The organism is Micromonospora sp. NPDC047548 (assembly GCF_040642975.1).
Classification (GTDB): Bacteria; Actinomycetota; Actinomycetes; order Mycobacteriales; family Micromonosporaceae; genus Micromonospora.
This window is the reverse complement of the sequence record NZ_JBEYTI010000015.1, coordinates 1-56,711: the sequence shown is the minus strand read 5'-3', so window position 1 is coordinate 56,711 and position 56,711 is coordinate 1. Positions and strand designations below refer to the sequence as shown.

General features: G+C 70.2%; 56 protein-coding genes and 3 pseudogenes (1 of these 59 running past the window's edge). 23 read left to right on the top strand and 36 right to left on the bottom strand.

The features are described 5' to 3' along the window. The 5 genes from ABZ807_RS17575 to ABZ807_RS17555 form a co-directional block, all read right to left on the bottom strand. Positions 1-111, bottom strand: partial view of a peptidase inhibitor family I36 protein gene (locus ABZ807_RS17575; RefSeq protein ID WP_357158422.1) — the beginning only. The gene continues 255 nt to the left of window position 1, outside the view; only the first 111 of its 366 coding nucleotides appear in the window; the start codon lies at positions 109-111; its stop codon lies beyond the left edge, outside the window. 383 nt (positions 112-494) lie between these two features. Continuing rightward, positions 495-1,214 (bottom strand): recombinase family protein, encoded by a 720-nt coding sequence (locus ABZ807_RS17570; RefSeq protein WP_357158419.1) that lies wholly within the window; start codon positions 1,212-1,214, stop codon positions 495-497. A 198-nt stretch (positions 1,215-1,412) separates the two neighbouring features. Next, on the bottom strand, positions 1,413-1,676 hold the full coding sequence (locus tag ABZ807_RS17565) for a hypothetical protein (RefSeq protein ID WP_357158416.1): 264 nt from the start codon (positions 1,674-1,676) through the stop codon (positions 1,413-1,415). A 122-nt stretch (positions 1,677-1,798) separates the two neighbouring features. Continuing rightward, the gene (locus ABZ807_RS17560) at positions 1,799-2,203 is read right to left on the bottom strand and encodes a hypothetical protein (RefSeq protein WP_357158413.1); all 405 of its coding nucleotides are present in this window, start codon (positions 2,201-2,203) and stop codon (positions 1,799-1,801) included. Then, on the bottom strand, positions 2,200-2,511 hold the full coding sequence (locus ABZ807_RS17555; RefSeq protein WP_357158410.1) for a hypothetical protein: 312 nt from the start codon (positions 2,509-2,511) through the stop codon (positions 2,200-2,202). Before ABZ807_RS17555 ends, ABZ807_RS17560 begins: the two co-directional genes overlap by 4 nt. A 245-nt stretch (positions 2,512-2,756) precedes the next feature. On the opposite strand from ABZ807_RS17555, the gene ABZ807_RS17550 reads away from it, so the two are divergent. Then, positions 2,757-3,491 carry a 3-deoxy-7-phosphoheptulonate synthase gene (locus tag ABZ807_RS17550; RefSeq protein ID WP_357158407.1) on the top strand — a complete coding sequence of 245 codons (735 nt, stop codon included), beginning with the start codon at positions 2,757-2,759 and terminating at the stop codon, positions 3,489-3,491. Here ABZ807_RS17550 and ABZ807_RS17545 read toward each other — a convergent pair. Beyond that, positions 3,410-3,985: pseudogene (locus tag ABZ807_RS17545) on the bottom strand (alpha/beta hydrolase); the annotation flags it as partial. The gene ABZ807_RS17550 and the pseudogene ABZ807_RS17545 overlap by 82 nt on opposite strands. 74 nt (positions 3,986-4,059) lie before the next feature. On the opposite strand from ABZ807_RS17545, the gene ABZ807_RS17540 reads away from it, so the two are divergent. Beyond that, positions 4,060-4,755, top strand: a complete 696-nt coding sequence (locus ABZ807_RS17540; RefSeq protein ID WP_357158404.1) for a YafY family protein — start codon at positions 4,060-4,062, stop codon at positions 4,753-4,755. A gap of 287 nt (positions 4,756-5,042) precedes the next feature. Here ABZ807_RS17540 and ABZ807_RS17535 read toward each other — a convergent pair whose 3' ends face one another. Continuing rightward, entirely contained in the window at positions 5,043-5,948 is a 906-nt protein-coding gene (locus ABZ807_RS17535) for a recombinase family protein (RefSeq protein ID WP_357158401.1), read from the bottom strand. 269 nt (positions 5,949-6,217) lie between these two features. Between ABZ807_RS17535 and ABZ807_RS17530 the strand changes: the two genes are divergently transcribed. The 3 genes from ABZ807_RS17530 to ABZ807_RS17520 are packed head-to-tail and all read left to right on the top strand — an operon-like array spanning position 6,218 to position 8,214. After that, on the top strand, positions 6,218-6,385 hold the full coding sequence (locus tag ABZ807_RS17530) for a hypothetical protein (RefSeq protein ID WP_357158398.1): 168 nt from the start codon (positions 6,218-6,220) through the stop codon (positions 6,383-6,385). A gap of 40 nt (positions 6,386-6,425) precedes the next feature. Next, positions 6,426-6,947 (top strand): SigE family RNA polymerase sigma factor, encoded by a 522-nt coding sequence (locus ABZ807_RS17525; RefSeq protein WP_357158394.1) that lies wholly within the window; start codon positions 6,426-6,428, stop codon positions 6,945-6,947. A gap of 1 nt (position 6,948) precedes the next feature. Then, positions 6,949-8,214, top strand: a complete 1,266-nt coding sequence (locus tag ABZ807_RS17520; RefSeq protein ID WP_357158391.1) for a rod shape-determining protein MreC — start codon at positions 6,949-6,951, stop codon at positions 8,212-8,214. 68 nt (positions 8,215-8,282) lie between these two features. Here the strand turns inward: ABZ807_RS17520 and ABZ807_RS17515 are convergent, their stop codons facing one another. Together ABZ807_RS17515 and ABZ807_RS17510 are read right to left on the bottom strand one after the other, a co-directional pair. Then, complete coding sequence (locus tag ABZ807_RS17515) at positions 8,283-8,888, bottom strand: hypothetical protein (RefSeq protein WP_357158388.1); 606 nt, start codon at positions 8,886-8,888, stop codon at positions 8,283-8,285. A 192-nt stretch (positions 8,889-9,080) separates the two neighbouring features. Further along, complete coding sequence (locus tag ABZ807_RS17510; protein ID WP_357158385.1) at positions 9,081-12,146, bottom strand: Tn3 family transposase; 3,066 nt, start codon at positions 12,144-12,146, stop codon at positions 9,081-9,083. A 318-nt stretch (positions 12,147-12,464) separates the two neighbouring features. On the opposite strand from ABZ807_RS17510, the gene ABZ807_RS17505 reads away from it, so the two are divergent. After that, entirely contained in the window at positions 12,465-12,791 is a 327-nt protein-coding gene (locus ABZ807_RS17505) for a hypothetical protein (RefSeq protein WP_357158382.1), read from the top strand. A gap of 170 nt (positions 12,792-12,961) precedes the next feature. Here ABZ807_RS17505 and ABZ807_RS17500 read toward each other — a convergent pair whose 3' ends face one another. From ABZ807_RS17500 to ABZ807_RS17480, 5 genes are all read right to left on the bottom strand, one after another. Beyond that, positions 12,962-13,591, bottom strand: a complete 630-nt coding sequence (locus ABZ807_RS17500) for a hypothetical protein (RefSeq protein WP_357158379.1) — start codon at positions 13,589-13,591, stop codon at positions 12,962-12,964. Beyond that, positions 13,591-14,898: a hypothetical protein gene (locus ABZ807_RS17495; RefSeq protein ID WP_357158376.1), complete on the bottom strand. Its 1,308-nt coding sequence runs from the start codon at positions 14,896-14,898 to the stop codon at positions 13,591-13,593. The genes ABZ807_RS17500 and ABZ807_RS17495 overlap by 1 nt, the downstream gene beginning before the upstream one ends. Then, positions 14,895-15,590 carry an ATP-binding cassette domain-containing protein gene (locus ABZ807_RS17490; protein ID WP_357158373.1) on the bottom strand — a complete coding sequence of 232 codons (696 nt, stop codon included), beginning with the start codon at positions 15,588-15,590 and terminating at the stop codon, positions 14,895-14,897. Before ABZ807_RS17490 ends, ABZ807_RS17495 begins: the two co-directional genes overlap by 4 nt. An 88-nt stretch (positions 15,591-15,678) precedes the next feature. Then, a complete protein-coding gene (locus tag ABZ807_RS17485) occupies positions 15,679-16,041 on the bottom strand; it encodes a hypothetical protein (protein ID WP_357158370.1) in 363 nt (120 codons plus the stop codon). Between the two features lie 442 nt (positions 16,042-16,483). Beyond that, complete coding sequence (locus ABZ807_RS17480; protein WP_357158367.1) at positions 16,484-16,855, bottom strand: hypothetical protein; 372 nt, start codon at positions 16,853-16,855, stop codon at positions 16,484-16,486. A 102-nt stretch (positions 16,856-16,957) separates the two neighbouring features. Here ABZ807_RS17480 and ABZ807_RS17475 point away from each other — a divergent pair, with 102 nt between their 5' ends. The 4 genes from ABZ807_RS17475 (at position 16,958) to ABZ807_RS17460 (ending at position 23,994) form a co-directional block, all read left to right on the top strand. Further along, positions 16,958-18,955: a DUF4158 domain-containing protein gene (locus tag ABZ807_RS17475; RefSeq protein ID WP_357158364.1), complete on the top strand. Its 1,998-nt coding sequence runs from the start codon at positions 16,958-16,960 to the stop codon at positions 18,953-18,955. A gap of 119 nt (positions 18,956-19,074) precedes the next feature. Further along, a complete protein-coding gene (locus ABZ807_RS17470) occupies positions 19,075-22,143 on the top strand; it encodes a Tn3 family transposase (RefSeq protein ID WP_357158361.1) in 3,069 nt (1,022 codons plus the stop codon). Between the two features lie 197 nt (positions 22,144-22,340). Continuing rightward, positions 22,341-23,225, top strand: coding sequence for a DUF2268 domain-containing putative Zn-dependent protease (locus ABZ807_RS17465; protein WP_357158358.1), 885 nt, complete (start codon positions 22,341-22,343; stop codon positions 23,223-23,225). A gap of 10 nt (positions 23,226-23,235) precedes the next feature. Further along, complete coding sequence (locus tag ABZ807_RS17460) at positions 23,236-23,994, top strand: MerR family transcriptional regulator (protein WP_357158355.1); 759 nt, start codon at positions 23,236-23,238, stop codon at positions 23,992-23,994. A 157-nt stretch (positions 23,995-24,151) separates the two neighbouring features. Here the strand turns inward: ABZ807_RS17460 and ABZ807_RS17455 are convergent, their stop codons facing one another. Further along, positions 24,152-25,132 carry a recombinase family protein gene (locus ABZ807_RS17455; protein ID WP_357158352.1) on the bottom strand — a complete coding sequence of 327 codons (981 nt, stop codon included), beginning with the start codon at positions 25,130-25,132 and terminating at the stop codon, positions 24,152-24,154. Between the two features lie 108 nt (positions 25,133-25,240). Here ABZ807_RS17455 and ABZ807_RS17450 point away from each other — a divergent pair, with 108 nt between their 5' ends. Then, positions 25,241-26,365 (top strand): transposase, encoded by a 1,125-nt coding sequence (locus ABZ807_RS17450; protein WP_357158701.1) that lies wholly within the window; start codon positions 25,241-25,243, stop codon positions 26,363-26,365. Between the two features lie 24 nt (positions 26,366-26,389). On the opposite strand, the gene ABZ807_RS17445 is transcribed toward ABZ807_RS17450, so the two are convergent. After that, positions 26,390-26,986 carry a recombinase family protein gene (locus ABZ807_RS17445; protein ID WP_357158349.1) on the bottom strand — a complete coding sequence of 199 codons (597 nt, stop codon included), beginning with the start codon at positions 26,984-26,986 and terminating at the stop codon, positions 26,390-26,392. A 259-nt stretch (positions 26,987-27,245) separates the two neighbouring features. Here ABZ807_RS17445 and ABZ807_RS17440 point away from each other — a divergent pair, with 259 nt between their 5' ends. Next, positions 27,246-27,467 (top strand): hypothetical protein, encoded by a 222-nt coding sequence (locus ABZ807_RS17440; protein ID WP_357158346.1) that lies wholly within the window; start codon positions 27,246-27,248, stop codon positions 27,465-27,467. Between the two features lie 314 nt (positions 27,468-27,781). After that, on the top strand, positions 27,782-28,027 hold the full coding sequence (locus tag ABZ807_RS17435) for a hypothetical protein (RefSeq protein WP_357158343.1): 246 nt from the start codon (positions 27,782-27,784) through the stop codon (positions 28,025-28,027). A gap of 10 nt (positions 28,028-28,037) precedes the next feature. Here ABZ807_RS17435 and ABZ807_RS17430 read toward each other — a convergent pair whose 3' ends face one another. From ABZ807_RS17430 to ABZ807_RS17420, 3 genes are all read right to left on the bottom strand, one after another. Then, entirely contained in the window at positions 28,038-28,775 is a 738-nt protein-coding gene (locus ABZ807_RS17430; RefSeq protein ID WP_357158340.1) for an alpha/beta hydrolase, read from the bottom strand. Positions 28,776-29,064: 289 nt separating this feature from the next. After that, positions 29,065-29,295 carry a hypothetical protein gene (locus tag ABZ807_RS17425; protein WP_357158337.1) on the bottom strand — a complete coding sequence of 77 codons (231 nt, stop codon included), beginning with the start codon at positions 29,293-29,295 and terminating at the stop codon, positions 29,065-29,067. A gap of 282 nt (positions 29,296-29,577) precedes the next feature. Further along, positions 29,578-30,063 (bottom strand): DUF1992 domain-containing protein, encoded by a 486-nt coding sequence (locus ABZ807_RS17420; protein ID WP_357158334.1) that lies wholly within the window; start codon positions 30,061-30,063, stop codon positions 29,578-29,580. Between the two features lie 138 nt (positions 30,064-30,201). On the opposite strand from ABZ807_RS17420, the gene ABZ807_RS17415 reads away from it, so the two are divergent. From ABZ807_RS17415 to ABZ807_RS17405, 3 genes are read left to right on the top strand one after another with little or no spacing between them, the layout of a single operon-like run. Beyond that, positions 30,202-30,621 (top strand): DUF1232 domain-containing protein, encoded by a 420-nt coding sequence (locus ABZ807_RS17415; protein WP_357158331.1) that lies wholly within the window; start codon positions 30,202-30,204, stop codon positions 30,619-30,621. Next, on the top strand, positions 30,618-31,130 hold the full coding sequence (locus ABZ807_RS17410; protein ID WP_357158328.1) for a sulfite exporter TauE/SafE family protein: 513 nt from the start codon (positions 30,618-30,620) through the stop codon (positions 31,128-31,130). Before ABZ807_RS17415 ends, ABZ807_RS17410 begins: the two co-directional genes overlap by 4 nt. Before the next feature lie 56 nt (positions 31,131-31,186). Beyond that, entirely contained in the window at positions 31,187-31,339 is a 153-nt protein-coding gene (locus ABZ807_RS17405) for a hypothetical protein (RefSeq protein ID WP_357158325.1), read from the top strand. Between the two features lie 3 nt (positions 31,340-31,342). Here the strand turns inward: ABZ807_RS17405 and ABZ807_RS17400 are convergent, their stop codons facing one another. Further along, complete coding sequence (locus ABZ807_RS17400) at positions 31,343-31,897, bottom strand: GNAT family N-acetyltransferase (protein WP_357158322.1); 555 nt, start codon at positions 31,895-31,897, stop codon at positions 31,343-31,345. A gap of 126 nt (positions 31,898-32,023) precedes the next feature. Between ABZ807_RS17400 and ABZ807_RS17395 the strand changes: the two genes are divergently transcribed. Further along, a complete protein-coding gene (locus ABZ807_RS17395; protein ID WP_357158319.1) occupies positions 32,024-32,674 on the top strand; it encodes a LysE family translocator in 651 nt (216 codons plus the stop codon). A gap of 60 nt (positions 32,675-32,734) precedes the next feature. Here ABZ807_RS17395 and ABZ807_RS17390 read toward each other — a convergent pair whose 3' ends face one another. Next, a complete protein-coding gene (locus ABZ807_RS17390; protein WP_357158316.1) occupies positions 32,735-33,565 on the bottom strand; it encodes a TIGR04222 domain-containing membrane protein in 831 nt (276 codons plus the stop codon). A gap of 152 nt (positions 33,566-33,717) precedes the next feature. Here ABZ807_RS17390 and ABZ807_RS17385 point away from each other — a divergent pair, with 152 nt between their 5' ends. Beyond that, positions 33,718-34,836: a hypothetical protein gene (locus ABZ807_RS17385; RefSeq protein WP_357158314.1), complete on the top strand. Its 1,119-nt coding sequence runs from the start codon at positions 33,718-33,720 to the stop codon at positions 34,834-34,836. On the opposite strand, the gene ABZ807_RS17380 is transcribed toward ABZ807_RS17385, so the two are convergent. After that, positions 34,824-36,893, bottom strand: coding sequence for a molybdopterin-dependent oxidoreductase (locus tag ABZ807_RS17380; RefSeq protein ID WP_357158311.1), 2,070 nt, complete (start codon positions 36,891-36,893; stop codon positions 34,824-34,826). The two genes, ABZ807_RS17385 and ABZ807_RS17380, sit on opposite strands and share 13 nt — an antisense overlap. A gap of 92 nt (positions 36,894-36,985) precedes the next feature. Beyond that, complete coding sequence (locus ABZ807_RS17375) at positions 36,986-38,467, bottom strand: peptide MFS transporter (RefSeq protein ID WP_357158697.1); 1,482 nt, start codon at positions 38,465-38,467, stop codon at positions 36,986-36,988. A 218-nt stretch (positions 38,468-38,685) separates the two neighbouring features. Between ABZ807_RS17375 and ABZ807_RS17370 the strand changes: the two genes are divergently transcribed. Then, a complete protein-coding gene (locus ABZ807_RS17370) occupies positions 38,686-39,027 on the top strand; it encodes an RNA polymerase-binding protein RbpA (protein WP_007070998.1) in 342 nt (113 codons plus the stop codon). A gap of 63 nt (positions 39,028-39,090) precedes the next feature. Here ABZ807_RS17370 and ABZ807_RS17365 read toward each other — a convergent pair whose 3' ends face one another. From ABZ807_RS17365 to ABZ807_RS17325, 9 genes are all read right to left on the bottom strand, one after another. Then, entirely contained in the window at positions 39,091-39,636 is a 546-nt protein-coding gene (locus tag ABZ807_RS17365) for an FxsA family protein (protein WP_357158308.1), read from the bottom strand. A gap of 85 nt (positions 39,637-39,721) precedes the next feature. Continuing rightward, positions 39,722-40,504, bottom strand: coding sequence for a polyprenol monophosphomannose synthase (locus tag ABZ807_RS17360; RefSeq protein ID WP_357158305.1), 783 nt, complete (start codon positions 40,502-40,504; stop codon positions 39,722-39,724). Between the two features lie 27 nt (positions 40,505-40,531). Continuing rightward, positions 40,532-42,079: an apolipoprotein N-acyltransferase gene (gene lnt / locus ABZ807_RS17355; RefSeq protein WP_357158694.1), complete on the bottom strand. Its 1,548-nt coding sequence runs from the start codon at positions 42,077-42,079 to the stop codon at positions 40,532-40,534. An 846-nt stretch (positions 42,080-42,925) separates the two neighbouring features. Further along, a complete protein-coding gene (locus ABZ807_RS17350) occupies positions 42,926-44,263 on the bottom strand; it encodes a glutamate mutase L (RefSeq protein WP_357158302.1) in 1,338 nt (445 codons plus the stop codon). Further along, complete coding sequence (locus tag ABZ807_RS17345) at positions 44,260-44,652, bottom strand: hotdog domain-containing protein (RefSeq protein ID WP_357158299.1); 393 nt, start codon at positions 44,650-44,652, stop codon at positions 44,260-44,262. Before ABZ807_RS17345 ends, ABZ807_RS17350 begins: the two co-directional genes overlap by 4 nt. Next, positions 44,649-45,401, bottom strand: a complete 753-nt coding sequence (locus ABZ807_RS17340; protein ID WP_357158296.1) for an OAM dimerization domain-containing protein — start codon at positions 45,399-45,401, stop codon at positions 44,649-44,651. The genes ABZ807_RS17345 and ABZ807_RS17340 overlap by 4 nt, the downstream gene beginning before the upstream one ends. Next, the gene (locus ABZ807_RS17335; RefSeq protein WP_357158293.1) at positions 45,398-46,957 is read right to left on the bottom strand and encodes a lysine 5,6-aminomutase subunit alpha; all 1,560 of its coding nucleotides are present in this window, start codon (positions 46,955-46,957) and stop codon (positions 45,398-45,400) included. Before ABZ807_RS17335 ends, ABZ807_RS17340 begins: the two co-directional genes overlap by 4 nt. Positions 46,958-47,030: 73 nt before the next feature. Beyond that, positions 47,031-48,602 (bottom strand): amidohydrolase family protein, encoded by a 1,572-nt coding sequence (locus ABZ807_RS17330; RefSeq protein ID WP_357158290.1) that lies wholly within the window; start codon positions 48,600-48,602, stop codon positions 47,031-47,033. A gap of 5 nt (positions 48,603-48,607) precedes the next feature. After that, positions 48,608-49,657, bottom strand: coding sequence for a zinc-binding alcohol dehydrogenase (locus tag ABZ807_RS17325; protein ID WP_357158691.1), 1,050 nt, complete (start codon positions 49,655-49,657; stop codon positions 48,608-48,610). A gap of 156 nt (positions 49,658-49,813) precedes the next feature. On the opposite strand from ABZ807_RS17325, the gene ABZ807_RS17320 reads away from it, so the two are divergent. After that, positions 49,814-51,220, top strand: coding sequence for a lysine 2,3-aminomutase (locus ABZ807_RS17320; RefSeq protein ID WP_357158287.1), 1,407 nt, complete (start codon positions 49,814-49,816; stop codon positions 51,218-51,220). Between the two features lie 93 nt (positions 51,221-51,313). Here ABZ807_RS17320 and ABZ807_RS17315 read toward each other — a convergent pair whose 3' ends face one another. The 4 genes from ABZ807_RS17315 to ABZ807_RS17300 all read right to left on the bottom strand — a co-directional run bounded on the left by ABZ807_RS17315 (position 51,314) and on the right by ABZ807_RS17300 (position 53,024). Beyond that, complete coding sequence (locus ABZ807_RS17315; RefSeq protein ID WP_357158284.1) at positions 51,314-51,649, bottom strand: YnfA family protein; 336 nt, start codon at positions 51,647-51,649, stop codon at positions 51,314-51,316. 64 nt (positions 51,650-51,713) lie between these two features. Next, positions 51,714-51,905: a CsbD family protein gene (locus ABZ807_RS17310; RefSeq protein ID WP_357158281.1), complete on the bottom strand. Its 192-nt coding sequence runs from the start codon at positions 51,903-51,905 to the stop codon at positions 51,714-51,716. A 248-nt stretch (positions 51,906-52,153) separates the two neighbouring features. Then, positions 52,154-52,366 (bottom strand): hypothetical protein, encoded by a 213-nt coding sequence (locus tag ABZ807_RS17305; protein ID WP_357158712.1) that lies wholly within the window; start codon positions 52,364-52,366, stop codon positions 52,154-52,156. A gap of 70 nt (positions 52,367-52,436) precedes the next feature. Then, entirely contained in the window at positions 52,437-53,024 is a 588-nt protein-coding gene (locus ABZ807_RS17300; RefSeq protein ID WP_357158279.1) for a GNAT family N-acetyltransferase, read from the bottom strand. Positions 53,025-53,626: 602 nt separating this feature from the next. On the opposite strand from ABZ807_RS17300, the pseudogene ABZ807_RS17295 reads away from it, so the two are divergent. The 3 genes and pseudogenes from ABZ807_RS17295 to ABZ807_RS17285 form a co-directional block, all read left to right on the top strand. Beyond that, positions 53,627-54,631: pseudogene (locus ABZ807_RS17295) on the top strand (ISAs1 family transposase); the annotation flags it as partial. Between the two features lie 21 nt (positions 54,632-54,652). After that, positions 54,653-55,285: pseudogene (locus tag ABZ807_RS17290) on the top strand (Tn3 family transposase); the annotation flags it as partial. A gap of 139 nt (positions 55,286-55,424) precedes the next feature. Next, positions 55,425-56,213 carry a maleylpyruvate isomerase family mycothiol-dependent enzyme gene (locus ABZ807_RS17285; protein WP_357158276.1) on the top strand — a complete coding sequence of 263 codons (789 nt, stop codon included), beginning with the start codon at positions 55,425-55,427 and terminating at the stop codon, positions 56,211-56,213. Positions 56,214-56,711 lie beyond the last annotated feature (498 nt).

Here is a 56,711-nt window from a genome sequence, read left to right as displayed (position 1 = left end):
GACCAGGTTGGATCCGCAGAACGCGGGATTTCCGGCCGACGCGGCGGCCGGGAACGCCAGCCCACCGGCCGCGATCACCGCCCCCGCCAGCAGCACTTTGCTGATACGCACGCGCTCTCCCTCCGTGAGCCCGACAGCCTAACGACCACCAGGCAGCGACATTGCATGTGCAGAACGTAATTTGCCCATTCCAATGAGTCAATGGATCGAACGTGCTGCGCCTTGCGAAAGGTGAACCTCGCGACATGACATATATTCACGCCGTTCGGCCGACGGGAATTCCACTGAAAGCAATTTCGCAAAGGTGACGACGACCGTCTCGGGTCGCGTCGTCACCTTCCCGACGCTGGTGTCAACGCAGCCTGCTCGATGCCCTGGTTGGGCGTGCGCGGGGACCGGCATTTCCTGTGGGAGTGCTGGCCGCGCCGCGCATCGGTCATCGGCTCTTTACGGTTTCGCGCCATGCGGCTCCCGGCATTGCCGGTTTGCGGTCTTCAGCGCTGGGTGAGCAGCTGGTCGTACGGCGCGAGGTCGGGCGCTGGCCGCCGGTCGGCGGGCAGCGCGGCAATCTGCGCGGCGAGGCGCTGCCGGGCCAGTTGCGGTGGCAGGAGTTCGGGCAGCGCCTTGTAGATCGTGCTGCGCGAGACGCCGACGAGCTTGGCGATGGCGCTGATGGACCGGTCCGGCTCCGTGAGCAGCTGGCGGGCGTAGGCGAGCTTCTCCGGAGTCATCGCCGGCGGCCGGCCGAGGCGTTGGCCGCGGGCGCGAGCGGCGGCCAGGCCCTCGTTGGTGTTGGCCACGATGATCGTGCGGATGAACTCGGCCAGGGCGGCGAAGACGTGGAAGACAAACATGCCGCCGGCGGTGGTGGTGTCCAGCTTCTCGTGCAGCGACAGGAAGCCCACGCCTTGGCGCTTGAGCCGGCCCACGATGCCGATGAGGTCCTCCAACGAGCGGCCGAGCCGGTCCAGCGACACCACAGTGAGGGCGTCACCGGGTCGGATGTAGTCGAACATTCGGTCCAACTCCGGCCGGTCGGTGTTCTTGCCCGAGGCCTTGTCGAAGAAGCAGCGCGCGCAGCCGGCCACGGTCAGCGCCGCTTCCTGGCGAGCGAGATTCTGCTCCCGGGTCGACACCCGGCCGTACCCAACGAGCACCCCGGACAGTGGAGCCGGCGCGAGAAGGTCACCTTGGGCGGACGTGGGCGTGATCATGCCGTTCAGCGTGTCCGACAAACCCGCGACCGGCTTGTTGGACACGCCGGCTTTCTGGACAGGTTTGTTGGACAGCTCCGACCGGCCGGCGTCGAGCTTCCTGATCTTGTCCGTGAATCGACCGTTTCTTAAACAAGATCAGCATAGACCCGGGATCGCGGGTTGCCCCGTCAAGCCACCGGCCGACCCGGCGGGCCCTTACCGCCAATTTCCGTTCCGTTCTTCCTCAACCCCCAACTTGCGGTAGTGCGGCCAGGCGTGCCAGCGGTAGTGCGGATTGATGGTGCGCTGTATTTCGCTGGTGAAGCGTGCGAGCGCGGGGCCTGGGCGTAAGACGCCGGCGACAACTTCGCGGATGTCCTCGGGAATGTCGAGGTGGTGGCGTTGTCCGGTTCGGATTTCCGTGAAGATCGCGGTCAGGGCGGCGTCGGTGATCGGCTCGGCATTGAGATTGTCGGTCATCGCCTGGTGGCGCCAGTAGGGTGAGGCTGATGTGCCCCGCGGGCCGTAGTACTTCGCACCGAGCCAGCCCAGAAGGCCCGCGAGGCCGTCTCGGCGCCGCCCGCCCCCGAGCCCCCGCCCCGTCACTGGGGCATGTAGATGACCGGCAGGTGCCCGTCGGTGCCGTACAGCGCGCCCTCCCGGGTCAGGATCGACGCCCGGTGCTCCAGCGCCGCCATCGCCGTGGTGGCCAGGTCAGCGCGGCTGGTGACCCCGCGCCAGTAGGACAGCTCCAGCCAGTCCTCGCCCCAGGTGGACAGCACCGCGCAGGCGTCCATGCGCAGCAGCACGTGCAGGTCCTCCCGGTCCTTGGGGTTGGTCACCAGGGCCAGGGCCTCGGCCACGGTGACGGCGGTGATGCCGAACCGCTGCCGGTCCTCGATGACCTCACCCACCGGCTCGGTGGCGTGGATCGACCCGGCCAGGTACGCCAGCACCGCCGAGCGGTCCAGCACCAGAGTGACCGGGCGCTCCTCGTCGGGGGTCACGCGGCCGAGGCTGGCCGGTCGCCCCCGACCAGATCGTCCTGCATGTGCTCGCGGACCCGCTCACGTACGGCGTCGTAACGCTCCGCAGGCCATTCCGCCTCCACCCTGCGGCGGCGGGCGCGGGCCTCGGCCATGCCTTCCTCAGTGAGCTGGACGCCCCTGCGGGCCTGCTCAGCGCGGAACTGGTCCACCGCCCTGCGGTCGCGAACGGCCTGGGTGATGTACGCCGAGGCGTTGGGCTGCTCGGCCAGGGTTGCGGCCACGTCCTGGGGGACGGAGATCGACAACTTCCTCACGGGGCTGGTCATACCGGTTAGCGTACGCCAGTAGCACCAAACACGTATAGCAACACCCCGAACTCACGCAGAAACCGCAAGGCTGCCTAGGGCAAGTGCTATCAGGCCAACACCCCGTGGCTGGCCGGCTATCTCGCAGGTTATGAAGCTGGCTCCAGCCGCATGGCGGGACCTCCATGCGGCTGCCGGCGAACCTCTACCCCGGACCGCGGCCGGGATGGAAGGAACCCACCGTGACCACGCTGTAGGTCCGTTGGGTGATCGATCAGCGGATCGACCGCGTCGTGCCGTTGACCACCCCCGCCCTGCTCCTGCACGACCTGCCGCTGGACGCCCCGCTCGCCGCGGCCGTGCTGGCCGGCCGGCGCGCGGTCGGCCGGGTACTGGATCGCGCCGACGACCGCCTGCTGGTGGTGGTCGGCCCGTGCTCGGTGCACGACCCGGCCGCGGCGCTGGACTACGCCCACCGGCTGCGCGAGGCCGCCGACCGGCACGCCGACGACCTGCTGGTGGTGATGCGGGTCTACTTCGAGAAGCCGCGTTCCACGGTGGGCTGGAAGGGCCTGATCAACGACCCGGCGCTGGACGGCTCCGGCGACGTCAACCGCGGCCTGCGGACCGCGCGGGCGCTCCTGCTCGACGTGCTGCGCCTCGGCCTGCCGGTGGGCTGCGAGTTCCTGGACCCGATCACCCCGCAGTACATCGCCGACACGGTGTCCTCGCCGGGCTGCGCCCACCGGCGAAGCACGGCGTCGATCGCGCCGAGGCTACTTGCGGGGTCTCTTCTTACCGAGGCCTCCTGCCCGTCAGTCGATCGGTGTCACGGCCGCGCATCGAGGAATCGCCTGATTGCGGCCGCGACGGCTTGGTGGTCTTCGAGCATCGGTAGGTGCCCCGTGTTCAGGTCGTTCTGCCAGGCGGCGCCGAGTCGTTGGGCGCATCGTTGTTGCAGCGCGATCGGCAGCTCATGGTCGTCGGTGGTGCGCAGGTAACCGCGCCACCCGTTCCACGACCGGTGAGCGGTCCGGTCTCGGTAGAGGGCGGGTGACTCGGGGGTGAAATCGGCGATGATGCGGTCGGCGGCCTCCTCGTCCAGACCATGGGCGAGGCCACGTCTGATCGCCGAGTCCGGCGGCCGGGTCCCGGCGAATCGCATCGCGGCACTGAGCACCCACCGGTTCGGCACCGGCATCGCCGAGATGAACGATCCTCCCGGCTGCGGGATCAAGGCACTGATCGCCAGGAACGCGCTGACGCGTTCGGGCACGAGCCGGGCGACTTCGGCGCCGATCACACCACCGGCCGAGTGCGCGACGATCGCGTACCCACCCGGCGGTGCGGAGTCGATGACCGCCTGGGCGTAGTCGCGCAACCGGGCTCGGCCGCCCTGGGGTCGGGAAGCGACACAGGTCTGCTGCCCTTCGCCGAGGTCGCGGCGGACGTCATCCCAGATCCAGGCGGGAAGCCCGGCGCCACTGAGGAACATGATCGGATCGGGTGAAGTGCTCATGACACCATCGTCACCCCCAGCGATGTCACCGGTATGTCACTGTTTATTGGATGAACCGCACCGACCGTCTCTACGCCTTGCGTGAGGAACTGCGGCGCGCGGGGCCCGCCGGACGCTCGGCGAAACGACTCGCCGAGGTCTTCGAGGTCAGCGTCCGCACGATCAAACGAGACATTTCAACTCTGCAACACGGCGGCTTCCCGGTCTGGGCTCGACCCGGACCCGGTGGTGGCTACGTCGTTGACGCCGCCGCGACCCTCCCGCCGGTGAACTTCACCGACGCCGAGGTCTCCGGCCTCGCCGCCGCCGTGGCCGCCCACCGCGGACAGCCCTTCGACAGCCACGCCCGCGCCGCCCTCGTCAAGGTGCTCGGCGTGATGGACACCCGCGCACGAGAAAACGCCACCGCGTTGAACGGTCGTGTCTGGATCGACCACACCGACACACCCGGCGATGCCCGGACTCGACACGCGATCGAGCAAGCACTCCACGCGCAACGCGTCCTCGTCGTGGACTACCGCGACCGGCATGGCACGCACACCACCCGGCAACTCGATCCCGTGCTCCTGGCCCGCACCCAAGGACACTGGTACCTCGTCGGGCACTGCCGCACTCGTCAAGCGATCCGCTGGTTCCGCCTCGACCGCGTCAGCGCCGCACGCCTGACAACCCAGCCCGCCACTCGTATCCCCATCGAAGCCGTTGGCACACCGCCCACCACCGCCGAAGCCATCGCCGAGCTGTGACGCCACCCGCCATCGCCGACCAGTCCGCTACCACGGTCGACCGACACCGGACCCTCGGCAAGCCCTGAACCGTCCGACGCCGCAGCAGTCCATCAAGATGTGCCTCAAACTTGAGTGGCAGAAACCGCGAAATGCCTCAGACACGCTGGCAGTACCTCAGCTCAACTGGCAGACGACACCAGGACCGCGCCTGTACCGACCTCTGCGGCCCTTGATTGACGATCTTGCGAAAACTAGCGGTAGGGCTGGTCAGCGGGCCTGCGGCTGAGGCGGGCGGCCTCGCCGGGTTATGTAGAGGACTCCTTCAGCCGGTCGGCGTAGATGCGGTATGCCTTGCGGGCGGCGGAGGAGGCACCGCCAGTGTCGAGCGTGGATGCGGCCGCGAGGAGCGCCTGGTGGACCTCGGGTAGCGCGGTGACGTGCAGGCTGTAGCCCTGGCCGCGCCGAACCATACGCCCGCGCTGTAGGGCGTGCCGTTCGGCCTCGCCGAGGCCGGTGTGGTCAGCAAGGTGGCGGGCGACCTTGCCGGGAAGTTCCACGCGTCTCGCCTTCACCGCGTTGGTGGCGGGTGTTGGCTGGTCGGGCTGGTTGGGCAGCAGGTCGGCGAGCGCGGTGCGGATCGCGCCGCGGCTGACGCCGTGTTCGCGGGCCAGGGCGGCGATGCTGGTCCCTGTGCGGTAGGCCTGGCGTATCTGGTCGGTCACGCCGAGCTGGGTGTGGCGGGGGCGCCGGCCGGACGTGCTGCCCTTGGCCCACGCGGCGGCCAGCCCTTCGCGGGTGAGTTCGTTTTGCAGGTCGCGCTGGAACTGCCCGACTGAGACGAGCACGTTTACCAGCATGGTCGTGGTCGCGTCGGTGGCCGCCAGGTCGGTGATGCCCGACAGGGCACCGGACAGCACGCGGAGCTTCACCTGGTGCTGTTGGCACCAGCCGCGGACGGCGAGGATGTCGGCCAGGTCCCGGCACAGCCGGTACAGCTCGGAGACGGTGAGCGTGTCGCCTGGCCGGACGTAGCCGGCGAGGCGGCGGAAGCCATCACGGTCCAGCGCGGGAATCTTGGAGGAGGTGGCTGGATCGCTGAAGATCCGCACCCCCGGGGTGTCGGTGGTGAGCCCGGCCTCGGCGAGCAAGTGCGTCTGCCGCTGGGTGCTCTGCTCGTCGGTGGAGACCCGCGTGTAAACCAGATCCGCCATGACCGTGCTGCCTCCTTCATCCGTTCATTGTCGACATCCCAGCGTCTACCTGTCGGCAAACCCTGCCGTCAACTCTGATCGGCTCGCATTGGATCGGCGGGCCGGTTCTCCCCTGGTCGGCGGCGGTCCATTGGACTGGCTCCCGGCCTGTCGGCAAAGGGTCATTTGACGACAGCAATGGAACTGTGCCACGGCAAGCGGGTGCCGGGCGGTCAGAGCATCACGGCCCCGCACTTAGGTAGCTGTCCCTGCCCGCCAAACATCTGATCTTGGTTTCGGGAAGCTACGGACGGGCCGAGACCGCGGCCGACGCCGCGGCCCGGGAGCTGACCGAGGAAACCCGGCTGGTCGTCACCCTCGCCGCCCCGCGGGTCGAGATAATCGATCGTCAAAAAGTTCCGGAGTCACGGCAACGTTTGCTGGGGTCGAGAGCGTAGGTAGTGGCCGTGAGATTGAAACTGAGGGTGCGGGTGGCTGATGCACGATCGCGAGGATAAGGAGGTGACAGCCTTTGTACGGGCGCGTTACGGATCGCTACTCCGGACCGCCTTCCTGCTGTGCGGAGACCGAGGGAAAGCCGAGGATCTGGTCCAGACGACGTTGGCCAAGACGGTTGTGGCGTGGCCTCGGCTGCAACGCTCAGAAGCCGTCGACCATTACGTCCGGCGCATCCTAGTCAACACCTTCGTGACCTGGAGGCGGCGCCGATCCTGGTGGGAACAGCCCCTGGTTCGGCTGGTGGAGAGTCAGGCGCGCGACGAGTACGTGGGGGTGGAACAGCGGGACTTGCTCCGCCGGGCGTTGGACGGGCTGCCAGTACGACAGCGTGCCGCCGTCGTACTGCGCTTCTACGAGGACCTGTCCGAGCAGGACACGGCGCACGTACTGGGTTGTTCGGTTGGCACGGTCAAGAGTCTTTCGTCAAGGGGTTTGCAGACTCTGCGTAAGCAGTGGGTTGAGGCCGACGCTGTTGATGATCAAGAGGTGCGCTATGCATAACATGGCCGAGTTGCGTGACGGCCTGGCGGATCTGGCGGAGTCGGTGGTACCGACTGAGGGCTATGAAGGCAAGATCGTGCGGCGGGCAGACCGGCGTCGCGGGCGGCGGCGTATCGCCGCCGGAGCCGCGGCTGCAGTATGCCTGGCGGTGCTGGTCACGATGTTTCGGGTTGTCGGATTCGCCTCCGCACCGCAACTCGCTGCACCGGCGCCGGATGGCCCGTTTCTGGGCTGGTCCCCGGTGGGAGACGTGGACGCTGGCCTGGTACGTGAGGCCTCCAGCGTCTGGGACCGTACCAACTCGGCAGGCCCGCACACTGATGTTCGGGCCCTTGTCGCGACGCGCCATCCACGCCTGCGCTCGACGGTGGTCGTCCTACAGGGATACGACAAGCAGGGCGACGCGCGGTTGGCGTTCTTCACCGGTGACTCCGGTGCGGCGGACGCCTTGCGGATGCGGGTTGATCGGCCAGCGCCCGACCCGGTGAAGACTCAGGTGATCAGTCTGGTCAGTCCACGGTTGTCCGGAGCCGCCGGCGAGGTCAGTAATGACTCCTGGGGCACCTATGCCATTGCCCTCGCCATGCCGGGGGTGACAGCGGTGCGGGTGTCGAGTACCGCGGTCGATAGTGAAATGATACAAGAACCGGACGGACCCACCAGTCGCCTTGTTGTACAACGATTTCCGATCGCTGCGACCGCGCAGACGACGACGATCGCGGGGTTCATCAAGCCGAAGCGACCGTTCGCCAGCGTCACGAAGGTGTTCGAGGTACCTGGTGAGGACGGTGTGGACGGCGACGCGCGGGCCGTACCGGCGGAGGTAGTCGGCAGGAACGGCCAACAGATAATCGTGGCGTTCCCGAAGGATCAGGGAGTCCGGCAGGGGCAACTAGCCGTCGTCGCCGAAGGTTTGGTCGGACGCGTAACGGCAGTCGATGCCGTCCGCGGCGAAGCCACTGTCGACCTCATTACCAGCACCGGATTCGCCGGCCAGGTGTACACGAATATCAGTAATGTTCCGGGTTCCGTACGCGGCACCGGCGGAAAGCTGGTCATGGAAGACGTTCCCGCTGACGGTGAGGTTTACCAGACCAACCGTGTCTTGATGCCGGATCCGTCGCAGCAGAGCAATCAGGTTGGCGCTGTCACGATCGGGCGAGCGTTTGCGGACAAGGCGGCAGGCGCGACCACGGTGGAGCTCACGCCAACAGCCGACCTTGCCAACCTGACCAGATTGTCGATCATGACGCCATCCGCCCCCTGACGGCAGCCTGTCGATGCAAGGATGCGCGGAGGCGTTTCGCCTCCGCGCATCCTCAACTGTTCTGCAGGTCAGTAGTGGACGTAGCCGCTGCCGGAAGCCTTTGCGATGTCCCCGCCGGAGTTACCCGTAGAGAAGTAGTAGAAGTGCATAGTTGTGTTCGTCGGAACGTTCGACCAGCACCAGGTGCGCGTTACGCCGTCAGTGGGAACGGTGATAGTACCGCCCGCTGAAAGGCTAACCTTAAACTGATGATACGACCCCTGGGGGTAATCCCACGTGGCTTCAATGTCCTTGCAGAAAGTCGTTCGCGTGGACTGGAAGTCTCGGCCGTTCAGGCTCCACACTCCACTGAATGTGAAGGAGTACGGAATTGAGGACACCGCGAGAGTGGTCACTCCCGTCGTGGTCGTAGGGCCGTTCTGAGTGTAGTGGTCGATCGGGCCTTGAAGCTTGGGCTTCTTACCGGTAACCGTCATGGTCACGTTCGGCGGCAGCGACGCCCACACGGCGGCATTGTTCGCCGCAATCTCGGCGGCACTAACCGTCGGTTTCGCCGGCTGGCCGCCGGCCGCTTCGGTTTTAGGTGCCGCTTGAGCCGGAGCAGCCAATAGCAGCAATCCTGTGGTCACGGCAGCGGCGATTCCAAGAGACCGCTTCATCAACGAGTGTGACACGCTGTGATCCTCCCGTGCGGTTTGTGTGATAGCTCGACCCTGTCATTAATCGAGCTATCACTACAAGACCGACTATGATCTATCTGTGTGCGACTTCTCACCAGCATCGGGTCAACGCGCCCGGCGGACATGTGATATAGACAGAAGTCTCCGCGTGAGGGGATGGTTCGGGAGGCGGCTCGGCAACAGGTTCTACTCGCCCTCGGCCGTCGGGTCGGGCTCACGCAGGGGCCGCCGGGCGCCGCCGAGGTCGGGGGCGGTGAAGGTGTAGTGGCCGTGCACGTTGATGTGTGCGTACGAGTATGGCGAGAGCCGGGCCACGTCGGCGTCCAGCACGGGGAACCCGTTGGCGCGTAGCCGGTCGAGGATCGCGTCCAGATAGACGGTGTTCCACAATGTGATGCAGTTGATCACCAGGCCGAGGGCGCCGAGCTGGTCCTCCATGCCCGCGTGATACGGCTCGCGCAGCTCGCCGCGTCGGCCGTGGAAGACGTACTTGGCCAGGCCGTGCCGGCCTTCCTGAAGGTTGCGCATGCGTTTGATCGCCCGCCGGTACGACTCGGCGTCGACGTAGGACAACACGTGCAGGGTCTTGAAGATCCGGCCGAGGTGGGCGAGGGCCTGGCCGAGATGGGTCGGGTTGCCGCCGTGTTGCAGCATCCGCATCAGGTCGCTGGCCGACACCGCGCCGCTGTGCACGGAGGCGACCATGCGCAGGATGTCCGGCCAGTGCTGGCGTACCCGGGCCAGGTCGATGCGGCCTCGGGCGGCGACGTCCAGCATCCCGTAGTCGGCGCTCGGGTTGATCCGCCACAGCTTCTGATCCGGTAGGTCGGCCAGTTCCGGCCGGTACGCCACCCCAAGGAGTTTGAGCAAGCCGAACACCATGTCGGTATACGAGCCGGTGTCAGAGATCAGCACCTGGGGCTGCCGGCCGCCGTCACGGCGGTAGAGCAAGTCGACCGCGTTCAGCGAGTCCCGGGCGGTGCCGGACACCATCATGCCCGCCGTGCCGGCGCCCTGATCGTTGATCAGGTTGAGCCAGGTGGCGCCCTTGCGCCGGCCGAAGTATTTCGGATTCGGGCGCGCGTGCAGCGACCGGACCGGGACCACGAACCGGGTGCCGTCCACGGCGGCCACCAGGCCGCCACCCCAGCGGGCGGCCGTGGCCGACCCGGCCTGCCCGTCGATCAGCCACCTGTTGGCGGCGGCGTGCGTCTCGGCGCGTACGTAGTTCTGGTAGACGTGGCTGATCCGACTGCGGGTCAACGCCGGCACGTCCGACGAGATCACCGAGGTCCAGCCGACGTTGAGCGCTTGCGCGGTCAGCACCGCGGCCAGGGTCTTCGGCAGGTCGTCCATCCGTGCCCCGCCACCGCCGATGTGGGTGTAGGCGTCCACGAACCTGGGATGCCAGCCCATCACCTCCATGACGAGGTCCCCGATGTCGACCTGCGGCATCATCTGCTGACAGCGGGTCCGCAGCGCGGTGAGCGTGTCCGGCTCCGCGACCGCCTTCAGCGCGGCGGCGTGCAGCCTGCCGTCCGTGCCGACGGTGACCTCCCCGGCCGCGGCCCGCTCGGCCATGTGCCGCCACGCCCCATTCAGCTCCTGCGCGCACTCCTCCAGCAGGTCATCGGGGTTCTCCGGCAGATCCAGCGACTCCAGCAGGATCTCCCGCTTGGCCTGCCATTGCTCGCCGTCCAGCAGTTGGGCCCGCGGATCGGCCCACCGCGAGGACGCGGCAGCGAAGATGTCGCGCCGCTTGAGCCGGGTGTGGAACTGGCTGAGCACGCAGAACGTGTACCCGGCACGGTCCACCGTGCCCGGCGGCCTGCCTTCGGCGAATACGTGCCGGCGCCAGCCCGTCGGCACCACCTCGACGTCAGCCAGCCGGGCGTCCAAGAACCCGGTCGGTACCCGCTTGGTGGGCCGGGCCTCCAACAACGCGGGCAGCCCTTTCAACGCGATCAGCACCCGGGAGGCGTCCGCGGTCGCCCCGAACTCGATCGTCTCCGCCAAAGCGCGCACGAACTTACGCGCCACCGGCAACCGTGCGCACAGCGCCGCCTGCCACTCCTGCTCCGGATCGGTCCCAGGCGGCGCCACCTCGTGGATCAGCGCCACCGCCGTCCGCAGTTCCGAGCGCGGTACCACGTCCTCGATCAGATCCCAGATCCGGTCCAGAGGCATGTCCCGGTCGGCCTCGGTGGCCGTCAGCAGCACCCCCACCGCCGCGGCCAGCTTGCCCGCCTCCCGCGACACCCGCGGATACCGTTTCGCTTGGTCCTTGGCCGACTGCCGCTCGGCGCGAGCCAGCAACTGGCTGGTCATCACCACGTCGAACAGTTCGAGGGCGTCGTCGGTGGCCTTGCCCTCCAGGTACGCCACCGTGGCCAGCAGGGTGGCCACCCGCTTGGCGTACGGCTGCCGCTGCCGCAACGCCGTCGCGTTCGCCGTCATCCCCGCCCGGGCCAGATCCACCACCCGCCGCTGCGGCACCACCGACAGATCCACCCCGCCCAGACCGATCCCGGCCACCTCCGCGACCCGGCTCAACGCCTTCACCAGCGCCGCCGCCGTGTCCCCGGTCGGCTCCCGGCGCAGCCGCTCCAACGCCGAAATCCGCTGTCCGTCCGGCACCTCCACCAGGTTCAGCAGCAGCATGGCCTGCTCGGCGGTGACCAGCTCCAGCAACGTCTCCCACAACCGCAGATGCGTCTGCCCGACCACCCGGCCAATCAGCCGGGTCAACGAGTCCAACGCCGGCAGCAACACCCGCCGCTGCCGCAGCCACGGCACCGCCCGGTCGAAGATCGCCTTACGGCCCTCACCGGTCGCCCACGCCCGCCGATCCACCCACCGCGTCAACTCGTTGGTGACCTGCGCGAACTCCTGCCACCCGTCCACGGCCTGGATCTCCCACCGGTGCTCGAACCGGGTCATCTCCCGCATCATGTAGTCGCGCACCACACCCGGCCGGCGAATCCCCAGCTGCCCGGCCAGGTACTCGATCACTGGCTCCGGCACATCGAGCGGGTCGTCCAGGAACGTCCCCAGATAACGCACCGTGGTCAACTGCAACGCGAACCCCAACCGGTTCGCCGCCCCACGCCGCTGCCGGACCAGCTTCAGATCAACGTCGTCCAGCAGGAAGAACCGCTCCAGCTCCTCGACCGTCGGCGTCCCCACGAAACGCCCGTACGCCTCGACCTGGCCGGCGGTAAGAAATCGCCCCTCATCACCATCGCTCAACATCGATGGTCAACCTACGGCAGCTCGAACCTCACCACGATTCCGCCCCCGCAAAGGCGTCCCCCATGCCCTCTGACCAGCCTTACCGCTAGTTTTCGCAAGATCATTAGTCAAGGGCCTCTGCGAAGCCTAAATCCCTACCAAGAAGCAGGGAAACAACAGAACAGACATTATGATGCAACGGAGGTTTGTCCGGTATGCCCATCCTAATTATCGGATTATCGTTACCGGTTATTTCACAATGGCCATGGGCGTCCGTGGTGGCGGACCGGGAACGTTCCTGGCAGCGTGGGGACCATGACGGCGATGAACGGAGCGGACGTGCGGACTGCAGCCGACGAGATGCTGCGGGCACTCACCCCGCACGCCCACCGCGACTGGTCAATGCCCGCCGCCGGGCTCGAGTGGTCGTGCTGGACGACCGCCGCTCACGTCGCGCACGACCTGCTCGCCTACGCCGGCCAGGTCGGCGGCCGGCCTGCCGCCGGCTATCTCCCCTTCGACCTGCGGGTGCACGCCGACGCCACTCCGACGGACGTGTTGCGGGTGGTCACCGCGTGCGCCGCGCTCCTCGGCGCGGCCGTCGACACCGCCCCACCCGTCACGGCCCCCCGCTTGGGTAGCTGTCCCAGCCCGCCAAATGTTTGATCTTGACTGATGCTGGTCGTCGGCGTCCGTTAGCCGAACCCGGGGTGTCGCTAACAACCGTGCGATGAGGGATCAAGAAGTTGATCATCCGCGGTCGCGGCGGAGTCCATGGTCAGTCGTTTGGGCAGGGGATGGGGCGGCTGAGCTAAGCCGTCAGGCTGAGTTCGTGGTCACGGACGGTTGGGCCATGGAACGGCTCGTAGGCGCCAACTGAGGACGAGAGCTAGGAGCGCTGCTGCGGTCGTAACCCAGTAGTTGGTGTGCCAGGATCGGCCGGTGGAGAAAGTCGTGCTGAGTAGCGATTCCGGTAGGGCTTGCTGAGTAACCACGAATAGCGCGAACAGGGACGGCGTGGTGACGGTGGCGACTAGCGGACCGAGGACGAGGCAGAGAATCGCGCCGATGCTTGTGAAGACAACCACGTTGCCGATGAGGCCGTGCAGGGGTGGGAACTGCGTGTCGGGGTGACGGGTGGTGATCACCCAGTACCAGACCGGCAGGACGGCCAGAGGGGCTGCGAGCATGATCGTGGAGTAGGCCAGGTGTCCGAGCCGTGCGGATCGGTGCGCGGTGAGTTCTCGCCCGTCGAATCGTGGGGTGGTAATCGCCGGGAGGACGCTGGCCAGCGCGACGGCAACTAGCTCCGGGGTGCCGACGCCGCGGGGCGGCAGGTCGAACACCGTGCTGACCGACAGACTCAACTCGGGAAACGCGGCAGTGATGACCAGTGCGACGACGATGACGGTCGAGGCGAGTGGCCCGCCGCGGGCGTGCCAGAGCCCGGCGACGCGGCCACGCATCACGGCAGGCTGGCGGGTGAGAGTAGGCACGATCGGATCAGCTGTTGGTTGGTCTGAACGAACTCGATGAGTTGCTCGGCGTTCATGGTTGTCAGCTTCTGCGCTGCTGGCGGTGGTTGGGCTGGTGCCACGGTGTTCGCCAGTTGGTCGAAGCCGGCCAGCTGAAGAACTCGTCCTTGTAGCACAGCCGCGATGTCACGGCCCTCGATAGTCCTGCCCGGCTGCGAGCAGGTGCCCAGAGTCATGGCTTCGCTGACGAGGAAGGCGACCTGGTCGGGGATGGTGGCTGCGACGAAGCGGCGATCGAGAGGACCCGGATCGAGTTCGACGAACGCTTCCCCGGGGCGCGGCGTGTCGTGATCAGAAGCCGCGAAGTCCGTGACACGGTGCAGCACTGGTGCGAGGCCGGCATCACGTAGGCGTCCTACGACGTTGACGGTGCGAGCCATCGCCGGAGCGTTAGCCGCGTGCAGGCACACCTTCGTTTCCTCCACCTGCTGGCACGTCTGCGCGACAGGGCGGTCCACCACATACAGTTCCGGGCGCCAGGCGAACGCGATCGCCGTCAGAGCTGCCACTGCGGCTAGCCACGTCAGTAAGGGACGACCGGTGCTGCGGACCGACCCCCTGGACCTGGCCCAGCACGCTAGCGAGGCGGCGAGCAGACAGATCGCGGTGGAAGCCACAACGGCGAAGATGGTGGTCGTAGGATTCAACTCGAACCTGGGAGTGGTGACGAACTGCCGCACCGGCAAAATCAGCCCGATCGGTGTGAGCAGCGACGTGTTGGGCAAGCCCATGATCGCGAAGGCGAGCAGCCCGACCGCGGGTGCGATCACCCAGTGCCGGATGGCCACACCGAGGCAGAACCCGATCAGGGTCAACGTGACCAGACCGGCCACGCCGACCATCACGTCCTGCAGCGCCAAGGCTCCGGCGGTAGCCTGACGCGCCGCAGCGATCTCAATCGGAGCTAGCCCGACCGCGTGCCCCAGGCAGAGCCAGAACGCCAGGGAAAGCCCGTGGGTGAGGAACAGGCCTTCGCCCACTTTCGGGCGCAGCGGCAAGGCCACTGGCGAGGAATTCGGGAAGTAGGCCGCGCCCAGTGCCGCTGCTGCGGCAGCCGCCACCGACCCAGGGATCCACAGCTGCTCATGCCAGGCGGCGGAGACGGCCGCCCAGGTGACGTAGTCGGCAGCGAGCATGCTCCTGGTCGCCACGAACGAACCCGCTGCCATCAGCCCAGCCGCGGCCGGGAACACCCAGAGCGGGCCGGGCCAGCCGAGGAGCAGGCGCAATCGGCTCATTCGGCACCACCGAACGACATGATCAGGTCGTCGTACGCGCATTCAAACGGCGACCCGGGCCGGCCATCGACGCTGGGCCGAGTCGTGGCCAGTCCCACGAGCGGGCCCTGATACCGAATCTTGCCCTCGGCCAGGACAGCGACAGTATCCGCGAGATGTTCCACGTCCTCGGTCAGGTGGGTGGACAGCAGCACCGGCCGCTCGGCTCCCAGATGCCGGATCATCTCTCGCACCTTCAGTCGCTGCCCAGGATCGAGACCGACTGTGGGCTCGTCCAGAATGACGATCCGCGGATCGTGCACGATGCCGGTGGCGAGAGCGACCCGTTGGCGTTGCCCTCCGCTGAGGGTGCGGATCCGCCGCGACCCCAGGTCCAGCGCCCGCATCTTGTCCAACGCCACCTTGACCGCCTCGTCCGTCCGCGCGGCGTCCACCCCGCTGAGCCAGGCCGCGTAGGCGACGAGGTCACGCACCTTCGCCAAGCCGGGAAGCGACGGAGTCTGCGGCACGTACCCGATCAACGCCTGTGCCGCCTTGCCGTCGCTGACATCCCGACCGTCGATGACCACCCGCCCCTCATCGGGACGCGCCAATCCGACGACGCACTTGATCAGCGTGGTTTTTCCCGCCCCGTTCGGACCCAGCAGGGCGGTCACTCCCTGACCGACGGTGCAGGAGGCGCCGGTAAGCACCCGGCGCCTCCTGTATGAGAACGAGAGGTCTTGAACCTCAACTGTGCCCGTCACTCAATGAACCTCTGTCCTCGTCCGATCGATCCGGTCAGCAGCGCTCAGCCCGCGACGACTCGGCCGACGCCCCGGTGCTCGACTTGAATTTGGAGTAGTAGTTGCCCTTGCCGTTGCCGCAGGACCCGTCAACCAAGGCCGTTCCGGCGTCGAAGGACTTCTTGCCCACCTCGTCGTCGGGCCAGTTGTTGCGGTCCTCGTAGATGTAGCCGGTGCCGGGGACCGTGTTGGAGCAGCCCTCGCGGCCGACCCATGCGTTGTTGTCGGAGTCCGGCACATCGGCGCGGAGGGTGCAGGCCTGCACCGTGTTGGAGCCGGCGACGGCGACCCCGGCCCCCACGCCGACCAGGGTGAAGGCGAACACGCCGGTAGCCAGCGCCCGTGAGATCTTTCGCATAACGACCCTTTCCGTAGTCGCTGCACGCCATGGTTCTCGGCGACTCAGCGAAACCTGACTGGGTTGTGATCCACTCGCCGGCTGGGGTCACTCATTGCAGTCGATATCTTGCCCACGGTGCCTGTCAAGGCTCCATGCCGATCGATCTCATTGACGTCCATGGTCATGTCAGGTCTTGTCGACGGCTTTCGTGCCCTGTTCATCGGGCATCGTGCGGTGCGGTCGCGTCGTGGATCGTCGGGCGCCAGCCGCGTAGCGGTTTGGTTAGGCCGTAACCGACCAGACTCCAGGCCAGGACGGTTACCCCGCCCCGTCGTCGAAGTCACTGCACTGTGACCGGAGCCTTTGCATCTGCCTCCGAGCCCTGCGGTATGCAGGTGGAACGGCTGACCAGGCAGTAGGCCAATCCTGCGGTTGTACTGGTCCAAGACCGGCAGGCCGGTCAGCCGACGGTGTCGCGGTCGTGGAGGTCGAGGGGTTCGAGGTCGTCGTCCTCATCGCCGTCGGTGTCGGGCGCGGCGGGGTCGTAGAGGTCGGGGTAGCGCAGGGCGTCGGGGCCTTCGTCCCAGTCGAGCCGGTCGGGCCATTCGCGGTGCTCGGCGATGGTGACGGCGCGGGTGGCGGCGTGTTCGTCGACGGAGACGCGTTCCATCGTTTCGTGGTAGATGAGGAAGTGGCCGCGGTAGTCGCGGGCGAGGTGAAGGTCGTCGTGTTCGTCGCCGAGCACGACGTTGACGACTGTGCCGGTGTAGCCGTCTTCGCCGAGTTCGACGCAGACCATGATCGGCGCTTCGTACCGTACCCACCTGCGCATGCGTCGTCCTTCGTGTCGGCCCGGCCGGGTGTCGCGGTCAGCGTATCGACGGGTCTCCCGGCCCGGTGTGGTGGGCGGATCGTCGTCTGCCAGGGTGTTGCGGTGCGCCGGGAATGGGAACTCGATGACCTGATCGCGTCGTGGACGCTGGTCGACTCCGATCAGGACTTGCTGGCGCAGCTGCACGGCCAGGGCCGGTTGAGCTGCGCGTTGATGGTGAAGTTCTTCGAGATCGAGGGCCGGTTCCCGCGCCATGTCGGCGAGGTGCCCCCGGCCGCGGTCGACTATGTGGCCCGGCAGTTGGGCTGGGTCGCCGATGCGCCGGTGGGGTTCGAGGTGACCGGTCGCAGCGCGGAGCGGTACCGGACGCTGATTCGCGAGGCGTTCGGGTTCCGGGTGTTCACACGCGGCGACGAGGACAAGATGATCGCGTGGCTGGCCGAGCAGGTGTGCCCAAGCGAGTTGAACGAGGACCGGCAGCGGGAGGCCGTGCTGGCCCGCTGCCGGGCGGAGAAGGTGGAGCCGCCCGGGCGGATGGACCGCATCATCGGCGCGGCGAACCGCTTGGCGGACACCCGGTTCTGCCGGGTCACGGTGTCTCGGCTGCCCGCCGATGTCGTGGCGGCGCTGTGGGCCACGCTCGGTGACGAGCCGACCGGCGACGAGTCCGGTGGCGGCCAGGTCGACGACGCCGAAGCCGGCCTGGACGACGTGGGGGTCGGTGATGACGGCGAGCGCAGCTTCTTCAACGAGTTGAAGCAGGATCCGGGCCGGCTGGGGTTGGAGACGCTGCTGGCCGAGATCGTGAAGCTGCGCCGGGCCCGGGCGATCGGGTTGCCGGCGGATCTGTTCACCGACGTGGCGGAGAAGCGGGTTGCGCGGTGGCGGGCGCGGGCGGCGGTGGAGTACCCGTCAACGCTGCGCCGGGATCACCCGCCGGAGGTGAGCCTGACCCTTCTCGCGGTGCTGTGCTGGTGCCGGCTGACGGAGATGACCGATTCGCTGGTGGAGTTGTTCATCGACCTGGTGCGGATGATCAATACCCGGGCGGAGAGGCGGGTCGATCGGCAGCAGATCGCAAAGTTCCGGCGGGTGTCGGACAAGGAGAACGTGCTATTCAAGCTGGCCGGGGCGTCTGTGGCGCACCCGGACGGGGTGGTGCGTGACGTGGTGTTCCCGGCGGTCGGGGAGCAGACGTTGAAGAACCTGGTCGCGGAGGCGAAGGCCACCGAGTCGCTGCGGCGGCAGCGGGTGCGTACGGTGCTGGCCAGTTCCTACTCGCACCACTACCGCACGATGCTGCCGAAGCTGCTGGACGCGCTGGAGTTCCGGTGCAACAACACAACGTACCGGCCGGTGATGGACGCGGTGGAGCTGCTGCACCGGTACAAGGACCGCGACGGCCGCGCCACCCACTACGAACGCGCCGACCGAGTGCCCCTGGACGGGGTGGTCCAGGCGCAGTGGCGGGCCGCGGTCGTCGACGAGCGCGGTCGCGTCGAGCGGATCCCGTACGAGCTGTGCGCGTTGCAGGCGCTGCGCGACGCCCTGCGCCGCCGCGAGATCTGGGTCGTCGGGGCGCGGGCGTGGCGCAACCCGGAGACCGACCTGCCGGTCGACTTCGAGGTGCACCGCGACGTGCACTACACGGCGATCGCGCAGCCGACCGACCCGACCGAGTTCGTCAGCGCCCTGCGGACCCGGCTGGATGCCTCCCTCGCCAGGTGGGCCGAGGCGATGCGGACCGGCGCCGCCGGCACGAGCGTCGGCACCCGCAAGGGGCAGGTGTGGATCTCGGTGTCGAAGCAGCCCGCCCAGCCCGTCCCGGCGAACCTGGACGCGGTCAAGGACGAGGTGACCCGCCGGTGGGGTGTGGTCAGCCTGCTCGACCTGCTCAAGGAGGCCGACTGGCTGACCGGCCTGCACACCGAGTTCACGTCCATCGCCACCCGTGAGCACCTGGCCCCGGGTGAGCTGCGCAAGCGGCTGCTGCTGGTGCTGTTCGCCCTGGGCACGAACATCGGCATCAAACGAATCGTCAACGCCGGCGACCACGGCGTCACCGAGGCGCAGCTGCGCCGCACGCGGCACGGCCCGTGACTGACGATCTTGCGAAAACTGGCGCTAAGGATGATCTTGGGCTTGGGGTGGGGCTGGGCGTGTTCTGTTAACCGCCGGAAGGTATCGATCTTGGTGGTTGTCACGTAATTTGATCATTCGTGTCTACTGAGGACGAGAACGATGAGACGGGCTTCCTGTCAGCGAGGCAGGTCGCGGCGTATGGGCAGTTTGATGGGCCTCCGCCGGTGGAGGATCTGGAGCGGTTCTTTTTCCTCGATGACGCCGATCGGTGGATGCTGGAGGTACGGCGCGGGGACGCTAACCGGCTCGGGTTCGCGTTGCAGCTCACGACGGTGCGGTACTTGGGCACGTTCCTGGACGACCCGCTTGATGTGCCGACGGTGGTGCTGGACGAGCTCGCGGCGCAGTTGAAGATCGCGGACGCCTCGTGTGTGAAGACCTATGTCGAGCGGGCGAACACGAAGTGGGAGCACCGCCGGCAGATCGCGGCGGAGGACGGGTGGCGGGAGTTCGCCGAGGTCCGGAACGAGCTGTGCGCGTGGATTGATCATCGGGCGTGGACGACGGGCGCGGGCCCGAAGGCGATCTTCGAGGGTGTGCTGGCGTGGCTGCGGGCGCGGCGGGTGCTGCTGCCGGCGGTGCGGGAGCTGGAGCGGCTGGTGGCCACGGTGGTGCGCCAGGCGCACGGCCGGCTGTGGACGACCCTCGCACAGATGGTGTCCGCGCAGCAGGCCGCAGTGCTGCTGGACCTGGTCGAGGTGGATGAGGGTCAGCGGGTGTCGAAGCTGGAGAAGCTGCGCCAGAGCCCGGTTGACCGCACAGGTAAGGCTCTCGCCGGGGCGTTGCGGCGGGCTTTCGAGGTGAGGACGATCGGGCTGGGCGCCACCGATGTCGGCGCGGTGCCGCAGCGGCGGGTGGTGGACCTGGCCAGGCGCGGCATGTCGGCGAACGCCACGGATCTGCGGCGCACGAGCCCGTACGACAAGCGGCTGGCCACCTTGCTCTCCACGGTGCTGTATCTGGAGGCGAAGGCCGTTGACGACGCCCTGGAACTGTTCGACCTGATCATGGCGAACGAGCTGCTGGCCCGTGCGGAACGGCAGTCGAACGCGGAGAAGGCCAAGCGGTACCCGCGGGTGGCCCGTGACGCCTCCAAGCTGGCCGCGGTGGTGGCGGTGCTGCTGGAGTCCGACGACTGGGGCGCGGACCTGTCGGTGACGCAGTTGTGGGACGCGATCGAGAACGTGGCCTCCCGCACGGAGCTGCGCGCCGCGGTGGACCGGGTGCACCAGGCCGCGCCACCGGACGCCGACCCGGACAGGGAGTGGCGGGAGGCGCTGATGGGCCGCTACCCCCTCGTCCGGCGGTTCGTGTGCCTGCTGGCCACCACGATCGAGTTCGGGGCCACCACGGATGCGGCGGAGGTGCTGTATGCGCTGACGGCCCTGCCGGACCTGCTGGACGCCAGTCCGACCAAGCGGGTGCCGGCCGGCTACCTAGACGCCCGCAAGATCTCGATGGAGATGATCACGCCGGGGTGGCGCGAGCTGGTGCTGCGCAAGGACCGCCCGGCTGAGACGGTGGACAAGGTCGCCTACGTGTTCTGTGTCCTGGACCAGTTTCACCAGCGGCTGCGCCGCCGCGACATCTTCGCTGCCGCCTCCTCCCGCTGGGCTGACCCGAGGGCGCTGCTGCTGTCCGGGGAGACGTGGGAGGAACGCCGCGAACAGCTCCTCGACTCCCTCCAGATCCCCGGCGAGCCGGGCGACCTGCTCGCCGCCTACGCGGCGGAGCTCGACGGCATGTGGCAGTACATGGCCACCCGCGTCGAAGCCGGCGATGTGACCGTGGACGGCGAGGGCCGGGTGCACGCTGCCGCGGTGCAGGCCGTCGCACGGCCAGATTCGCTGAACGAGCTGCGGGACCGCTGCCAGGACATGATGCCTGAGGCCGACATCGGCGACATGCTCCTGGAGGTGATGGGCTGGCTCCCGGAGTTCGCCGCCGCCTACACCCACGTCTCCGGCGGCGCCCGCCTGGATGAGGGCATGGACCTGACCCTGGCCGCCGTGCTGACCTCGCAGGCGCTCAACGTCGGCTGGAAGCCGGTGATCACGCCGGGCGACCCGGCGCTGAACCGCTCGCGGATCAGCCACGTGTACCAGAACTACGTGCGCGCGGAGACCCACGCCGCCGCGAACGGGGCACTCATCGCAGGCCAGGCCGGGGTTCCCACGGCTGAGATCTGGGGCGGCGGCCTGGTCGCCGCCGTGGACGGCACCCGGTTCGTCGTGCCGGTCCGCTCGATCTACGCCCGCCCGAACCCGAAGTACTTCGGCCGCAAGAAGGGTGCCACCTACCTCAACATGATCAATGATCAGGGAGTGGGCATTGCCGGCATGGTGCTGTCCGGCACTCCGAAGGACTCGCTGTACGCGGTGGACCTGATGTACCGGCGCGACGGCGGGGTGCGGCCGGAAGTATTTGTCTCCGACACCGGGTCGTACTCCGACATGGTGTTCGGGATGCTCAAGCTCCTCGGTGTGGACTACCGGCCGGAGCTGGCCGGGCTGCCGGACCAGAAGCTGTGGCGCATCGACCCGAACGCCGACTACGGGCACCTCGACGCCGCGGCCCGGGGGAAGATCGACCTGGCGAAGATCAAACGGCACTGGGATGACATCTGCCGGATCGTCGCCTCCGTGCACTGCGGGGCGATCAGTGCCTCCGACGTGATGCGGATGCTCCAGCACGGCGGCCAGCCCACCCAGCTCGGCGACGCCCTCGCCCATTTCGGCAGGATCTTCAAGACACTGCACGTCTTGTCTTACGCTGACCGCGAGTCCTACCGCCGCGACATCAAGTGGATCCGCAACCTCCAGGAGGAACGTCACAGCCTGGCCAAGCATGTCTTCCACGGCCGCAAGGGCGAGCTCCGCGAGGCGTACCACGCCGGGATGGAAGACCAGCTCGGCGCGCTCGGCCTGGTCGTCAACGCCATCACGCTGTGGAACACGGTGTACCTGGACATGATTCTCAACAGGCTGCGTGCTGAGGGGTACCCCGTTCGCGAGGCCGACGTCGCCCGCCTGCACCCCTACTGGCACCGGCACATCAACGTCGCAGGGCACTACAGTTTCACCCCGCCCGCCCTCGGCGCTGACGGCCGCCGCGCGCTGCGTGACCCGGGCACCGGCGATAGGTAGAACTGAGCCGGCCGGGCCGGCCCCCCACTCGGGTCCGTGCCACCAGCCGCAAAGTAGCTCCGCGTGACGGGTTGGGATGGCGATAGCCGATCATCGCCGGTCGCGACAGGACTGGGTGACGGCGTGCCCGGCTGTATCTCGACGAAGAGCGCCGCTGGTTTGACCTTGACGCTGCGTCAACTTCTAGCATCGGGGCCATGTCGATCACTGTTCTTGACACCTACGCCACCATGCGGCAAATCCTGCTGTCCCCGGTCGCGGACCGCGTTGACCTGCTGCGTTCGATGCTGGAGGCCAACAAGGGTATGTACCGCTACCACCCAGGCGAGCTCGACCTGGTAGCCGTACACCTCCAATCGTCCGGGTTCCCCATCGACCGCGACGAGGAACGTTGCCTGGAGGCGCTCGAAACCCTGGCAGCGGCCGGGGCCTGGGAGCGGATGCAACGCGCGCTCGACCACGCTCTCGCCATACTGCTGGAGGCGACACCGGGGCTGGAGGCCCCGGACATCACCGTGCTGTTCGTCCTCGGCGATCCGGGTGACGAACACTTCATGGGTCCCTGCAAAGGATTGACCGGGTTCGGCGGCATCTCGGGCAACATCGCCATCACGTTCTGGCCCTTCCCCGAGAACGTGGAGCGGCTGGAGGCCACCGCCGTGCACGAGCTCAATCACAACCTGCGGTGGAGTCCGGGCGGGGTGGTGTGGGACCCGATGACCGTCACGGTCGGCGAGCACATCGTCGGCGAGGGCCTGGCCGACGCCTTCGCCCGCCAGCTCTACGGCGACGAGCTCGGCCCCGCCCGCATCGGTGTGCCGCACCTGCACGACGACGAGGTCTTCGCCAAAGTGCTCACCGGGCTCGATGTGACAGGCATGCAGAACTTCACCGCCTGGGTGCACGGCGACCCAGGCGCGGAGCACCTCGGCGTCACCCCGGTGGGACTGCCGATGGGCGCGGGGTACGCTGCGGGCAACCGGCTGGTCGACACCTACCTGGCGGCGACCGGGCAGACGGCGGCCCAAGCCCTGCACGCCGACGCCTCGGAGATCATCGCGACCACTCTCCGCCTCGGGTAACACTGGAACGATGGAGTGGACGATCCAGGAACTCGCGGCGAGAGCCGGCATCACCAGCCGGACCCTGCGTCACTACGACCGCGTCGGGCTCCTGGCCCCATCCCGGGTCGGCGCGAACGGGTACCGCTACTACGACCCCACGGCGGTCGCCCGGCTCCAGCGGATCCTGCTCATGCGCCGGCTCGGCATGGGCTTGCCGGCCATCGCCGAGGTCCTGGCCGAGGAGGTGGACGCGCTCGACGGGCTCCGCGCCCACATCGCCGCGTTGGAAGAGGAACGGGACCGCATCGAACGGCAGGTCCGGTCTGTGCGTCACACTCTCGAGGCGCTGCAGGCGGGGGTGGAACCGCGGATGGATGTCATGTTGGCGGGGTTCAATGACCTCTACAAGGACGAGGTGATCTCACGTTGGGGCGAGCACGCGTTCCAGGTGAGCAACGACTGGTGGCACGGCAAGAGCCTCGACCAGCAGCGGGCCTGGAAGCAGGACACCGAGGACCTCGTCGCCGCATGGGTTGCCGCAGCGAAGGCCGGAGCTTCGCCGACATCGGAACACGCTCAGTCGCTGGCCGCCCGGCACGTCCGGTGGCTGAGTCAGATCCCGGGCACCCCCACCGCCGAGGGCGACCGGGAGCGCTCGATCGAGATGGTGAACGGCATCGGGGACATGTTCGTCGACGACCCCCGCTTCGCCGCCATGTACGACGACGAGGCGGGGGCGAGGTTCGTCCGCGACGCGCTCCACACGTACGCACATACCCGGATGTAGCTCGCGTGGTTCGCAGAAATGGTCATTTCTGCGAGAGGTGCCAGCGGGGGTCCGGCCAAGATAACGGGAAAAGGGGGTAGCAGGACCAATCCGGAAGAAAACAACGTTTTCGTGATCTTGGATTGATGTTGTGGTCTGACGTGGGTAGGTGTGGCTGTCAGAGCGGCAGGTATTCGCGGATCTTTCCGCGCTGATGCGGCCGGGGATCATCGAGAGCGAGGCCGAGGGTTGGGAACTTGCGGGCGATCTCGACCTCGGTCAGCGGGCCGGTGAGCGGGGCGTCGTAGTAGCCGCGGTCATCAGGCGTCCACTGACCACCGGGTTTGACCGCGCGTACCCGGGCCACAGTGCCGTCGACGACGAACACGAATGCCTTCACCTTGGCGATCCTCGACGGCGCGATCGGGTACCACTTGCGGTCGGCCTCTAGCTGGACCTTCTCGCCTTGGCCGGTCTCGCCGTACCGGCGCAGCGTCTCGGGGTCGATCTTCGGTTTGCTGTTGCGGTAGACGACCAGGGCGCAGTCACGGCCGTCCTTGTGCGCGGACAGGTGCCTAAACATCGTCGAGCGAGTCACGCCGAACGTCTCGGCGATCTCCTCCACCGTGTGCTCGCCGCTGTCGTACATGTGCTGCGCCTGGTCGAGTTGGCGCTGGGTCAGCTTGGTCGGCCGCCCGCCGACCCGGCCCCGTGCCCGCGCCGACGCCAAGCCCTCCAGGGTCCCCTCGACGATGGCCTCGCGGTCGAACTCGGCGAGCGCGGCCATGAACCGGAAGAACAGCCGACCGATCGGGGTGGAGGTGTCGATGCCCTGCTCCAGGACCACGAAGTCGACGTTGTTCGACTCGAACCAGTCGGCCAGATCGAGGAGGTGGCGGTGGCTGCGTCCGATGCGCCGCAACCGGGTGACCTTGAGCTGGTCGCCCTCGCCCAGCTTGTCGAGGAGGGCGTCGAGCTTGGGGCGCGAGGACAGCTTCCCGGAGATCTTCTCGATCACGATGTTGCCCGGGTCGACGCCGGCCTTGACGAGGGCGTCGAACTGCGACTCGGGATTCTGCTCCCGGGTGGACACCCGGGCGTAGCCGTACATGGTCATCCGAGCGGCCTCCCAGGCGTGAGCAGTCTCGCAAACGGTCATCAGGAAAGGTTTTGCAACGTTGATGGAGAGACAGCTTTTCGGGACTGATCCTGCCTGGATCGGCCGCTCACGTCAAATGGGTCCGGTAAACGATCGTTTTAAAGACCCATTAGAAAAGGGTCGGCACCACAACCACGGCGACCAAGATCATCCTTAGCGCCAGTTTTCGCAAGATCGTCAGTCACGGGCCGGCACCTGTTCGTCAACCGCGACGGCCTGCGCCGGGCCATCGCGGCCGTGGTGGGCGAAACCCTGCGCGGACGTGACCCGCGCTGGTGGGGCGACGGCACCGCATGCGCGTCGGACTCGAAGAAGTTCCGGTCGTGGGAGTCGAACCTGATGACCGAGTGGCACGCCCGCTACGGCGGTCCCGGTGTGATGATCTACTGGCACGTCGAACGCAAGAGCGTGTGCGTGTACTCGCAGCTCAAGACCTGTTCCTCCAGTGAGGTGGCGGCGATGATGGAGGGCCTGATCCGGCACGCCGCCGACGTCGACTCGCAGATCACCGCGAACTACACCGACACGCACGGCGCCTCGGTGGTCGGGTTCGCGTTCACGCACCTGCTGGGCTACCGGCTGCTGCCCCGGCTGAAGAACATCGGCGCCGCGCGGCTGTACCGGCCGGCCGACGGTGCCACCTACCCTGGCCTGGAGCCGGTGCTGACCCGGGCGATCAACTGGGACCTCATCACCCAGCAATACGACCAGATGATCAAGTACGCGCGGGCGTTGCAGCTCGGCACCGCAGAGGCCGAACAGATCCTGCGCCGGTTCCACGCACGCGGCCCGAAGCACCCCACCCTCGCCGCGATCGAGGAACTCGGCCGCGCCGTGCGGACGGCGTTCATCGCCGACTACCTCGCCGACCCCGCGCTGCGCCGCGAAATCCACGAAGGGCTCCAGGTCGTCGAGCAGTGGAACTCGGCAAACGTGGCCATCCACTACGGCCGCGAAGCCGAACTGCCCGGCGCCGACCGGGAAGCGCAGGAGATCTCCATGCTCGCCCTGCACCTGCTCCAGTCCGCGCTCGTGCTGGTCAACACCCGCATGGTCGACCGGGTCCTCGACGACCCGGACTGGGCCGGTCGGCTCACCGAGCACGATCGGCGCGGGCTGACCCCGCTGTTCTGGTCCAACGTCGCCCTACACGGCACGTTCACACTCGACCTGGACAAGAGGCTGGACTACGACCGCAGGCACCCAGCTAAACCGGGCCCGGTACAGCAGTAGGCCTCCCGTCGGCATCGAGGACGATCACGCTACGGCCGCCGTCGCCGCGGCCCGGGCACGCTCCAACACCCGGTACACCGTCTGCCGCGACACCTCGAACAACTCGGCCAGTTCGGCGACGGTGTGCTCCCCGGCGGCATGCAGCTTGAGCAGATGCGCCTGCCGGGTGGCCGACAGCTTCGGCGCCCGTCCCTTGAGTTTGCCCTTGGCCCGGGCGATGGCCATGCCCTCCCGGGTCCGCATCCGCAGCAGGTCGACCTCGAACTCGGCGAAGGTGGCCAGGATGTTGAAGAACATCTTGCCCATCGGGTCGGTCGGGTCGTAGACCATCGTGCCCAGCTGCAGCCGGATGCTGCGCGCGGCGAGGGAGTCACCGATCTGCCGGGCGTCCGGCACGGACCGGGCAAGCCGGTCGAGCTTGGGCACCACCAGGGTGTCGCCGGGCCGCACGGCGGCGAGGGCCTGGTCCAAGCCGGGCCGGGCGCGGGTGGTGCCGGAATACGCCCGGTCGAGGTAGATCCGTTCGGCCGGCACCCCGAGGTCGAGCAAGATCTGCCGGTTCGCTTCCAGGTCCTGCTTGTCGGTGGAGCAGCGGGCGTATCCGATCAGCACGGCGGTCACGGCCGGCAGCGTAACGTATAGCCCCCCATCACCGGACAGGCCACCGGACACCCTATCTGTGACAATGCTCGTCGCTGGTAGGCGCGTTTCGCGTCACGGCCACCCGCGTGTCCGTTGAGGGTTCGGCTAACGGACACCCCGACGGCCGACATCACCCAATCAAGATCAAGTATTTGGCGGGCTGGGACAGCTACCCAAGCGAGGGGCCGTCACGCGGGCCTGGCACTGGGGGCCGTGCGACCCGTCCGGCTTCGCCGCGATGGGTGTCGCCGAAACCCTCCTGCACACCCACGACATCACCGAGGGCCTTGACATCCCCTGGCGGTTACCGGAACCGCTCGCCGCCCAGGTACTGGGCCGACTCTTCCCGGACGCCCCCGACGGCGGTTCGGCCGAGGTGCTGCTCTGGATGACCGGTCGGGGCGACCTCGACGGCCGACCCCACCGCACGGCATGGAGCTGGCGGGCCGCCGTCGCCTGAGCGAGTCCACCGAGCAAGCGGAGGTGACGTCCCCACCGAAAAAGGAAGACCATGTCCACCGATGAGCGGCTGCGGCGCAACACACGACGCAGATGGCCTTGGGGAACATCGGTACAGCCGTTGACGCAGAGAACGATCATGGGCGTTTAGGCCCTCCACTCGGGAAGCTGCGATAAGACCCAGGTAGCCCTGCATAGTAATCACTGCGTCCTGTGACCAGCGTTCGGTGTGGAATTTGACGTGGTGCTCCATGTTGCGCTTGGTTCGCAGACGGCCGGCTGCTGGCCGCCAACCCCGGCCCGGTCCGGGCGCTTGTGGTCGAGTCGGTCGCCTGCCCGGCGATCCGCAAGGTACGGGCCGAGTGCCCTACGGCGTGGGCCCAGCTGATGGAGGCGCTGGTGGCCGAGCGCCGCCCCGACCGGCCGGTACCGCCGATGGCCGGCACCGCCGCGGTCGGGGCGGTAGTGCATCTTCTGGCCACCGCCGTCGAGGAGGGCCGGGACCTGTCCTCGATGAGCGGCATCCTGGCCGACAGCTCCTATCGTCTGCTGCCGGCCTGACGGCCCGGCCTCACTTCAGGTGCCGGGCGAAGAACCTGTTCCCGGCGTCCCCCTCGAACTGCGGGACGCCGGTGTGCCCGCCCATATTGGCGTGCAGCGTCTTCTCCTTGGAGCCGAAGGCGTCGAACAGGTCCAGGGCCAGCTGCCGGTCGTTTCCTTCGTCGTCCCACTGCAGCAGGACCTGCAGCGGAATGGTGACCTGCCGGGCCTCCTCGAACATGGTGCGGGGCACGAAACTCCCGGCGAACAGAAGGGCGGCCGAGATGCGCGGCTCGACCACCGCCAGCCGGAGGCCGATGGCGATCACCCCTCCCGAGTACCCGACCGGGCCGCCGATCTCGGGCAGCGAAAGGAGGGCGTCCAGGGCGGCCCGCCATTCCGGGACAGCCTTGTCGACCAGTGGGAGGACGAGCCGGTCGACGATATCGTCGTCGACCGGCTCGCCGGCCTCCAGCGCCCGGCGCAGGTCGGCGCGGGCCTCCTCGGCGGCGGCGGAACGGGGCCGGTCACCGCCCCCGGGGAGCTCGATGGTGGCCGCAGCGAAGCCCTCCGCCGCGCAGTGCCGGGCCCGGGCCACCAGTCGGGGGTACATCCTGTGCAGTCCGCCGGGGTGGCCAACCAGGATCAGCGGCGCCGGTGCCGATGCGGATGCGGATGCGGGCGTCCACAGGATGCCGGGGATCTCGCCGAGGGTGAATTCGCGTTCGAGGACACCGTCGTCGAGGCGCTGTTCAGAAGTGAATCGCATGGTCGTGCCTTTCGGGAGTGCTCGTGAACGGCGCTCCCGGACGACCTATCGCCCGACCGTGACCCCAGAGGGGAGCACCCATGTCGATACGTTCACGGGTACCACCTCCTCGTTCTCTCGCACGGCCTCCAGAAGGCTAGCAGTGGTCGCCGTGGTCGCCAACGGGTTTTGCGGAGGCTCCATGGCCGGATGCCACGGAGCCACTCGCCTCAAGGCTAACGACGTGTAGTTAAGGGCTTCGGGCCTGTGACGTAATCGCAGCGTGGCGAAATCGGAACACTACGCAGAGCTACTTGGGGTCTCGTCGCAGCTTCCCGTCGCCACTCTGACCCGCGAGCACGGCGTCAGCCACGGCGCCGTCCGCACGGCGATCGCCGACCTCATGCCCGAACACACCGCCGCCGACAACGAGGACGCCCCGGCCCCGGAGCTGCCGGTCACCCTCGACATGCCGGGCAAGATTGCCGACTTCCTCCGTGCCGCCGAGCTGGAGCCCAACGAGCGGTCCGCGCTCGACCACGGCGTGACCGTACGGCGCGGCCAGGGCTACACCTGCGCGTCAGCGCCGCGCCCGCAGTTCACCGCCAGCTCCTCGAACGCTGCCAGCCCCTCGACGGCACCCACGGCACCCCGGCGATCCCGGCACAGCGCAGGGCCCGCCGCGAATACGCGAACCGTGTCAACGCCCTTCCGGCTACAGCCGGACCATGATCGTTCTCAGCGCCAACGGCTGTACCGATGTTCCCCACGGCCGGCAGACGGGCGAATTGTCGAGCACTGGGACACGCCGCCGGCAGCGGACTCAGCCTCGGCGCCGCCAGGGCAGACGCCACCGCCACCCACGTCGGGCGGTCACGGCGCGCGGTTGCTCCGCCGGCGCCGCCACGATACGCGCGGCAGCCCGCTCCCGCTCCGCGCGCCACCGGTCCACGATCTCGTCGGCGTTGACCGGCCGGACGACGACCCGAGGACCGTCCGGGTTACGCAGCCAGCCGACGATCTGCGCGTTGAGGTCGGCGACGAACGCCCGTACTGACTGCTCGGTCGGCAGGTCACGGACCTCGTCGGGGGCCTGCTCGACCTTCCTGCGCAGTTGCAGCGGCGTCGGCAGCAGCAGGTCGCTGGGCAGGGCCTCCCGCTCCAGGAAGCTCTTGATCCACCACGACTCGTCATACGGCAGGCCCCGCCCGGGGATCGGCTTGCCCATGCCCGGCAGGTTCTCGAACTCGCCGCGCTCCTGTGCGGTGCGGATCTGCGCCTCGACGGCTGCCTCCCACGCGCTGGTCATGCCGACACCTCCCCGTACCCCCACGGTAGCCACACCATTGGGACGGTTCAGCGCCCACGACCGGCCCGGCATTCCCGCGCCGGGCGGGCCGGGGCCGCGGGGCGTACATTCCCCGCAGGGTCGACGGAGGAGGACGCCGTGCGCGACTGGTTGGTCGGCCTCGGGGTGGCGGTGGTCTGCCTGCTTGCCAGTTGGGCGCTGCTGGTGCTGCTCGCCCGGCGGCTACCCCCGGGCATCCTGCGGGACCTGGCGGCGTTCATTCCCGACTGCCTGACCACGGTGCGTCGACTGCGCGCCGACCCTCGGGTCCCCCGCCGGGCGAAGGTCGCCATCGTGGTGGCGGGGATCTGGCTGGCCAGCCCGATCGACCTCATCCCGGAATTCCTGCCGGTCATCGGCCCGCTGGACGACATCGTGGTGGTCGCCCTCGCGCTGCGCTACGCCGGTCGGCAGGTGCCCCGCGAGGTGCTGCTGGCCGCCTGGCCCGGTGAGCCCCGCCTGCTGCTGCGCCTGCTCGGCCCGGCTCCCGCGTCCACCCCCACACCGCCGGTCGGGTGAGCGTCGACACTCTGCTGGTCGCCTCGGCGGCGGCGTGCGGCCTGGCGTTGCTGTCCGCGGTGACCGGTTTCGGCGGCGGTGTGCTGCTGCTGCCGGTCTTCACCGCCCTGTTCGGGCTGCGGGTCGCCGTGCCGGTGCCCACCCTGGCGCAGCTGTCCAGCAACGGCGCCCGGGTGTGGCTCAACCGCCGCGAGCTGCACTGGCCGCTGACCGGGCGGTTCGCCCTCGGCGCGGTGCCGTTTGCCCTGGCCGGGGCGCTTGTGCTGGCCCACGCTCCGCTGGCGGCGCTGAAGCGGCTGCTGGGCGTGTTCCTGCTGGTCGTGGTGGCCTGGCGGCGGTGGAAACCCCGACCGGAGCGCCCCGGGGAACGGACCTTCACCGTGGTCGGCGCGGCGTCCGGCCTGGGTTCGGCGCTGCTCGGCTCGGTCGGCCCGTTGACCGCGCCGTTCTTCCTCGCGTACGGGCTGACCCGGGCCGCGTACGTCGGCACCGAGGCGCGGGGGCGCTGACCCTGCACCTGTCCAAGACCGTCGGGTACGCCGCCGACGGTCTGCTGGACGGGCAGGTGCTGCTGCTGGGTGTCGCGCTGACCCCGGCGACGCTGCTCGGCGCCGCGCTGGGCCGGCGCGTGGTGGCCCGGATCAGCGACCGGCTCTTCGTCGTGCTGGTCGAGGCGGGTCTGGTCGCCGCCGGGTCGCTGTTCCTCGTCGGCTGGTGAGCCTCAGGCCCGCCAGCGGACGTGCCGGTGCCCGTCGAGGGGGAACGGCGGCCGGGCGGGCAGCACCTCGACGAAGGCGTACCCGGTCTTCTCCGCCACCCGGCAGGATGCCGGGTTGTCGAGCTCGTGCAGCAGTTCAAGGCGGGTCAGCCCGCCGGCCGCGAACCGGGTGAACGCCCACGCCGTGACGGCCTCCAGCGCGCGCGGCGCCACCCCGCGCCCGCGGGCGTCGGCCGCCGTCCAGTAGCCCACCTCCGCGTCCGCCCGCCCGGGCACCACGTCCTTGAGCAGGATGTTCGCCACCAAACGGCCGGCGTCGCCGTCGGGGTGCGACTCCTGGACGGCGAAGCTGAACCACCGGCCGGCCGCCCAGCCCTGCCGGTGGCGGGCCAACCACCGCCGGGCCTCGGCTGGGGTGGTCAGGGGATGGCGGGTGCGGGCCCGTAGCACCGGATCGCGGTACACCTCCAGCAGGGCGTCGACGTCGTCGTCCCGCCACGGACGCAGGACGAGTGTGGGGGCGGACGCGGTGGCGGCGGCTCGCAGGGTCACGGACACCCGTGCAGTTTCACCCGGGACCACCCCACCCGGCAGCCCCCGACCGGGCCGGTCTCGGCGGTGCCCACTGCGACCCGGCCGGCGGCAGGGGGCGTAGGGTCGCCGCGGGACGGGGAGGTGGGTGCCGTGGTCACGGTCGGCGCGCTGGTGGGGATCGGTCTGGTGGCGCTGGGTCTGGTGCTGACGCCCGGGCCGAACATGGTCTACCTGGTATCCCGGTCGGTCACCCAGGGCCGCCGCGCCGGGCTGGTGTCCCTGCTCGGGGTGGCGGTCGGGTTCCTGGTCTACCTGGCCGCCGCGGTGGCCGGCATCGCCACGGTCTTCGTGTTGGTGCCGCCGCTGTACACGGCGGTGAAGTTGGCCGGCGCGGCGTACCTGCTCTGGCTGGCCTGGCGGACGTTGCGGCCGGGCGGACGTTCGGCCTTCACCCCGACGGCACTGCCGCCGGACCGGCCGCGGCGGCTGTTCAGCATGGGCCTGGTCACCAACCTGCTCAACCCGAAGATCGCCATCCTGTACGTGTCGCTGCTGCCCCAGTTCGTCGACCCGGTACGCGGCAACGTGGCGGTGCAGAGCCTGCTGCTCGGCCTCACCCAGATCGTGATCGCGCTGACCGTCAACGCGCTGATCGTGCTCACCGCCGGTTCGGTGTCGGCATTCCTGGTCCGCCGGCCCGGCTGGGCGCGGGCGCAGCGGTACGTGATGGGCAGCGTGCTGGCCGGCCTCGCGGTGCGCATCGCCGCCGACCGCTCCCGGGCCGCCGTCGCCACCGGCTGAGCGGCACCCCGGCGCAGGCTCGGCTGGGACGTGACAGAGCCGACGACGGCAGCCCGGCCGCTACACGCGGGCGCGCCTCGGCTTGTCGGAGGCGTACTCCTTCGGCCGGGTCCGGTTGGCGTCGACACCGACCAGGTCGGCGAACCGGGGGTCGACGGCGAGCAGGGGCCGCGGCCCGAACAGCGCCATCGCGGTCAGCAACTCCTCGCTGCCGCGCCCGCTCCACGTCGGCCGCCGCGCGGGCGCGAGGTCGGCGTGGACCCGCCGCCGCTGCCGCAGCAGACGCCGCGCGGCCGCGCCGGTCTCCGGCACCTCGGTCAACCACCAGCCCGTCAGCAGGGTCGCCATGCAGGACAGCAGGAGCCCCGCCACCGAGGCGGGTCCACCGGCGTCGCGCGCCTCGACGGCGCTCTCCACCAGCCGGATCACCCCGACGGCGGCCACCAGGAACAGCGGCGCCACACTCCAGGTCATCCGCCGCCGCTGTGCCGGGGTGAGCAGCCAGCCGTCCCGGACGAGCCGGGCCACCAGCCGCCGCAGGGCCCGCGACACCGCCGGATCGGCCAGCACCGCCGCCCAGGTCTGCGGCCCGCGTAGCGCGGCGTGGATCGCCCGGACCAGCGGCGCCGACGACGCCGGGGGCGGACCGTCGACCACAAGTGTGGCGAGGTCGCCGACGCGGACGACTCCGGCTCGCCGCAGCGCGGCGACGCCGACCTGGCAGGCCAGCACGGCGCGGTCGGTGAGGTAGGCCAGTTCGATCGGTCCCGGTTCCTTGCCTCGGGTACGCCGCCCGGTCGCCCAACGGGTCGACAGGGCGATCAGCAGCGCCCCGGCGACCGCGATCGTGTAGTCGACGAGGAAGCGCTGACCACCGATCCCCCACAGCATGGCGACAAGTATGAAACGAAGGACCCGGACGGCGACCGTGCGCGGTGGTGGCGTACCTCACGCTCCCAGCCGCCCGGCGGGTGCCGTCGGCGGACCGCACGGCCCGCGCCGCGGACTGACCGCCCCGGTCGCCGCACTAGACTTCCGCCTCGATGGACGCTCAGCCCGCCCCCGCCGACATCCGACCCTGCGCCCACTGTGGGCGGGAAGTGCCGCAGCGTGCCGGCGCCGGCCGGCCGTTCCGCTACTGCCGGGACAACGACGGCGCCTGCCAGCGGGCCTCCCGCAACTCCCGGATGCGCCACCGCAACGCCCCCGGCCTGCCCGGCCAGGTGGCCCGCACCTGGGAGGCGGTGGACCGCCTCGACCAGATCGTGGAGACGCTGACCGAGGCGCTGCACGCCGAACTCTCCACGGTGGGGGTGCAGCGCCAGCTCGCGCAGGTGCGCGCCGAGACCGCCGCTGAGGTGGCGCAGGCGCACACCGAACGGGACGAGGCCCGCCGGGACACCGAGACGGCCACCGCCGAGGCCACCCGCGCCCGGCAGGAGACCCGCGCCGCGACCACGGACCGCGACGCCGCCCTGGCCGAGGCCGAGCAGGCCGGCGCGCGGGCCGCCGACGCGCGGGAACACGCCGGGCAGGCCGAGACGGACCGGGACGCCGCCCGCCGGGACGCCAGCGCCGCCGAGGCGCTGCGGGTGCAGGCCGAACGTGACCGCGACGCCGCCCGCCACGAGCTGCGCACGCTGCGCGCCGAACGGGACACCGAACGGCAGCGCGCCGCCGACCTGACCGTCGAGCGGGACACCGCCCGCGCCGACGCCGAACGGGCCACCGCCGCCGCCGGTGACGCACTGCGCCAGGCCGAGCGGGCCACCGCCGAGGCCACGCGGGCGCGTACCGAAACCGACCGGCACGCCGAGCAGGCGCGGCGGGCCCGCGCGGAGGCTGAGGCCGCGACCCGGGACCGGGACGCCGCGCGGACGGCGGCCGACGCGGCCCGCAAGGAGACCGCCGCGGTGACGGTCCGCGCCCGCGAAGAGTTGGCCGCTGCGGCCGGGCAGCGCGACACCCTGATCGCGGAGTTGGCCGCGACGCGGCAGGCTGGCGCCGCCGCGCAGGCCCGGCTGGCCGAGATCGAGGTACGCCTGCGCGCCGCCGAGGCCGACCGCGACGCCGCCCAGCGACGTATGGCGCAGCTCGCCGACCAGGTCAGCGACCTGGCCGCCGCGTTGGCCCGGCTCGGCGCGCCACCTCAGGCGGGCTGACCGGCCGGTGCGGCCTCGACCTGCACCCGGGTGTCGTGGAAGGTCGGGCCGCCGCCGAGGTCGGTGTCGCGGACGCCGGTGACCGCGTTGACGGTGGCGCTGCCGGGGCTCAGCCGCGCCCAGTACGCCTTGTAGGTGAACGCCAGCCCCGCTCGGGTGGCGTCGTCCACGGCGACGGTGGCGAGGAACGCGCCCCGGTCGTTGTGCACCCGCGCCGCGTCCCCGTCGACCAACCCGCGGGCCGCCGCGTCGTCGGGGTGCAGGTGGATGCGAGGCGGTCCGGTGCGGTCGCGGTGCCAGGGCAGCGACGCGAAGGTGGAGTTCATGAAGAACCGGCCGGCCGGGGAGATCAGCGCCAGCGGGAAACGCCGCGCCAGCTCCGGGTCGGCGGCCTCGGCGGGCGGGGTGTAGCCGACGAGCGGGTCGACGCCCTGCGCGGTGAGCCGCGGATCGTACAGGCGCGCCCGCCCGTCGGCGGTGGGGAAGCCGCCCTTGGCGTACGGGGCGGAGCCGACGGCGACACCGGTGGCCCGCGCGTACGTGCGCTCACGTAGCTCCTCGACGCTGACGCCGGTGCCGTCGAGCAGTTGCCGGACCAGGTCCTCGTCGCTGTCCCGCAGGCGCGGATGCTCCAGCCCGAGGGCGGCGGCGATGCGCCGGAAGATCTCCGTGTTCGGCAGCGCCTCCCCGGGCGGGGCGACCGCCGGCGGGTTCAATGTGGCGTAGTGGTGGCCGTAGGAGGTGTGCAGGTCGAGGTGTTCGGGCTGCATGGTGGCCGGCAGCACCACGTCGGCCCAGTCGCAGGTGTCCGTCCACCGCTGTTCCAGCACGACGGTGAACAGGTCCGCCCGGCCCAGCCCTCGCCGCAGCCGGGTCTGGTCGGGGGCGGTCGCGGCCGGATTGGCGTCGAAGACCACCAGCGAGGTGACCGGTGGGTCGGCCTCGCCGGTCAGTGCGGCGGCGAGACGGCTCATGTTGATCGAGCGGGCCGGCGGGGCGGGCATGTCCGGCGGCGTGGCCACCCGGCCGGGGTCGATGATGTGGTGACCGGAGGTGGTGCACAGCGCGCCGCCGCCCGGGTACCGGAAGTCCCCGGTGACCAGCGGGATCGCGCTGATCGCGCGGACCGCCTGCCCGGCGCCGGCGTGCCGTTGCAGGCCCAGCCCGACCCGGATGGCGGTGGGCCGGGTGGTGGCGATCCGCTCGCCGAGCCGGCGGACCACGTCGACGTCGAGGCCGCACTCGGCGGCGGCACGGTGCACCGGCCACTCGTCGAGGCGGGCGTCGAGGCGCTCCCAGCCGACGGTGTGCGCGGCCAGCCATTCCCGGTCGGCGGCGCCGAGGTCGCGGACGTGGCGCATCAGGCCGAGCGCCAGGGCGGCATCGGTGCCGGGCAGCGGCGCGACGTGCTCGTCGCTGCGGGCGGCCGTGTCGGTGCGCAGCGGGTCGATGGTCACCACGTACGCGCCGCGGGCCTGCGCCTCGCGGACGAACGGCCAGTGGTGCAGGTTCGTCGAGAGCAGGTTCGCGCCCCACAGCACGATCAGTTTCGCCTCGACGATGGATTCCGGTTCGAAACCGACCGATCCGCCGTAGAGGGAGCCGAGGGCGGCGCGGGCGGCGGCGGTGCAGATGGTGGTGCGCAACCGCGACGCGCCCAGGTGGGCGAAGAGCCGCGGCCCCATCGTCCAGCCCTGCACGAATCCCATCGTCCCGGCGAAGTAGTAGGGCAGGACCGCCTGCGGCCCGTCGCGGTCGATGCTGGCGCGCAGCCCCGCCGCGACCCGGTCGACCGCCTCGTCCCAGCTCGCCGGCCGGTACGACACCGGCCCGACCCCCTTCGGGCCGACCCGGACGAGGGGCCTGGTGAGTCGGTCGGGCCCGTTGACCGCGTCGAGGTAGCGGTTGACCTTGCCGCACAGCGCGCCCCGGGTGAACGGGTGGTCCCGGTCGCCGCGCAGCGCCACGGCCCGGCCGTCGGTGACGGTGAGCTGCCAGGCGCAGGTGTCCGGGCAGTCCAGCGGGCAGGCACCGGGGTGGGTCGTCGTACGGGCCATGGCGCGGATGCTATCCCCACCGCGCGGCGCGCGGCGGCCCCGACCGCCGCCGCACTGCTCGCCGGGCTCACCGCAGGCCGCGCGGTCGGGGCTCAGTGGATGCCGGCCATCAGCCGGGAGATGTGCCGGGTGAACATCATCGCGCCGAGGCCGAGGGCGAACGACGCCAGCCCGAAGGTGAGGAAGTAGGTCGGCTCCGGCCAGGTCTCGGCGAGCCGGGCGACCTGCCCACCGATGGCGTCACCGACGGCGGTGGCGAGAAACCACAGACCCATCATCTGGCTGGCGTACTTGACCGGGGCGAGCTTGGTGGTGGCGGACAGGCCGACCGGGCTCAGCGACAGCTCACCGGCGACCTGGATGGCGTACACGGCGACCAGCCACCACGGGGATACCAGGTCCCCGCCGACGGCGGCCTTCGCGGCGGCTGCCATCAGCACGAACGACAGGCCGTTGAGGACCAGGCCGACGGCGAACTTCACCGGCGTGGAAACCCGGTGGCCCAGGCGCAGCCAGAGCCAGGCGAACAGCGGCGCCCCGATGATGATCAGGACCGGGTTGACCGACTGGAGCCAGGAGGCGGGGAAGGTGAAGCCGAACACGTCCCGGTCGGTCCGGTCGGCGGCGAAGATGTTCAGCACCGACCCGGCCTGGTCGTAGATCAGCCAGAAGGCGGCGGCGAACACGAACAGCCACAGATACGCCTTCATCCGGCTGCGTTCGGTGCGGCTGAGCTCCCGGTCGGTGATGATCCGCGCGAAGTAGCCGACGGTGATCACGACAGTGGCGACGGTGAGCGTGTTGACCACGGTGTTGACGGTGAACAGTCCGGCCACGGCGAGCGCGGCGAGCACCAGCAGCAGCACCAGCACGCCGACGCCGACGCGGGTCAGCGCGCGGCGGCGGTCGGCGCCCAGCAGCGGGTCGGCGGGGCGGTCGCCGGCGTCGCCGAGGTTGCGCCGGCCCAGGACGTACTGGAGCACGCCGAAGGTCATGCCGATCGCGGCAGCCCCGAACCCCAGGTGCCAGTTGACCTTCTCGCCGAGGAAGCCGGTGACCAGTGGGGCCAGGAACCCGCCCAGGTTGATGCCCATGTAGAAGATGGAGAACCCGGCGTCACGGCGGGGGGAGTCGCGGTCGTACAGATCACCGACCATGGTCGAGATGTTGGGTTTGAGCAGCCCGGTGCCGAACACGATCAGGGTCATGCCGGCGAAGACGCTCCACCTGGTGGGGATCGCCATCACGTAGTGCCCGGCGGCGATGACCACACCGCCCCACAGCACGCTGCGGCGGGCCCCGATCAGCCGGTCGGCGACCCACCCGCCGGGCAGCGCCATCAGGTAGACCATGGCGTTGTAGGTGCCGTACACCGCGTTGGCGGTGGACTCCCGCATGCCCAGGCCGTCCTCGGCGACCGCGGCGGTCAGGTACAGCACGAGGATCGCGCGCATGCCGTAGAAGCTGAACCTCTCCCACATCTCGGTGAGGAACAGGGTCGACAGCGCTCGCGGGTGACCGAAGAAGGTCCTCCCACCGGGCGGTCGAGCATCGACCGGCGCGTCACTGGTCATCGTCACCTCCGGCACACCTGGGGCGCTAACATGCCCGGTGAGCGCCGAAACACTCCACCGATCCGACCCGGCCGGGGACGACCCCGCCGGGTCCCGCTCATGGCCGGCTACCCTTGCAGGGGTCACCGGGCCGGATCACCCAGCCGGGCGGGAATGCCCCGGCGGCGACGGGCCGTTACACCGAGAAGACCAGCACCACGAACGAGGGGAAGTCGATCATGGGCGAGCGTATGCTGCGCGGTAGCCGGCTGGGCGCGGTCAGCTACGAATCCGACCGCAACACGGAGCTCGCGCCGCGTCAGACCCGCGAGTACCTGTGCGCCAAGGGCCACCAGTTCGAGGTACCGTTCGCCGTCGACGCCGAGGTCCCCACGACCTGGGAGTGCAAGTTCGACGGCAGCGTCGCCCGGCTGGTCGACGGCACCGAGCCGGAGCAGAAGAAGGCCAAGCCGCCGCGTACCCACTGGGACATGCTGCTGGAGCGCCGCTCCATCGCCGAGCTGGAGGACATCCTCGCCGAGCGGCTGCAGGAGGTCCGCACCCGCCGCGGCCGCGCCTGACGAGCCTCGCGAGACAACGACGGCGTCCCCGGGAACGTTCCCGGGGACGCCGTCGTACGTGCGTCAGGGTCGGCGCGGCTCGACGATCTCACCCTCGATGGCCCGGCCCCCGTCGACCACCTGCGGCGTCTCGGGGGCGACGACCCGCCCGTCCACGGGCGACTCCGACGCGGGCCGGCTGGCGCCCCGGCGCACCCGCACCGTACGCGGCCCGAACAGGTCACCGGCGACCATCGACGACACCCGACGCTCGGCGGCACGTTGCACCCCGGCGCGGGCCAGCCGGCGCACCGGCGGCACCAGCAGCGCCAGGCCCACCAGGCCACTGACCAGGCCCGGGGTGGCCAGCAGCAGCGCGCCCAACAGCCCCACCAGGCCGTCGGTCACCTGCCGCCCCGGCGGCTGCCGGGCCTCCACCGACGAGCGGAACCCGCGCCAGGCGCGCATCCCCTCCCGGCGCAGCAGCACCAGCCCCAGCAGGGACGCCGCGAACACCAGCAGCACCACCGAGCCGAACCCGATCATCCGGCCCACCCCGACGAAGACCGCCAGCTCCAGCACCACCGCCAGCAGCAGGGCCAGTGGCACGAACCTCAGGTAACGGCGCATCTCACCTCATCCGCCTCGCGCGGCGCCCGGTCCGAACCGGGCACGGGGCGGAAACCCCGCCCCTCCAGCATGACACGCCGAGGCGTCACGGCCACCGGCCCGCCACCCGCCGGCCGGGCCGCGCCGCCGCCCGCCGGTCCCGCAGCCCCCACGTGGTGATCCGCCACAGCGCCTCGGCCACGATCAGCGGGCTCATCTTGCTCGCGCCGCGTTCCCGCTCGGCGAACGTAATCGGCACCTCCACGATCCGCACCCCCGCCCGGTGCGCCAGCCGCGACAGCTCCACCTGGAACGAGTAGCCCTGTGAGCGGACCGACTCCAGCTCCATCGCCGTCAGCGCCGCCGACCGGTACACCCGGTAGCCGCCGGTGGCGTCGGAGACCGGCATGCCCAGCACCAGCCGCGCGTACAGGTTGCCGCAGCGTGACAGCAGCAGCCGCCGCAGCGGCCAGTTCAGCACCCTCGCCCCGCGGGTCCACCTGGAGCCGATGACCACGTCGGCGTCGCGGGCGGCGGCCAGCAGGGCCGGCAGGTCCTCCGGGGCGTGCGAGCCGTCGGCGTCCATCTCCACCACCGCGTCGTAGCCGCGCCGGCGCGCCCAGGCGAACCCGGCCAGGTACGCCGCGCCGAGGCCCTCCTTGCCGGGGCGGTGCAGCACGTTGACGTGCGGGTCGGTGCCGGCCATCGCCTCGGCGAGGGCGCCGGTGCCGTCGGGGCTGTTGTCGTCGGCGACGAGGATGTCCACCGCCGGCGCGGCGTCGCGGACCCGGGCGACGATGTCGGTGAGGTTTTCGGCCTCGTTGTAGGTGGGGATCACCACCAGCACCCGTCCCACCCCGGCGTGGCCCACCTGCACTGGCTCGCTCACCGCACCCCTCCGCATCTGCCCCCGGCGTCACTGGCCGGCGTCGACCTCCCGGCGGCGTACCTGGCGCAGCGCCCCGGCGGCCACCAGGACCGCCACCGCGAGGCCGGTCAGGGCCACCTCCGGCCACACCCCGGCCCGAGTGGCCGGGGTACGCCCGTCGGCGAGGGCCATCTGACGCAACACCACCGCGCGGGTGTTGAACCCGGTGGCGTCGCTTACCCGCCCGTCGGGGGTCACGAACCCGGACACTCCGACCGTGGAGGCCATCAACGCGCCCCGGCCGTGCTCGACGGCCCGCAGCCGCACCATGGCCAGCTGCTGCCGGGCCTCGGCGACGTCGAAGGTGGCGTTGTTGGTCTGCACCACCAGCAGCTGCGCCCCGCCGTCGACGGTGTCCCGGACCAGCCCGTCGTAGGCGACCTCGAAGCAGATCACGTCGCCGAGCACCGCCGGACCGGACCGGACCACCCCGGGGGTGTCACCGGGGACGAAGTCGTTGCGCACCAGGTCGACCTGCTCGCTGACCATCCGGGCGACCTTCCGCAGCGGCACGTACTCCGCGAACGGGACAGGGTGCCGTTTGATGTACAGCTGGGACATGTCGGCCCCGGTGCCCGGCCGCCACAGGATGCCCGCATTGCGCACCTGCCCCTGCCCGGGGCCGAGCAGCACCGCGCCGACCAGGATCGGCGCGCCGATCGCGTCGGCCGCCTGGGAGATGCGCGCCCCGGCGGAGGCGTTGCGCAGCGGGTCGATGTCGGAGGAGTTCTCCGGCCAGACCACCAGGTCGGGGCGGGGCTGCGCGCCGGCGTCGACCCGGGCGGCCAGGTCGAGGGTGGCGTCGACGTGGTTGTTGAGCACCGCCTGGCGTTGGGAGTTGAAGTCCAACCCGAGCCGGGGCACGTTGCCCTGCACGACCGCGACGGTGACCGTCCGGCCGGTGCCGGCCGCGCCGGTGGGCACCAGCAGCGCCCCGCCGGTGACGGCGAGGGCCAGCGCCACCAGCAGCGCCACCGGCGCCCAGCCGCGCCCGTGGCGCCCCGGCCAGCGCCGCCACCCGCCGGCGAGCAGCAGCCCCCCGGTCAGCGCCACCGCGAACGTCACCAGCGGCGCGCCGCCGAGCCAGGCCAGCCGCAGCAGCGGGGAGGTGTCCTGGCTGAACGCCAGCCGCCCCCACGGGAACCCGCCGAACGGGGTGCGGTCGCGCAGTGCCTCCTGCGCCACCCACAGCAGCCCGGTCACCACCGGCCACGCCCAGCGGCGCCGGTCGACCAGCGGGGACACCCACGCGGTGGCGGCACCGAGCAGCGCCAGGTAGCCGGCCTGCAGCAGCGACAGCAGCAGCCACGGCAGGTGGCCGGTGTGCAGGTTGGTCCACTCCAGCATCGGCGCGAACAGCGCCACCCCGGTCAGGAAACCCAGGCCGGCGCCGGCGGGCAGCCGCCGCCGGTGCGCCGCCGCGCCCAGCAGCGCCACCCCCACCGGGGCCAACGGCCACACCCCGTACGGGGGGAACGCCAGCAGCATCGCCAGTCCGGCGAGCACGGCGGCGGGCACGGCCAGCCGCAGCGGCAGCGCGCGCCCCGTGTCCGAACGGCGTGCCCCCTCGGTGGCACGGGTCTCATCCCGGTCGAGCGTCGTCACCGGCACCTCACCACGATCACGCGCCGAAGGCTACCCGGCCGGCTCCCGGACGTGCCGCGAGCCGGGCGGGCCGGGTTTCGTCGTACCCGGCTGGCACGCTGACCGGCATGACAGCGTCCGTGACGTATGTGCTGATCCCTGGCGCCGGCGGCAGCGCCGACTACTGGCACCGGGTGAGACGGCCGGCGACTGGTGGGCGGCCACCGGCCACGCCCCGGCCCGCGCCGCGTACGCCACCGCCCAGGGCCGCACCCCGGACGCCGGCGTCGACCTGGCGGTGGACTTCTTCCACGACGTGCCCGACGAGGTGACCGCCCGGATGCTCGACGGCGCGGGACCGCCCACACCGGCTGGCCGACCTGCTGGAGTCGCACACCCAGGACCTCTGAACACAAATCGGGGCGCGGCATACGCCGCGCCCCGATGCTCCCAGGCCCTTCCCGGCCGGTGGGGCGAGAGTGAGGTGCGCCGACCTTCGGACCGACCGGACGCGGACTGGCTGCCCCCGCCGGGCCGTTGTCTACTGGCCGTGCCTCCCACCCTGCCCGTACACCGGTAACCGCGGCCGGTTCGCGCCGCCCCGCCGACCCCCGCCCGCTGGACCTGGCCGCCGCGACGAGTTGCATCATGTCGCTCGGCCAGCGGACGAAGGGACGAAGCGAACAACAGCCGCTTCCCGTAGTAGGACTCAAAGACGGTACGGCCTGCACCCCCGCCGCTGTCAACCCACCCCCGGCCAGTCGTGTGTTGCGCCACGGCGTGTCGCGTCGGCGCGTCTCAATCCGTGCCGAGATGCCGGCGCAGCAACGCCCGCGCCGCCCCTGGATGCTCCTCGCCGAGCAGACCACCGGCGGCCAGCACGTAGTCCACATCGACCACCGCGCGGGCCTCCCGCGGCAGCGGCCACCCGCCGGCGTGGTCGGCCAGCACCGCGGCGAGGACCCCCGCGGCGTCCGCGGCGGGCGCGTGACGCAACACACCGCCCGAACCCACCATCAGCCGCACGTCCCGCAGATCCCGGCCGGCGCGCTCCCCGGTGGCCGCGCCCCGGGCGTGCCGCCGCAGCGCCACCGTCGCGGCCAACGCCGCGATCCGCCGGTCGGCGGCCCGCTCGGCATCCGAGCCGGCCAGGAACCCCGGGTCGGCGGCGCGCACCGCCGCCGCCCGCGCCAACGCGTCCTGCTCCGCCGGGGCCAGCAGGCGTTCCTCGGCGGCCGCGCGGACCACCCCGGGCGCACTCCACCGCATGCCCAGGTCCCCCTCCACGGTCCGGGCCCGCCACAGCGTCCCAGCCACCTCCCGGCCGGGCCCGTCGGCCCGCTCGTCGGGGGTGAGCACCGAGTACACGTCGGTGGTGGCCCCACCAACGTCCACCACCGCCAGGTCCCCACCCAGGGCGTCGGCGAGCACCTCCACCCCGGTCAGCACCGCGTCCGGGGTGGCCGCCCGCACCAGCCGCGCGAACCGGGTCCCCCGGGACAGCCGCTTGCCGCCGATGACATGCCGCAGGAACACCTCCCGGATCCCCGCCCGCGCCGACGCCGGGGCCAGCACCCCGATGCGCGGCAGCACGTTGTCCGCCGCCGTCACCGGCACCCCCGCCCCGGCCAGCAGCGCGCACAACTCGTCGCGGACCGCGACGTTGCCGGCCAACACCACCGGCACCCGCCAGCGGGCCCTCGCCAACCGGGTCGCGTTGTGGGTCAACGTGTCGGCGTCCCCGCCGTCGGTGCCGCCGACCAGCAGCACCACATCCGGGCGGGCCCCCCGCAGCGCCGCCAGGTCCGCCGCGCCGAGCCGGCCCGCGGCCACATGCACCACGTTCGCGCCCGCCGACAACCCCACCCGGCGGCCCGCCTGGGCGGTCACCAGGGGCTCGTAGCCGACCACGGCCAGGCGCAACCCACCACCCGCGGACGAGCAGACGTACCAGGGCAGGTCGCGGACCCCGAGCCCGGCGGTGGCCGCGCCGACGGCGGCGTCCAGACCGTGCAGCACGTCCGTGCCGACCGTCGTCGGCGCCGCCGCCGCCGCGACCAGGCCGGCGCCGTCGAGGTCCACCACCGTGACCTTGGTGTACGTGGACCCGACGTCGGCGCAGACGGCGAGAGTCACGCCGGCAGCGGGACGACCACGGTGCCGGTCGCGGTAACCGCCACGACCGGCGTCTCCAGCACCTCCGCCGCCGACTCAGACCGGTCCGGCCGGCCCCGGCACACCACCCTGGCCTCGAACTCGATGGTGCGGCTGCGGGTGCCCACCCGGGTCACCGTCGCCACCACCTCCAGCACGTCCCCGGCCTTCATCGGCGCCCGGAACTGCACATCCGAGTACGACGCGAACAACCCCTCGTCGCCGTCGGTGCGGATGCACACCTCCGTCGCCACGTCCCCGAACAACCCCAGCGCGTACGCCCCGTCGACCAGGTTCCCCGCGTAGTGGGCGTGCGAGTACGGCACGTACCGCCGATGTGTGACGGTCAGCCCGACCCGGGAATCACTCATGCCTTCGCCTTCTTGTCAGTGATCAGCGCGTGCACCAGATAGCTGGCCACCTCACCCGGGGTGGTGCCCCGGCCGAAGATCCGGTCCACGCCCAACTCGCCGGTCATCGTCTCGTCGAACCGCGGCCCGCCCACGATCAACAGCGGCCGCTTCCCAGCTGGCATCGCCTCCCGGAACGCCGCGGACATCTCCCGCGTGTTGTGCAGATGCGCGTCGCGCTGCGTCACCACCTGCGACACCAGCACCGCGTCGGCCTTCTCCACCCGGGCCGCCTCCACCAGCTCCGGCACGCTGACCTGCGCGCCCAGGTTGGTGACCTTCAACTCCCGGTAGTACTCCAGGCCCTTCTCCCCCGCGATGCCCTTGACGTTGAGGATCGCGTCGATGCCCACGGTGTGCGCGTCCGTGCCGATGCACGCCCCCACCACCGACAGCTTGCGCCGCAACCGCTGCTTCACCACCGTGTTGACCTCCTTGGCCGACAGCAGCGCGAAGTCCCGCTCGACCACCTGCACCGCGGCCAGGTCCACCAGATGGTTCACCCGCCCGTACACCACGAAGAAGGTGAACGCGTCACCGACGGGCTTGGCGTGCACCAGCATCGCCGGGTCGATGCCCATCTTGTTGGCCAACTGCACCGCCGCGCCCTCGGCCCGCTTGTCGTGCGGCACCGGCAACGTGAACGACACCTGCACCATGCCGTCGCCGGTGGTGTCCCCGTACGGCCGGACGATCTTCTTGTCGCTCATGCCGGCTGCTCCAGGATCTCGGTGGCCGGGTTGTAGTAGTCGCCCTCGTGCGCGGCCACCCCGGCCAGACCCTTGCCCCGGTCCGCCGGCCGCTTCATGATCCCGAACGTGCCCTCGGCGATCGCCGTCAACAGCGACTGGTCACCGACGCGCTCCAGCAGGTCCAGCGCCTCACCCAGGACCCGGTTGGCGCGCTGCTGGATGAACCCGCCCGGCGCCGGCACGAAGTCCTCGTGCAACCCGCCGGCCGCCCCGAGGACATACCGCACGTTCTGCAGGGCGACGTCCCGGTCCGACAGCCACGGCGTCACCACCGCCTCCGTCATCATCCCCACCAGCAGGATGCCCTGCCCGGTCATGGTGCCCACCAGGTTGAAGAACCCGTCGAGCAGATTGCCGCGAAACACGTCCCCGGTCATGTGCTTCGTCGGCGGCATCCACTTCAACGGCGCGTCCGGGAACAACTCCCGCGCCAGCAACGCGTGCGCCAACTCCAGCCGGAACGACTCCGGCAGATCCGGGTTGATCTCGAACGCGTGCCCCAACCCCAACTGCCAGTCGGCCAACCCGGCCTCGTGCGCAAAGAACTCGTTGAGCAGCTGCGACACCGTCACCGTGTGCGCCTCGTCCACCGCGTCAGCGGTGGTCAGGTAGTTGTCCTCACCGGTGTTGATGATGATCCCCGCCCGGGCATGCACCTGCCGGGAGAAGCGCTGGTCCACGAACGTGCGGATCGGATTGATGTCGCGGAACAGGATCCCGTACATCGAATCGTTGAGCATCATGTCCAGACGCTCCAGACCCGCCAGGGTCGCCATCTCCGGCATGCACAGACCCGACGCGTAGTTCGTCAACCGCACGTACCGGCCCAACTCCTTCGACGTCTCATCCAACGCCGCCCGCATCAGCCGGAAGTTCTCCTGCGTGGCGTACGTGCCAGCGAAACCCTCCCGGGTCGCCCCCTCCGGCACGTAGTCCAGCAGCGACTGACCCGTCGACCGGATCACCGCGATCACGTCCGCGCCCGCCCGCGCCGCGGCCTGCGCCTGCGGGATGTCCTCGTAGATGTCACCGGTCGCGACGATCAGGTAGATCCACGGCCGCTGCGCCGGATCCCCGTACCGCCTGACAAGCCGATCCCGCTCGGCCCGCCGCCGGTCGATCAGCCGGATCCCCGCGCCCACCGCCCGCCGCGCCGCCTTCCGCGCCGCGGTGGCCGCCTTCCCGGTCGGCGACGTGAACCGCACCGACCCGGCCGCGGCCTTCTGCGCCAGCAACGTCACGTCGGTGATCTGCTCCCGGGCCAGGGCGTCGAACACCGGCACCGCCACCCCGTGGCCCAGGCCGACGTCGGCGACCACCGCGTCCACCAGGCGATTCACCCACGGAATACCATCCGGGTCGGCACCGGTCACCCCGGCCAGCCGCAGCACCGCCCGCTCCACCGACACCGTCGTGTGGCTGCGCGCCAGATCCACCACCGGCTGCCCGGCGCGGCGCGCCAACTCCCGCGCCCGGGCCACCAGCGCCGGATCCAGGTCAAGCTTGCCCGTCACGCCGTCACCTCGCCGTGCTCGGTGACCCCGCGACGGCCCAGTGCTGTGCCGACGACTCGCTCGCTACGCTCGCTCACGCAGACCCTTCCTCATAGATGACCTCACCGCGCAGCACCGTCCGCCGGCACACCGGCAACGGCGTCGGGTCCTCCGCACCCCGCAGCTCCGGGTCCTCGGCCTGCAACACCGGCAGACCCCGCTCCACCCCCGCCGGGGTCGACCACACCGCGAACGTCGCCGGCGCCCCCAACGCCAGCACACCCTCGTTGTCCAGGTGCACCGCCCGCCAGCCACCCCGGGTGTGCGCCGCGAACGCCGCCCGCACACTCATCCGCTGCACCGGGTTGTGGTGCGCCGCAGCCGCCCGCACCGACCCCCACGGGTCCAGCGGCGTCACCGGCGAATCCGACCCGAACGCCAACGCCACCCCGACCGCGTGCATCGCCCCCATCGGGTTCGACTCCAACGACCGGTCCAGGCCCAGACGCGACTCGTACATCCGGCCCGCGCCACCCCACAACCGGTCGAACGCCGGCTGCATGCTCGCCACGATCCCGTACTCCACGAACCCGGCGATCAGACGCTTGTTCATGATCTCCGCGTGCTCCACCCGATGCCGGGCCGCCCGCACCCGGTCCGTGCCCAGCTTCTCCGCCGCCGCCGCGAATCCGTCCAGCACCGTCGAGATCGCCGCGTCACCGATCGCGTGGAACCCGCCCTGCATCCCGTGCGCCGCACAGTCCAGCAGATGGTCACGCACCTCGTCCACGGAGACGTACCCGTGCCCGCAGGAACCCCCGTCGCCGTCCAGGTACGCCCGCGACACGTGCGCCGTCCGCGACCCCAACGCCCCATCGGCGAACAGGTCACCACCGGCCCCCACCGCGCCCAACTCCCGGGCCCGCGCCGCACCCAGCAGCTCACCCCAGTAGCCGTACACCTCCGCCACGCCGTCCCCCGACAGCGCCAGCAGACCCGTGAAGTCCTCCTCGTCGGAGATCTCCGGACCACCGCACTCATGCACCGCCGCGATACCCAGCGACACCGCGTGCGCCAACGCCGCCCGCTGCGCCGCCACCCGCTGCGGCCGCGTCACCGACTCGAACGCCGCCGCCCGCACCACGTGGTGGGCGTCGCGACGCAGCCAACCCGACGCGTCGTACCCGGCCGCCTCCGCCGCCTGCGGACACGCCGCCAGCAGCGCCGCCGACACCAGCGCCGAATGGATCGACGCCTGCGACAGGTACACCCGCCGGCCCCCGGCCGCCCGGTCCAACGCCGCCGCGTCCGGCAGCTCCGGCACCGGCCAGTTCGACTCGTCCCACCCGTGCCCCAGCACCACCGCGTCCGACGGCAACCCCGCCGCGAACGCCGCCACCGCGTCCAGCAGCCCGGCCGCCGACCGCACCGCGGACAGGTCCAGCCCCGACAACGCCAGCCCGGTGTCCGTGGCGTGCACGTGCGCGTCCACGAACGCCGGCGTCACCAACGCCCCGTCCAGCTCCACCACCCGGTCGGCGGCCGGCGCGTCCGCGTCCGCCCCCAACCAGGCGATCTTGCCACCGGTCACCAGCAGGGCCGTCGCGCCCGGATCGGCCGGACAGTACAGCAGCCCGCCGCGGTACAGAGTCGAGGGGTTCGTCATGGCACTCAGTGTGCCGCCAGCCGCGACTCGAACAGACCGCGGACCCCCGGCTCCGACCGCAACAGCCCCAACGCCAGCTCCGCGTGACCGGGCACGTAACCGTTGCCCACCAGCATCGTCACGTCCGCCGCCAGCCCCTCCGCGCCCAACGCCGCCGCCGCGAAACTCGTCGCCATCGAAAAGAAGATCACCGTGCCGCCGTCCGCCGTGGCCAGCACCGCCCCGTGCTCGCAACCCGGCACGTCCACGCAGACCACCGTGACATCCGCCGGCACCCCCAGCGCCGACGTCACCGCCGTCGACAGCGCGACCGGATCCCGGGCGTCGGCCAGCGCGACCACCGAGGCCAGACCGGCGTCGCTCAGCGCGTCGCGCTCCGCCGCCACCGGCACCACCCCGACGGTACGAGCCGCGCCCGCCCGCCTCGCCGCGGCCAGCGACAGCGACCCGCTCTTGCCGGCGCCACCGATCACCGCCACGTTCACCGGCGTCGGATCGCCCGCACGGCGCCGCTGCTCGACGTACCCGGCCACCACCCGCGCGGTCAGCGCCGGTGCCCCGCACACGTCCAGCACCGCCAGGGACAGCTCCGGGTGCAGGTCCGCCGGCAGCACCGCGGCGATCGACCGGGCGAACAGGATCGCATACCCGTCGCAGGGCACCTGCTCGCTGCGCCCGTCCCAGCGGGCCAGCCCGTCGAGGACGGTCAGCGGCGTCAGCGTCAGCGACACCAGCGTCGCCACCCGCTCGCCTGGCTTCAGCGAAAGCGGCGAGCGCCGGCCGACCTCCTCCACCGTGCCGATCAGCATGCCGCCCGACCCGGTCACCGGGTTCTGCATCTTGCCCCGGGTAGCGATGATCTCCAGCACCTCGGCGCGGACCTTCTCCCCGTCGCCGCCGTGCTTCTCCGACAACTGCCGGAAGCTCGCCGCGTCCAGGTTCAGCCGTTCGACCCGGATCCGCACCTCGTTCGGCGCGATCCGCGGGTCGGCGTCCAGCCGCCACGCCGCCTGCGGCAGCACCCCCGCCGGTTGCACAACGCGGTGCAGACCCACCGGTGACGTCACGCCGACCTCCCCCTGTCCAGCCGCTCGAAGCCCCGGCCTGGGCTCGCATCGCGGGAAAACTTCCGGCAGACTAATTTCTTCACCGGATATTTTCCAGTAGCCTAGCCGCTGATCATCTACATCACCACGCACCGAGGAGGGGCCGTGACCCAGACCCAACCGGTTGAGACCATCCCTCAACCCCGTCACGCCCCGGTCGCCACGCCGACCGCCGGGCAGCCGTACGAGTACCGCCGCAGCCCTCTGGTCGAACCCGACTGGACCCGCTTCCCCGGCTGGCGCCACGTCACCCGCGAGCAGTGGGAAAACGCACAGTGGCAGCGCGTCAACTGCGTCAAGAACATCAAGCAGCTGCGCACCGTCCTCGGCGACGGAGTCGACGAGACCTTCTACGACGACCTCGCCGCCGACCAGAGCGCCCTGGCCACCATGTCCATGCTGGTGCCGCCGCAGATGCTCAACACCATGGTCCCGTTCGCCCCGATGACCACCGAGGCGTTCCTCGCCGACCCCGTCCGGCGCTACATGATCCCCGTCGCCTCCGACCGGCGCACCGACTGGCCGTCACACCCGTACGCCAGCCGCGACTCCCTGCACGAGCACGACATGTGGGTCGCCGAGGGCCTCACCCACCGCTACCCCACCAAGGTCCTCGCCGAACTGCTCTCCACCTGCCCGCAGTACTGCGGCCACTGCACCCGGATGGACCTGGTCGGCAACTCCACCCCCACCGTCGACAAGCTCAAGCTCACCCTCAAGCCCGTCGACCGCTACGACGCCCACATCGCCTACCTCAAGGCCCACCCGGGTGTACGCGACGTCGTCGTCTCCGGCGGTGACGTGGCCAACGTGCCGTGGAAGAACCTCGAGTCGTACCTGATGCGGCTGCTGGAGCTGGACACCGTACGTGACATCCGGCTCGCCACCAAGGCGCTGATGGGCCTGCCCCAGCACTGGCTCCAGCACGACGTCGTCGAGGGCCTGGAGCGGGTCGCCCGCACCGCCGCCCGTCGCGGCGTCAACCTGGCCATCCACACCCACGTCAACCACGCCCAGTCGCTCACCCCGCTGGTCGCCAAGGCCGCCCAGACCGCCCTCGCCGTCGGCGTCCGCGACGTGCGCAACCAGGGCGTGCTCATGCGCGGCGTCAACGCCACCACCCCCGACCTGCTCGACCTCTGCTTCGCCCTGCAGGGCGAAGCGGGCATCCTGCCGTACTACTTCTACATGTGCGACATGATCCCCAACGCCGAGCACTGGCGGGTCCCGGTCTGGCACGCCCAGCAGCTCCAGCACGACATCATGGGCTACCTGCCCGGCTACGCCACTCCGCGGATCGTCTGCGACGTCCCCTTCGTCGGCAAGCGCTGGGTGCACATGCTCACCGAGTACGACCGCGAACGCGGCATCTCGTACTGGACCAAGAACTACCGCACCTCGATCGAATCCGCCGACCTGGAAGCGCTCAACAAGCGCTACGCCTACTACGACCCGATCGACACCCTGCCCGAGGCCGGCCAGCAGTGGTGGGCCGCCCACCGCGACGACTGATCCCGATCCGCTATCGCCCGGCACCCGTCACAGGGTGCCGGGCGATCCGCGTCTCCGCCACCGCGACACCACCGATCTCTCCTCGTCCCGGGGTCAGCCGCCGCGCGGCGCGTACATGATGACCGCGACACCCAGCAGGCAGATCCCCGCGCCCGCCAGGTCCCACCGGTCCGGCCGGAAGCCGTCCACGAGCATGCCCCACGCCAACGACCCCGCCACGAACACGCCCCCGTACGCGGCCAGGATCCGGCCGAAGTTCGGGTCCGGCTGGAAGGTGGCCACGAAGCCGTAGCAGCCCAGCGCGATCACCCCGGCCGCGATCCACCACAGGCCCCGGTGCTCCCGCCAGCCCTGCCAGATCAGCCAGGCCCCGCCGATCTCGGCGAGCGCGGCCAGGGCGAACAGCAGCAGGGACCGGGCGAGTGTCACGCCCGCCACGCTAGCCGAGCGGTCCCCGGGGATACCCCCGGGGACCGCTCGGCACGCACCTGCGTCAGCGGAATGCGTCCCGCGCGTCGCGTCCGGCGTTCTTGACGTTCTCGCCGGCCTGCCTGGCCCGGGCGGCGCTCTGCTCGTTGGCGCCCTCGGCCCGCATCCGCTCATTGTCGGTGACGTCGCCGATCCGCTCCTTCGCGACACCGGTGAGCTGCTGGGCCTTGTTCTTCGCCTTGTCCGTGAAGTTCATGTCTCGCCTCCTGCTGCTCCGGCGGTGCGCGGGGCCGGGTGCCCCGCTCCCCCGGTGCGTCCCCGGTCGGTGGGGCCCGAAACCGCGTCTGGTCGGCGGTGGGTGTGGTTGACCGCGTGGCAGGAGTCACGCGGGGTAGAGCATCCTAGGACACTGTGCCGGAAGGTGGTGACTGATCAAGCAGGTACGCATCGGCGGCCAGAATCGGCAACAAGAGCCCTCAGCTCACGGCGGGCGGACTCGCCGCTCTAGTCCGGCAGGTCGTCGTCGCCGTAGCGGTGCTCCCCGGTGAGGATCGGAGCGTCGTGTTCCAGGCAGGCCATCACCGTGGTCGCCAGGTCCGCGCGCCCGGTGAAGTCCCGCCAGTAGGCCAGTTCCTGCTGTCGTCTGCCAATGAGATTGAGGCATGATCTGGCTCCTGAGCTGGGGTGCCTCAGATTGACTGGCAGAGCTGCACGCACGTTTCTGCCAGTGGAGTTGAGGCGACGGGGACTGGCGAGTAAATGCGGCAGCCGCCCTGATCCAGGCGAGTCACTCGTCGCCCCGGATGCGGGCGTGGAGGTGCATGTCGTGCCGACCGTCGGAGTGGATGGCGTCGCTGCGTTTGGTGCCCTCCAAGAGGAAACCGGCTTTGACGGCGACGCGGCAGGAGGCGTTGTTGCGGGTCGAGTGATCCAGGTGTAGACGGTGGAAACCAGCCTCGCTGAGTGCCCAGACGCTCAGGGCCGTCAGCGCGCGGGAGGCCACACCTGCTCCGCGGGCGGCCGGGAGCACCCAGTATGCGCATCCCGCGACGCCGTCATTGAGATTCATTCCGCCCATGGCCATACGCCCCAGCACCTCACCGCCGCCGCGGGTCACCGCCCAACTCGCGCCCGTCTCCTCCGCCCATGCCTGGCGATACAGTTCGAACCACTCACGGACCTGGTCTTCAGATGCGGGTTGGCGAGTGTGCCAGTGCTGGATCTCGGGGTCGCGATAGGCGGCGAAGAATACTGCGGCGTCGGCCGCTTCCCAGGGTCGCAGCCGCAGGCCGCCGGCGGCGGACAGCACCGGTTGCTGGCTGTTGGCGAGTGTGCCGGCGCGAATGGCGGGCGGCGTTGACAGGGTTGAGGTCACACCTCATCCTCTCTTGGCAACGATCACGGGTGTCATGTCGGCAGGGGTGGCTGCGCATCGGTAATTGGAGGCATGATCACGCTCCTGATCTGGGGTGCCTCGACTTGATTGGCAAAGTCGGGTCGTCAGCTCTGCCATTGAAGCTGAGGCAAGTCCCGGTGCGCGGTGCTGGGGCCGCGTCTCGGGTGCGGAATGCCGGTGGCATGTTCGTAGCGCTCGGGTGGTTGCTCCCGGCGCAGCAACCTGTGGTTGTCAGGGTCTCGGATGGCCTCGATCTGGTCCATGATCCATTGGGTGACGGGCGGGAACTTGCGGTAGTGCGGCCACGAATACCAGCGGTAGTTCGGGTTGACGGTGCGCTGTATTTCAGTGGTGAAACGTGCGAGCGCGGGGCCTTGGCAGGGCCCCGGAGTAGTCCGCGAATGTCCTGTTTGGTCTGACTGTGGCCGGGTGGCTGAGTGTGGGCGAGCACGGCACCTGTGGATCATGGAGTTGTCTAGGCTTCAAGATCCGCAAGGGGTGCCGTGCTCGCCGTGTCATCATCGCTCATCGCCTCGGCCGTTGGCGTCGCGGCCGTGTCCTCCTCGGCATCGGGGTCAACTATGGAGGGGCTGCTCGACCGGTTGGCGGGGGTGAATGACCCTCGAGATCCGCGTGGTGTGCGCTACGCGTTGGCGACCCTGCTCGCGATCGGTGTCTGCGCGATGACCGCGGCGGGTCACAACTGCCTGACCGCGATCGCGGAGTGGGTTCGCCGTTGTGACCAGGGGGATCTTCGACGGCTTGGCTGCCCGTTCAACCCGTTCACCGGCCGTTACCGAGTGCCGGACGAGCGGACCCTACGCGACGCCTACGGCAAGGTGGACCCAGCTGATCTGGCCGCCGTCGGATTCGGGCACCTTGCCACACTGACCCGACCCGAATCCGGCGCGCAGACACCGGACGGTGTGACCGAGCGGGAACAACGTCGTGCCCACCACGCCGCCGCCGGCGGCACGCCGCGGCGTGCCGCGATCGCGGTGGACGGCAAGTGCCTGCGCGGCGCCCGACGTCCCGACGGCAGCCAGGTGTTCATCCTGTCGGCCGTGCGTCACGCCGACGCGGTCACTCTCGCCGCCCGGCAGATTGACGCGAAGACCAACGAGATTCCCGAGTTCGCGCCCCTGCTGGACCAGATCACCGACACCGACCTCGCCGGAGCGGTGATCACCGCTGATGCGTTGCACGCGCAACGCGCCCACGCCGTCTACCTCGTCGAGCAACGCCACGCCCAGTATTTGCTCACGGTCAAGGACAACCAGCCCACCCTCGCCGCCGCACTGTGGGCGCTGCCGTGGAAACAGGTGCCCGTTCTGCACCGACAGCGCGACCGCGGCCACGGCCGCGACGAGATTCGCGAGGTCCAGGTCGTCACCGTGGATGATCTGATGTTTCCCCATGCCCATCAGGTCGTGCGGATCCGCCGCCGACGCCGCCAGCTGGGCACGAAGAAGTGGACCACCGAGGTCGTCTACGCGATCACGGACCTGCCCACCCACCAGGCCCGACCCGAAGAAATCGCCGCCTGGGCCCGCCAGCACTGGACCATCGAGAACAGCGTCCACTGGGCCCTGGGCGGCACCGGGTTCTGGCGTGCCGACATTCCCGGCCGGGCCGCCGGCGACTACGGGCCGCTGAACGCGATCGCCCGCAACAAGGTCAACCTCGAACGGATCATCACCCACTGGCCGGACATGCTACGGGTGGCCGGCTCCCTGATCACTAACCAGGTCCGCGCCTACGACCTGCTGCGGATGCTGACCCGCGACGGGCATCCCACCCCGCTCGGTCAAGCCCTGGCCGAGTACGGCCGGATCGCCAAGACCCTGCACCTGCTGGCCATGGTCGACCCGGTCGACGAAACGTACCGGCGTACCGTGACCCGGCAACTGAACATCGGCGAGTCCCGACACTCCCTGGCCCGCAAGATCCTGCACGGACACCGCGGCGACATCATGCAGCCCTACCGCGCCGGACAGGAAGACCAGCTCGGCGCGCTCGGGCTCGTCCTCAACGCCGTCGTGCTCTTCAACACCCGCTACATCGACCTCGCCGTCACCGCGCTACGCGAGCAGGGCTCACAGGTCCGCGACGAAGACGCCGCCCGTTTGTCGCCGCTCGGGTATGCGCACGTCAACATGCTCGGGCGTTACACCTTCCCAGCGCCGTCCAATGCACAGCGGCTCAGGCCGCTGCGCGACCCGGAAACCGATGTCAGCTGACGCCATCTCGCTACTGGATCTTGCAGGAGCCCGCGCCGTCGCGCCCTAGACCGTCTGACCTGCTAGTGCCGCGGGGCTCCGCTGCGTCGGCCGTGAAAATCGCTGTCCGGTCGTCGGAACACGGTGATAGAAAGCCTGGGTGCACAAGATTCTCACGTTCCATGATCAGCTGCGGCTGATCAACGAACGGTCGACCGCCTTCCGCGCTGCGGTCGCCGCGGCGCCCAGCCTCGACCTGCAGGTGCCGACCCATCCCGAGCGGACGCTGTTCGATCTTGTGCAACACGTGGGCATGGGCCGCCGCAAATCAGCCGCCATCGTCGCCGCAGGGCCCGCAGACGCTCCCCCAGACAAGTCGGCCTGGGAGGACGGCATGGGTGCGCCTCGGGAACGCGAGGCTCTCCTGGCCTGGTGGACCGCGTCCGTCGAGCAACTGACGAGCGCGCTGCGCGAGGCCGGGCCGGACCGCGGCTGTTGGACGTGGTGGGGGGACTCCCCATCACCGCAAACCTCTGGTGCCTGGGCGCGGCGCCAAGTTCCTGAGATCGCAGTGCACACCTACGACGCCCAGCTCACCGTGGGTGCCCCGCAGCCGCTACCAAACGAGGTCGCCCTCGACGGTTTCGACGACTGCCAGTACACCCTCTGCGCCACGACGGTCGCCTGGCCACACGAACCCGCCGTCGTCGACTACCACGCCACCGAGGGCCGCTCCTGGCGCCTCCGGCTGTCCCGCGACGGCGCACGGGTCGCCCGCTTCGGCGAGCCCGCTGCCAGCGAGGACCCGGGCACGGCCGACGCCTCCGCCCGGGGCACGGCCAGTGACCTGGTCCTGTTCTTCTACGGCCGCATACCGCTGGATTCCCTGAAGTGGGACGGCGACCGCCGCATCTTCGATCAGCTCATCGCCTGGGACCCGTCCGTGTGACAATCGACGACAAGCCATCTCGTGTGCCCGAGGGGCCGATGCCGCAGCCAAGTCGCAGGGTATCCGGCTCGGGTGGCTGGAAGAGATGCGCCCTTGCTGGCGGTACAGACCTTGAAGGACAGGTTGTGTCGGGCGCGAGAGCATGGCCGGTGAATACGGAAATGTGCTTGCCGGTGGACGCGGCGGTACGTGATCCTCTGGTTGTGCAGGCTCCTCTGCCAGTGCTGTGGTTGTGCGGCCCTTCGGGCGTGGGCAAGTCCACCACGGCCTGGAAGCTGTTCACGGGCCTGCCCGGCGCCGGCCACGTCGACATCGACCAGGTGGGCATGTGCTACCCGGAGATCCCGTCCGACCCCGGCAGGACCGGTGCTAGAGGCGCGCATCCTCGACCGCGCGGTTACCAATGGGTGCGGCTCCCTTGGAGGGATGATCAGGCTGGGATGACGCCGTCGAGGTAGCGGTCGGCGTGGACTCGTTGTCGCTCCTTGTCGAGGTGGT

Coding starts and splice junctions, on each gene's coding strand:
- ABZ807_RS17570 (WP_357158419.1), bottom strand. CDS start 1,214: ATGATCACGCCCACGTCCGCCCAAGGTGACCTTCTCGCGCCGGCTCCA.
- ABZ807_RS17565 (WP_357158416.1), bottom strand. CDS start 1,676: ATGACCGACAATCTCAATGCCGAGCCGATCACCGACGCCGCCCTGACC.
- ABZ807_RS17555 (WP_357158410.1), bottom strand. CDS start 2,511: ATGACCAGCCCCGTGAGGAAGTTGTCGATCTCCGTCCCCCAGGACGTG.
- ABZ807_RS17540 (WP_357158404.1), top strand. CDS start 4,060: ATGAACCGCACCGACCGTCTCTACGCCTTGCGTGAGGAACTGCGGCGC.
- ABZ807_RS17535 (WP_357158401.1), bottom strand. CDS start 5,948: ATGGCGGATCTGGTTTACACGCGGGTCTCCACCGACGAGCAGAGCACC.
- ABZ807_RS17525 (WP_357158394.1), top strand. CDS start 6,426: ATGCACGATCGCGAGGATAAGGAGGTGACAGCCTTTGTACGGGCGCGT.
- ABZ807_RS17520 (WP_357158391.1), top strand. CDS start 6,949: ATGGCCGAGTTGCGTGACGGCCTGGCGGATCTGGCGGAGTCGGTGGTA.
- ABZ807_RS17510 (WP_357158385.1), bottom strand. CDS start 12,146: ATGTTGAGCGATGGTGATGAGGGGCGATTTCTTACCGCCGGCCAGGTC.
- ABZ807_RS17500 (WP_357158379.1), bottom strand. CDS start 13,591: ATGCGTGGCCGCGTCGCCGGGCTCTGGCACGCCCGCGGCGGGCCACTC.
- ABZ807_RS17495 (WP_357158376.1), bottom strand. CDS start 14,898: ATGAGCCGATTGCGCCTGCTCCTCGGCTGGCCCGGCCCGCTCTGGGTG.
- ABZ807_RS17485 (WP_357158370.1), bottom strand. CDS start 16,041: ATGCGAAAGATCTCACGGGCGCTGGCTACCGGCGTGTTCGCCTTCACC.
- ABZ807_RS17480 (WP_357158367.1), bottom strand. CDS start 16,855: ATGCGCAGGTGGGTACGGTACGAAGCGCCGATCATGGTCTGCGTCGAA.
- ABZ807_RS17465 (WP_357158358.1), top strand. CDS start 22,341: ATGTCGATCACTGTTCTTGACACCTACGCCACCATGCGGCAAATCCTG.
- ABZ807_RS17460 (WP_357158355.1), top strand. CDS start 23,236: ATGGAGTGGACGATCCAGGAACTCGCGGCGAGAGCCGGCATCACCAGC.
- ABZ807_RS17455 (WP_357158352.1), bottom strand. CDS start 25,132: ATGACCGTTTGCGAGACTGCTCACGCCTGGGAGGCCGCTCGGATGACC.
- ABZ807_RS17440 (WP_357158346.1), top strand. CDS start 27,246: ATGGGTGTCGCCGAAACCCTCCTGCACACCCACGACATCACCGAGGGC.
- ABZ807_RS17430 (WP_357158340.1), bottom strand. CDS start 28,775: ATGCGATTCACTTCTGAACAGCGCCTCGACGACGGTGTCCTCGAACGC.
- ABZ807_RS17420 (WP_357158334.1), bottom strand. CDS start 30,063: ATGACCAGCGCGTGGGAGGCAGCCGTCGAGGCGCAGATCCGCACCGCA.
- ABZ807_RS17390 (WP_357158316.1), bottom strand. CDS start 33,565: ATGCTGTGGGGGATCGGTGGTCAGCGCTTCCTCGTCGACTACACGATC.
- ABZ807_RS17385 (WP_357158314.1), top strand. CDS start 33,718: ATGGACGCTCAGCCCGCCCCCGCCGACATCCGACCCTGCGCCCACTGT.
- ABZ807_RS17380 (WP_357158311.1), bottom strand. CDS start 36,893: ATGGCCCGTACGACGACCCACCCCGGTGCCTGCCCGCTGGACTGCCCG.
- ABZ807_RS17375 (WP_357158697.1), bottom strand. CDS start 38,467: ATGACCAGTGACGCGCCGGTCGATGCTCGACCGCCCGGTGGGAGGACC.
- ABZ807_RS17370 (WP_007070998.1), top strand. CDS start 38,686: ATGGGCGAGCGTATGCTGCGCGGTAGCCGGCTGGGCGCGGTCAGCTAC.
- ABZ807_RS17365 (WP_357158308.1), bottom strand. CDS start 39,636: ATGCGCCGTTACCTGAGGTTCGTGCCACTGGCCCTGCTGCTGGCGGTG.
- ABZ807_RS17345 (WP_357158299.1), bottom strand. CDS start 44,652: ATGAGTGATTCCCGGGTCGGGCTGACCGTCACACATCGGCGGTACGTG.
- ABZ807_RS17340 (WP_357158296.1), bottom strand. CDS start 45,401: ATGAGCGACAAGAAGATCGTCCGGCCGTACGGGGACACCACCGGCGAC.
- ABZ807_RS17330 (WP_357158290.1), bottom strand. CDS start 48,602: ATGACGAACCCCTCGACTCTGTACCGCGGCGGGCTGCTGTACTGTCCG.
- ABZ807_RS17310 (WP_357158281.1), bottom strand. CDS start 51,905: ATGAACTTCACGGACAAGGCGAAGAACAAGGCCCAGCAGCTCACCGGT.